This window comes from Glycomyces sp. NPDC048151 (assembly GCF_043202775.1).
Lineage (GTDB): Bacteria > Actinomycetota > Actinomycetes > Mycobacteriales > Micromonosporaceae > Glycomyces.
Genome location: NZ_JBIDBB010000001.1, coordinates 308,371 through 364,510, shown reverse-complemented (window position 1 = coordinate 364,510; position 56,140 = coordinate 308,371). Strand labels below are relative to the sequence as shown.

General features: G+C 71.6%; 49 protein-coding genes, 3 pseudogenes and 1 riboswitch (1 of these 53 cut by a window edge). Of the genes and pseudogenes, 23 read left to right on the top strand and 29 right to left on the bottom strand.

Annotated elements, in window-relative coordinates; all coding sequences use genetic code 11:
• Nucleotides 1-371 carry the 3' end of a Glu/Leu/Phe/Val dehydrogenase dimerization domain-containing protein gene (locus tag ACGGCP_RS01770; protein ID WP_392959621.1) on the top strand. 700 nt of this gene lie to the left of the window's left edge, so only the last 371 of its 1,071 coding nucleotides appear in the window; its start codon lies off the left edge, out of view; the stop codon is at nt 369-371.
• A gap of 298 nt (nt 372-669) precedes the next feature.
• Nucleotides 670-882 (top strand): annotated as a pseudogene (locus ACGGCP_RS01765) (DUF3073 domain-containing protein); the annotation flags it as partial.
• Between the two features lie 282 nt (nt 883-1,164).
• On the opposite strand, the gene ACGGCP_RS01760 reads toward ACGGCP_RS01765, so the two are convergent.
• Nucleotides 1,165-1,860, bottom strand: coding sequence for a hypothetical protein (locus tag ACGGCP_RS01760; protein WP_392959618.1), 696 nt, complete (start codon nt 1,858-1,860; stop codon nt 1,165-1,167).
• A 192-nt stretch (nt 1,861-2,052) separates the two neighbouring features.
• Here ACGGCP_RS01760 and ACGGCP_RS01755 point away from each other — a divergent pair, with 192 nt between their 5' ends.
• Nucleotides 2,053-3,498, top strand: a complete 1,446-nt coding sequence (locus tag ACGGCP_RS01755; protein ID WP_392959615.1) for an aldehyde dehydrogenase family protein — start codon at nt 2,053-2,055, stop codon at nt 3,496-3,498.
• Nucleotides 3,499-3,687: 189 nt separating this feature from the next.
• A complete protein-coding gene (locus ACGGCP_RS01750) occupies nt 3,688-4,680 on the top strand; it encodes a hypothetical protein (protein WP_392959613.1) in 993 nt (330 codons plus the stop codon).
• Between the two features lie 110 nt (nt 4,681-4,790).
• Here the strand turns inward: ACGGCP_RS01750 and pstB are convergent, their stop codons facing one another.
• The 8 genes from pstB to pdhA all read right to left on the bottom strand — a co-directional run bounded on the left by pstB (nt 4,791) and on the right by pdhA (nt 14,481).
• Entirely contained in the window at nt 4,791-5,669 is an 879-nt protein-coding gene (pstB, locus tag ACGGCP_RS01745; RefSeq protein ID WP_392959610.1) for a phosphate ABC transporter ATP-binding protein PstB, read from the bottom strand.
• 173 nt (nt 5,670-5,842) lie between these two features.
• Nucleotides 5,843-6,694 (bottom strand): DUF6042 family protein, encoded by an 852-nt coding sequence (locus ACGGCP_RS01740; protein WP_392959608.1) that lies wholly within the window; start codon nt 6,692-6,694, stop codon nt 5,843-5,845.
• A gap of 120 nt (nt 6,695-6,814) precedes the next feature.
• Nucleotides 6,815-7,003, bottom strand: coding sequence for a hypothetical protein (locus tag ACGGCP_RS01735; protein WP_392959606.1), 189 nt, complete (start codon nt 7,001-7,003; stop codon nt 6,815-6,817).
• 136 nt (nt 7,004-7,139) lie between these two features.
• Nucleotides 7,140-8,939 carry an NHL domain-containing thioredoxin family protein gene (locus ACGGCP_RS01730; RefSeq protein WP_392959603.1) on the bottom strand — a complete coding sequence of 600 codons (1,800 nt, stop codon included), beginning with the start codon at nt 8,937-8,939 and terminating at the stop codon, nt 7,140-7,142.
• Between the two features lie 220 nt (nt 8,940-9,159).
• The gene (locus ACGGCP_RS01725) at nt 9,160-10,635 is read right to left on the bottom strand and encodes a hypothetical protein (protein WP_392959600.1); all 1,476 of its coding nucleotides are present in this window, start codon (nt 10,633-10,635) and stop codon (nt 9,160-9,162) included.
• Between the two features lie 402 nt (nt 10,636-11,037).
• Nucleotides 11,038-12,345 carry a dihydrolipoamide acetyltransferase family protein gene (locus ACGGCP_RS01720; RefSeq protein WP_392959597.1) on the bottom strand — a complete coding sequence of 436 codons (1,308 nt, stop codon included), beginning with the start codon at nt 12,343-12,345 and terminating at the stop codon, nt 11,038-11,040.
• Between the two features lie 10 nt (nt 12,346-12,355).
• Nucleotides 12,356-13,330 carry an alpha-ketoacid dehydrogenase subunit beta gene (locus ACGGCP_RS01715; protein ID WP_392959594.1) on the bottom strand — a complete coding sequence of 325 codons (975 nt, stop codon included), beginning with the start codon at nt 13,328-13,330 and terminating at the stop codon, nt 12,356-12,358.
• The gene (pdhA, locus tag ACGGCP_RS01710; protein ID WP_392959592.1) at nt 13,327-14,481 is read right to left on the bottom strand and encodes a pyruvate dehydrogenase (acetyl-transferring) E1 component subunit alpha; all 1,155 of its coding nucleotides are present in this window, start codon (nt 14,479-14,481) and stop codon (nt 13,327-13,329) included. The genes ACGGCP_RS01715 and pdhA overlap by 4 nt, the downstream gene beginning before the upstream one ends.
• Before the next feature lie 190 nt (nt 14,482-14,671).
• Here pdhA and ACGGCP_RS01705 point away from each other — a divergent pair, with 190 nt between their 5' ends.
• On the top strand, nt 14,672-15,328 hold the full coding sequence (locus ACGGCP_RS01705) for a hypothetical protein (RefSeq protein WP_392959589.1): 657 nt from the start codon (nt 14,672-14,674) through the stop codon (nt 15,326-15,328).
• A gap of 134 nt (nt 15,329-15,462) precedes the next feature.
• The gene (locus ACGGCP_RS01700) at nt 15,463-16,317 is read left to right on the top strand and encodes a hypothetical protein (protein WP_392959586.1); all 855 of its coding nucleotides are present in this window, start codon (nt 15,463-15,465) and stop codon (nt 16,315-16,317) included.
• 160 nt (nt 16,318-16,477) lie between these two features.
• Here ACGGCP_RS01700 and ddaH read toward each other — a convergent pair whose 3' ends face one another.
• From ddaH to ACGGCP_RS01655, 9 genes are all read right to left on the bottom strand, one after another.
• Nucleotides 16,478-17,326, bottom strand: coding sequence for a dimethylargininase (gene ddaH / locus ACGGCP_RS01695; RefSeq protein WP_392959584.1), 849 nt, complete (start codon nt 17,324-17,326; stop codon nt 16,478-16,480).
• Nucleotides 17,327-18,061: 735 nt separating this feature from the next.
• Nucleotides 18,062-18,562, bottom strand: coding sequence for an Rv3654c family TadE-like protein (locus ACGGCP_RS01690; protein WP_392959581.1), 501 nt, complete (start codon nt 18,560-18,562; stop codon nt 18,062-18,064).
• A complete protein-coding gene (locus ACGGCP_RS01685) occupies nt 18,559-18,879 on the bottom strand; it encodes a TadE family type IV pilus minor pilin (protein ID WP_392959579.1) in 321 nt (106 codons plus the stop codon). The genes ACGGCP_RS01690 and ACGGCP_RS01685 overlap by 4 nt, the downstream gene beginning before the upstream one ends.
• A gap of 260 nt (nt 18,880-19,139) precedes the next feature.
• Nucleotides 19,140-19,334: a DUF4244 domain-containing protein gene (locus ACGGCP_RS01680; protein WP_392959577.1), complete on the bottom strand. Its 195-nt coding sequence runs from the start codon at nt 19,332-19,334 to the stop codon at nt 19,140-19,142.
• 429 nt (nt 19,335-19,763) lie between these two features.
• Entirely contained in the window at nt 19,764-20,363 is a 600-nt protein-coding gene (locus ACGGCP_RS01675) for a type II secretion system F family protein (RefSeq protein ID WP_392959575.1), read from the bottom strand.
• On the bottom strand, nt 20,363-21,043 hold the full coding sequence (locus ACGGCP_RS01670) for a type II secretion system F family protein (protein ID WP_392959573.1): 681 nt from the start codon (nt 21,041-21,043) through the stop codon (nt 20,363-20,365). Before ACGGCP_RS01670 ends, ACGGCP_RS01675 begins: the two co-directional genes overlap by 1 nt.
• A 622-nt stretch (nt 21,044-21,665) precedes the next feature.
• Nucleotides 21,666-22,826 carry a TadA family conjugal transfer-associated ATPase gene (locus tag ACGGCP_RS01665; protein ID WP_392959570.1) on the bottom strand — a complete coding sequence of 387 codons (1,161 nt, stop codon included), beginning with the start codon at nt 22,824-22,826 and terminating at the stop codon, nt 21,666-21,668.
• A complete protein-coding gene (gene ssd, locus ACGGCP_RS01660) occupies nt 22,823-23,983 on the bottom strand; it encodes a septum site-determining protein Ssd (protein ID WP_392959567.1) in 1,161 nt (386 codons plus the stop codon). Before ssd ends, ACGGCP_RS01665 begins: the two co-directional genes overlap by 4 nt.
• Before the next feature lie 259 nt (nt 23,984-24,242).
• On the bottom strand, nt 24,243-25,139 hold the full coding sequence (locus ACGGCP_RS01655) for an aldose 1-epimerase family protein (RefSeq protein WP_392959564.1): 897 nt from the start codon (nt 25,137-25,139) through the stop codon (nt 24,243-24,245).
• A 356-nt stretch (nt 25,140-25,495) separates the two neighbouring features.
• On the opposite strand from ACGGCP_RS01655, the gene ACGGCP_RS01650 reads away from it, so the two are divergent.
• The 3 genes from ACGGCP_RS01650 to serC all read left to right on the top strand — a co-directional run bounded on the left by ACGGCP_RS01650 (nt 25,496) and on the right by serC (nt 30,046).
• Nucleotides 25,496-26,584 (top strand): citrate synthase 2, encoded by a 1,089-nt coding sequence (locus ACGGCP_RS01650; RefSeq protein ID WP_270116372.1) that lies wholly within the window; start codon nt 25,496-25,498, stop codon nt 26,582-26,584.
• A 178-nt stretch (nt 26,585-26,762) separates the two neighbouring features.
• Nucleotides 26,763-28,796 (top strand): PIG-L family deacetylase, encoded by a 2,034-nt coding sequence (locus ACGGCP_RS01645; RefSeq protein ID WP_392959562.1) that lies wholly within the window; start codon nt 26,763-26,765, stop codon nt 28,794-28,796.
• 134 nt (nt 28,797-28,930) lie between these two features.
• Nucleotides 28,931-30,046 carry a phosphoserine transaminase gene (serC, locus tag ACGGCP_RS01640; protein ID WP_392959559.1) on the top strand — a complete coding sequence of 372 codons (1,116 nt, stop codon included), beginning with the start codon at nt 28,931-28,933 and terminating at the stop codon, nt 30,044-30,046.
• Between the two features lie 170 nt (nt 30,047-30,216).
• Here serC and ACGGCP_RS01635 read toward each other — a convergent pair whose 3' ends face one another.
• Nucleotides 30,217-31,410 carry a sulfotransferase family protein gene (locus ACGGCP_RS01635; RefSeq protein ID WP_392959557.1) on the bottom strand — a complete coding sequence of 398 codons (1,194 nt, stop codon included), beginning with the start codon at nt 31,408-31,410 and terminating at the stop codon, nt 30,217-30,219.
• Nucleotides 31,411-31,452: 42 nt separating this feature from the next.
• Here ACGGCP_RS01635 and ACGGCP_RS01630 point away from each other — a divergent pair, with 42 nt between their 5' ends.
• The 5 genes and pseudogenes from ACGGCP_RS01630 to ACGGCP_RS01610 all read left to right on the top strand — a co-directional run.
• Complete coding sequence (locus ACGGCP_RS01630; protein ID WP_392959554.1) at nt 31,453-32,403, top strand: fructosamine kinase family protein; 951 nt, start codon at nt 31,453-31,455, stop codon at nt 32,401-32,403.
• A 17-nt stretch (nt 32,404-32,420) separates the two neighbouring features.
• Complete coding sequence (gene moaA, locus ACGGCP_RS01625; protein WP_392959552.1) at nt 32,421-33,461, top strand: GTP 3',8-cyclase MoaA; 1,041 nt, start codon at nt 32,421-32,423, stop codon at nt 33,459-33,461.
• A 2-nt stretch (nt 33,462-33,463) separates the two neighbouring features.
• Entirely contained in the window at nt 33,464-33,703 is a 240-nt protein-coding gene (locus ACGGCP_RS01620; RefSeq protein WP_392959549.1) for a MoaD/ThiS family protein, read from the top strand.
• 178 nt (nt 33,704-33,881) lie between these two features.
• Nucleotides 33,882-35,081: a UvrD-helicase domain-containing protein gene (locus tag ACGGCP_RS01615; RefSeq protein ID WP_392959546.1), complete on the top strand. Its 1,200-nt coding sequence runs from the start codon at nt 33,882-33,884 to the stop codon at nt 35,079-35,081.
• Nucleotides 35,082-35,372: 291 nt separating this feature from the next.
• A pseudogene (locus ACGGCP_RS01610) lies at nt 35,373-36,611 on the top strand (MinD/ParA family protein); the annotation flags it as partial.
• Here ACGGCP_RS01610 and ACGGCP_RS01605 read toward each other — a convergent pair.
• The gene (locus ACGGCP_RS01605) at nt 36,539-37,198 is read right to left on the bottom strand and encodes a TetR/AcrR family transcriptional regulator (RefSeq protein WP_392959543.1); all 660 of its coding nucleotides are present in this window, start codon (nt 37,196-37,198) and stop codon (nt 36,539-36,541) included. The pseudogene ACGGCP_RS01610 and the gene ACGGCP_RS01605 overlap by 73 nt on opposite strands.
• A gap of 129 nt (nt 37,199-37,327) precedes the next feature.
• A riboswitch (cobalamin riboswitch) is annotated at nt 37,328-37,496 on the top strand.
• An 83-nt stretch (nt 37,497-37,579) separates the two neighbouring features.
• On the opposite strand from ACGGCP_RS01605, the gene ACGGCP_RS01600 reads away from it, so the two are divergent.
• Genes ACGGCP_RS01600 through ACGGCP_RS01580 form a run of 5 tightly spaced genes read left to right on the top strand, consistent with a single transcriptional unit; the run spans nt 37,580 to nt 43,038 of the window.
• On the top strand, nt 37,580-38,860 hold the full coding sequence (locus tag ACGGCP_RS01600) for a prenyltransferase/squalene oxidase repeat-containing protein (RefSeq protein ID WP_392959540.1): 1,281 nt from the start codon (nt 37,580-37,582) through the stop codon (nt 38,858-38,860).
• 7 nt (nt 38,861-38,867) lie between these two features.
• Nucleotides 38,868-39,476, top strand: a complete 609-nt coding sequence (locus ACGGCP_RS01595) for a hypothetical protein (RefSeq protein WP_392959537.1) — start codon at nt 38,868-38,870, stop codon at nt 39,474-39,476.
• Nucleotides 39,477-39,522: 46 nt separating this feature from the next.
• A complete protein-coding gene (locus ACGGCP_RS01590) occupies nt 39,523-40,626 on the top strand; it encodes a CbiQ family ECF transporter T component (protein WP_392959535.1) in 1,104 nt (367 codons plus the stop codon).
• Complete coding sequence (locus ACGGCP_RS01585) at nt 40,623-42,245, top strand: ABC transporter ATP-binding protein (RefSeq protein WP_392959532.1); 1,623 nt, start codon at nt 40,623-40,625, stop codon at nt 42,243-42,245. Before ACGGCP_RS01590 ends, ACGGCP_RS01585 begins: the two co-directional genes overlap by 4 nt.
• A complete protein-coding gene (locus ACGGCP_RS01580; RefSeq protein WP_392959529.1) occupies nt 42,229-43,038 on the top strand; it encodes an ECF transporter S component in 810 nt (269 codons plus the stop codon). Before ACGGCP_RS01585 ends, ACGGCP_RS01580 begins: the two co-directional genes overlap by 17 nt.
• Nucleotides 43,039-43,042: 4 nt before the next feature.
• On the opposite strand, the gene ACGGCP_RS01575 is transcribed toward ACGGCP_RS01580, so the two are convergent.
• The 4 genes from ACGGCP_RS01575 to ACGGCP_RS01560 all read right to left on the bottom strand — a co-directional run bounded on the left by ACGGCP_RS01575 (nt 43,043) and on the right by ACGGCP_RS01560 (nt 45,822).
• Nucleotides 43,043-43,378 carry a hypothetical protein gene (locus tag ACGGCP_RS01575; RefSeq protein WP_392959526.1) on the bottom strand — a complete coding sequence of 112 codons (336 nt, stop codon included), beginning with the start codon at nt 43,376-43,378 and terminating at the stop codon, nt 43,043-43,045.
• 2 nt (nt 43,379-43,380) lie between these two features.
• The gene (locus ACGGCP_RS01570) at nt 43,381-43,614 is read right to left on the bottom strand and encodes a hypothetical protein (RefSeq protein ID WP_392959524.1); all 234 of its coding nucleotides are present in this window, start codon (nt 43,612-43,614) and stop codon (nt 43,381-43,383) included.
• Between the two features lie 286 nt (nt 43,615-43,900).
• Nucleotides 43,901-45,166 (bottom strand): hypothetical protein, encoded by a 1,266-nt coding sequence (locus ACGGCP_RS01565; RefSeq protein WP_392959521.1) that lies wholly within the window; start codon nt 45,164-45,166, stop codon nt 43,901-43,903.
• 92 nt (nt 45,167-45,258) lie between these two features.
• Nucleotides 45,259-45,822, bottom strand: a complete 564-nt coding sequence (locus ACGGCP_RS01560; protein ID WP_392959518.1) for an HD family hydrolase — start codon at nt 45,820-45,822, stop codon at nt 45,259-45,261.
• A gap of 170 nt (nt 45,823-45,992) precedes the next feature.
• Here ACGGCP_RS01560 and ACGGCP_RS01555 point away from each other — a divergent pair, with 170 nt between their 5' ends.
• Nucleotides 45,993-46,658: a DUF998 domain-containing protein gene (locus ACGGCP_RS01555; RefSeq protein ID WP_392959517.1), complete on the top strand. Its 666-nt coding sequence runs from the start codon at nt 45,993-45,995 to the stop codon at nt 46,656-46,658.
• Between the two features lie 56 nt (nt 46,659-46,714).
• Here the strand turns inward: ACGGCP_RS01555 and ACGGCP_RS01550 are convergent, their stop codons facing one another.
• Nucleotides 46,715-47,287 (bottom strand): TetR/AcrR family transcriptional regulator, encoded by a 573-nt coding sequence (locus ACGGCP_RS01550; RefSeq protein WP_392959514.1) that lies wholly within the window; start codon nt 47,285-47,287, stop codon nt 46,715-46,717.
• 156 nt (nt 47,288-47,443) lie between these two features.
• Here ACGGCP_RS01550 and ACGGCP_RS01545 point away from each other — a divergent pair, with 156 nt between their 5' ends.
• Nucleotides 47,444-49,036, top strand: coding sequence for a carboxylesterase/lipase family protein (locus ACGGCP_RS01545; protein ID WP_392959511.1), 1,593 nt, complete (start codon nt 47,444-47,446; stop codon nt 49,034-49,036).
• A gap of 362 nt (nt 49,037-49,398) precedes the next feature.
• Here the strand turns inward: ACGGCP_RS01545 and ACGGCP_RS01540 are convergent.
• Nucleotides 49,399-49,623 (bottom strand): annotated as a pseudogene (locus ACGGCP_RS01540) (formylglycine-generating enzyme family protein); the annotation flags it as partial.
• 125 nt (nt 49,624-49,748) lie between these two features.
• On the opposite strand from ACGGCP_RS01540, the gene ACGGCP_RS01535 reads away from it, so the two are divergent.
• Complete coding sequence (locus tag ACGGCP_RS01535) at nt 49,749-50,096, top strand: DoxX family protein (protein ID WP_392959508.1); 348 nt, start codon at nt 49,749-49,751, stop codon at nt 50,094-50,096.
• A 65-nt stretch (nt 50,097-50,161) separates the two neighbouring features.
• On the opposite strand, the gene ACGGCP_RS01530 is transcribed toward ACGGCP_RS01535, so the two are convergent.
• The 3 genes from ACGGCP_RS01530 to dnaE form a co-directional block, all read right to left on the bottom strand.
• Entirely contained in the window at nt 50,162-50,632 is a 471-nt protein-coding gene (locus ACGGCP_RS01530; RefSeq protein ID WP_392959506.1) for a carboxymuconolactone decarboxylase family protein, read from the bottom strand.
• Between the two features lie 96 nt (nt 50,633-50,728).
• The gene (locus tag ACGGCP_RS01525) at nt 50,729-51,106 is read right to left on the bottom strand and encodes a hypothetical protein (RefSeq protein WP_392959503.1); all 378 of its coding nucleotides are present in this window, start codon (nt 51,104-51,106) and stop codon (nt 50,729-50,731) included.
• Between the two features lie 98 nt (nt 51,107-51,204).
• The gene (gene dnaE / locus ACGGCP_RS01520; protein ID WP_392959501.1) at nt 51,205-54,747 is read right to left on the bottom strand and encodes a DNA polymerase III subunit alpha; all 3,543 of its coding nucleotides are present in this window, start codon (nt 54,745-54,747) and stop codon (nt 51,205-51,207) included.
• Nucleotides 54,748-55,056: 309 nt separating this feature from the next.
• On the opposite strand from dnaE, the gene ACGGCP_RS01515 reads away from it, so the two are divergent.
• Nucleotides 55,057-56,037 (top strand): DUF4192 domain-containing protein, encoded by a 981-nt coding sequence (locus ACGGCP_RS01515; RefSeq protein ID WP_392959498.1) that lies wholly within the window; start codon nt 55,057-55,059, stop codon nt 56,035-56,037.
• The last annotated feature ends 103 nt before the right edge of the window (nt 56,038-56,140 follow it).

Sequence of the window (56,140 nt, the reverse complement as noted above, 5' to 3'; positions counted from 1 at the left end):
CCCCGTGCGCCCTCGGCGGCGTCCTCAACGAGCGCTCGCTGAAGACCCTCGACGCCGAGATCGTCTGCGGCGCAGCGAACAACCAGCTCGCCGAGCCGGGCGTCGCGGCCGAGCTCGACCGGGCCGGGATCCTCTACTGCCCCGACTACGTGGTGAACTCCGGCGGCGTCATCCAGGTCGCCGACGAGTACGACGGCGCGTTCGACTTCAAGCGGGCCGAACGGCGCACCGCCGGGATCTTCGCGACCACCTCGCGCATCCTGGAGCGCGCCAAGGGCGAGGGCACTACTCCCGTGGCCGCCGCCGACGCCATCGCCGAGGAGCGGATGGCCGCCGTCGGACGCCTCCAGCGGGTGCGCCTCTTCCGCTGATCGAGCACCGCGCGGCGTCCGCCGTGTCCCCCCGTGCGCGAACGTGCGCGCGGAGGGGCCGCGGCGGTCACCGCGCGTCGCCGCGCCCGTGCGCTGAGCGAGAACGAATCTCACGATTCGGGCGGTTGTTCGTCCCGGTCTGGTGCCCATCGCCGGTAATCTGTGGCATCCAACTCATGGGCCGGGATGCAGTCCTGCGCTCTGAGGCTGTACCGTAGGAGCCACGAAGAGATTGCAAGCATTCCGGGGCACCTAATCGGCTGCCCCGATGATTTCTGTGCGAGGGGGTCGAGCCAACATGGGGCGAGGCCGAGCTAAGGCAAAGCAGACCAAAGTGGCCCGGAAGCTCAAGTACCACACTCCGAACACCGACATCCGAGCGCTGGAGCGCGAACTCGGCGGCGGTCGTCAGGACGAGGTGGACATCGAGACTCCTGAAGAGGAACCGGACCCTTACGCCGCTTATGCCGATCGGTACGACGGAGACGACGAAGAGCTCCGCGAAGATGACTGGCTCCCGCCTAAGAAGCAGTTAGCCGGACGGCTCCCGCGAGCCGACCAGGCGGGCCCTCCCGACCGATACCGCAATCTCCATATCCAGTGAGCGCAGGCGTCCCCAGCGGGCCCTGCGCTACTTCCGAAGGTCCGGCTCCCCCACGAGCCCCGGCCTCAGGAGCTGGAGCAAAGACTTCGGCACCGGCTCCGCGCAATTCGGATGCACACGGGATGCAAAGCCAACGAAGAGGCGGCGCGACCATCTGGTCGCGCCGCCTCTTCGGCTGCGTTCGGGCCGTTACTGCTGGGGCGCCTGCGGCCACGGGTTCTGCTGGGTCGCAGGAGCCTGCGGGGCCTGCGGCTGCTGCACGGCGGGCTGCTGCCCGGTCGGGTAGCCCTGCGGCGCGGCGGGGGCGGCGGGCTGCGCGGCGGCGGCCGAGCCGGGGACCATGACCGCTCCGGCCGCGAACAGGCCGTACGCGGCGACGAGCAGGAACGCGCCGATCCACGCCGACGGGTCGGCGGCGGAGTCGCCGTCGCCCAGCGCCAGGACCGTGAACAGGAGCCTCGCCAGGAAGATCGCGGCGCCGACCACGGCCAGCGACTTCCACAGGTTCCGCAGCTTCTCACCGGTGAACAGGGTCAGCGCGAGCATGACGATGACGGCCACCAGGTTCGACTGGACGCCGCCGCTGATCTCGCCGCTCACGAACGCGGACAGGACCGTGCCCTCGCCGAACTCGCTCGAGCCGCCCGAGCTCGTCCCGGCGATGAGTCCGGCCAGGACCAGCGCGGCGAGGCCGCAGAGGCCGAGGATCGCGGGCATGGAGGGGACGCCGAGCTTGTCGAACAGCGACGGGGCCGGGGGAGCATAGGACGCGTACTGCTGCTGGGCCTGGTACTGCGCCTGCGGCGAGGCATAGGGGGCCTGGGGGTAGGCCTGTTGCTGGGGCTGGCTCTGCGGATAGCCCGCACCTGATTGCTGTTCACTCATGCCCTCATCATGCCTTGGACGGGCAAATGGACGCACACGGGTTGCGGGGGCTCCCGCCTGCGCCGGGACGCCGTCCCCTGTGGCGGCCCGACCCGCTTCGGGCCCTTCCGGTCTCGCCCCGTGAGGGGCCCGGCACGGATTCGCGGCGCCCAACCGCAGCGCCGCACACGCTCGAACCCGTAGGCTGGAGGCATGTCGCAACGTCTCCGTCCCGTTTCGCCTATTTGGGTGGCAGGCCGTCCGCAGCACGGCGAGGAGGAGTTCTTCGTCACCCACCCCTACGACGAGTCCCCTGTGGGCGCCACTTCTTGGGCGACCGCCGGGCAGGTGGAGGCCGCCGTCGCCGCCGCCGCGGGCGCCGCGCGCGAATGCGCGGCCCTGCCCGCGCACGCGAGGGCCGAGGCCTTGGAGCACGTGCGCCGCCGCCTCGACGAGGAGGCGGAGACCTGCGCCGAGCTCATCACCGCCGAGTCGGGCAAGCCGATCGCGTGGGCGCGCGTCGAGGTGAAGCGGGCCGTCTCGACGTTCCGGTGGGCCGCCGAGGAGGCGCGGAGGTTCGCGGGCGAGGTGCAGCGCCTCGACACGGACCCGGCCGCCGAGGGCCGCATGGCGCTCGTGCGGCGGTTCCCGCGCGGGCCGGTGCTGGGCATCGCGCCGTTCAACTTCCCGCTGAACCTGGTGGCGCACAAGGTCGGCCCCGCGATCGCCGCCGGGTGCCCGATCGTCGTCAAGCCCGCCCCGGCGACGCCGCTGTCCGCGCTGCACCTGGGGGCGCTGTTCTCCGAGACCGACCTGCCGCCCGCGATGCTCTCGGTCCTGCCGGTCCCCAACCACCGGGCCGACCAGCTCGTGGACGACCCGCGGCTGCCCGTCGTCTCGTTCACCGGTTCAGGGCCGGTGGGCAAGCAGATCCTGCGGCGCGTCCCCGACAAGCACGTGACGCTCGAACTGGGCGGGAACGCCGCAGTCCTCGTCGCCGCCGACTACCCGAAACGGGACTGGGCGGCCGAGCGGATCGCGATGTTCGGGAACTACCAGGCCGGGCAGTCGTGCATCGCCGTGCAGCGCGTCTTCATCGAGGCGCCCGCCTACGCCGACATGGCCGCCCGCATCACCGAGCAGGTCAAGGCGCTGCCGTCGGGCGACCCGAACGACCCGTCGTGCAAGGTGGGGCCCCTCATCGACGCGAACGCGGCCGCGCGGGTCGAGGCGTGGATCGAGGAGGCCGTCGACGAGGGCGCGAAGGTCCTGTGCGGCGGCGCGCCCCGCGAGGGCTCGCTGATCGAGCCGACGGTGCTCGCGAACGTGCGCCCCGACGCGAAGGTGCTGCGCGAGGAGGTGTTCGGGCCGGTGCTCGTGCTCGCGAGCGTCGACAGCTTCCAGGCCGGGCTCGACGCGGTCAACGACTCCCGGTACGGGCTCCAGGCCGGGGTGTTCACCGAGAGCCTGCCGCAGGCGATGCTCGCCCACCGAACGCTGGAGATGGGAGGCGTCGTCATCGGCGACGTGCCCTCGTTCCGGGCCGACCAGATGCCGTACGGCGGCGTCAAGGGGTCGGGCGTCGGGCGCGAGGGCGTGCGGTGGGCCATGGAGGACTACACGGTCGAACGCGTGCTCGTCCTTCCGGACACTCTTTGAGCCGCCGATTCGGGCGGCCGGGCGGGGGCGGCCCCTCCGGTGCGCGAACGCGGCGGGCGGTGCCGGACCTCGCACCGGTGACGCGGCAGGGCGTTCGGTGACAGGCGTCCGCCCTGAACTGGGACATTCCTTACTCGCCGCCGACCCCGGATCGTCGGGATGTTGACAAGCCCCTATAGCGTGGCCGACATGACTGTCCCTCCGAATTACGGTCCCCCGCCGGAGCAGCCGCAGACCCCCGGCTACGGTTACCAGTCGCCCTACGGCGGCGGCCAGAACCCTTACGGCAGCCAGCCGCAGCAGCCCGCATACGGCGGCGCGGGCGGCGGACAGCAGCCGCCCTACGGCGGCGGCGGAGGCCAGCCCCCTTACGGCCAGGACCCCGGGAACCCCTACGGCGGCCCGGTCCTGCCGCCCGAGCCGCCCAAGCGGAACCTCGGGCTCATCGGCGGCATCGTCGTCGGCGCCACCGTCCTCGTGCTCGGCGCCGTCCTGCTCGTCACGATGAACATCAAGGGCAACGAGGACGACAAGTCCGCCGAGGGCGGCGAGGACACCTCCGAGTCGGCGTCCGAGAACGACAACACGCCCGAAGAGGACGCGACCACGCCCGCCGAGGAGTCCGGCTCCGAGGCCGGGCAGTGCCTCGCGTACGAGTACGACGTCCAGGGCAGCGGCTTCCCGCTCGTCGACTGCTCCGACCCGACCGCGTTCTGGGAGATCACCGCCCAGTCCTACGACGTCACCGACATCGCCGTCGACGACGAGGGCTACATCGTCGACACCGCGCCGGTCTACGAGCTGTGCGGCGAGGGCTGGGGCGCCAACCAGCTCGGCCAGGCCTGGACCCACTGGGACTACGTGTACTCCTCGGGCACCCTCGACTCGCTCTACTGCCTCGAAGCGGTCGGCAACCCCGACCCGGCCGAGCCCGGGCACCTGCCGGTCATGCCCGACGTGGGCGACTGCTTCGACGACAGCGACCGCTGGTGGAGCGTCGACTGCGGCTCCGACCTGGCGCTCTACAAGGTCGTCGACACGATCATGCTGCCCGAGCCGGTCAAGGACATGTCCGAGGAGGACGCCGACGCCGAGGGCACCAACTGCGGCACCGACTGGTACTGGAAGATGACCGACGGCGAGAACCGGACCTACGGCATCCTCTGCGGCGACGACGTCTAGAAGCGCGAACGAGAACCCGGGACGGTGCGATGCACCGTCCCGGGTTCTCTTCTACGGCAAGGAAACGGCGGCGCGAACCCCTCGATCGCGCCGCCGTAAGTACTTGGCTCCTAGCCGAAGCGGCCGGTGATGTAGTCCTCGGTGCGCGAGTCCGACGGGTTGGAGAACAGGCGCTGCGTCTCGTCGAACTCGACGAGGAAGCCGTACCGCTCGCCCGCGTCGTCGATCGCCGCCGAGAAGAACGCCGTCGAGTCAGAGACGCGCGCGGCCTGCTGCATGTTGTGCGTGACGATCACGATCGTGTAGTCGCGCACCAGCTCGCTCATGAGCTCCTCGATGCGCGCGGTCGCGATCGGGTCGAGCGCCGAGCACGGCTCGTCCATGAGCAGGACCTCCGGCTGCACGGCGATCGCGCGGGCGATGCACAGGCGCTGCTGCTGCCCGCCCGAGAGCGCCAGGGCGCTCTTCTTGAGGTTGTCCTTGACCTCGTCCCACAGGGCCGCGCCGCGCAGCGCCTGCTCGACGCGGTCGGCGAGGTTGTCCTTCATGCCGTTGATGCGCAGGCCGTACGCGACGTTGTCGAAGATCGACTTCGGGAACGGGTTGGCCTTCTGGAACACCATGCCGATGTGGCGGCGCACCGCGATCGGGTCGACGCCCGGGCCGTAGATGTCCTGGCCGTGGAAGGAGATGGTCCCGGAGACCTTCGCGCCCGGGATGAGGTCGTTCATGCGGTTGATCGAGCGGAGCACCGTCGACTTGCCGCAGCCCGAGGGGCCGATCATCGCGGTGATCTGGTTGCGCGCCACCGGCAGCGACACGTCGCGGACGGCGTGCGCCCGGCCGTAGTGGATGTCGACGCCCTTGAGGTCGATCACCGTGTCGGTCTGCGTCGGGGTGAACAGCGACCCCTGCGCGTTGCCGCGCACGGCGCGGCCGGGGGCGAGGCCCGCGATGGGGGCCTGGGCGCGGGTACCAGTCTCGTTCACGCTCACGCGAACTCCAATCAGCGAAAGTCAACCGCCGTTAACGTGTTCTGCCCTCATGGAACGCCATGCAAGTGCACGCAGGTGAACGTGAAGGTGAACTGAGCGTGAATGGAGTGCGGTCCTGGTCGCAGCCGTCCAGGCGGCGTTCACGACATTCCGGCGAAACGCCGCGATCAGGCGTGCTCGGGCGGCAGCAGCTCGTCGTTCGGGTAGCCGCCGAGCAGGTCGTCCGAGGCGGTGAGCGTGAACTCCTCCGCGACGCCGACCTGGCCGATGTCGACCGAGCCGGCCACGTCCCCGTCCTCGGCGAGCTCCATGAGCATCCCGCGGATCACCGGGGCCGGGACGCCCGCGTCCTCGGCGAGCGCGTTCAGGCTGACGCGCACCGTGGCGGACTTCGCGCCGCCGGGCAGCGTGAAGCGGCCCTCGTCGTCGAACTCGTAGTCGATGCCGCCGACGCGGCGGATCGCGATCGCCGTGAGCTCCTCGAGGTCCCCGCGCTGGTCGGCGGCCTCCTCGATGGCCTCGACCTTGTCGAAGGCGAGCACGTCGAACGGGTTGGTGTACAGCAGCGGGGCGACGTACAGCTTCCCGTCGCGCATCTCGGAGCGGTACAGGCCGAGCGCGAGCAGGAACTCCAGGAGGTCGCGCACGGTGTGCGGGACGGGCAGGCCCGCGCGGCGGCAGTGGGTGGTGAAGGTGTCGATGCGCTCGCTGCGCTCGGCGGTGGCCCGGTCGTACTCCTCGCGGGCCTCCTTCTCGATGACCTCCTGGGACGCGCCCAGGTGGTGCTCGGAGGCCTCGGCGATCCAGTCGTCGACGTCGCCCGGGTCGCACCAGACCGGCTCGTTCCAGATGTCGTCCTCGGGGAAGGCGTCGGCCCACCAGCTCGCCGGGAACAGGTTCACGGAGGGGACGGTGCGGAACAACTCGATGCTGCACGGCATGATGCGGATCCACGCGGGATGCATCGGGGCTTGGACGGGGCCGGACTCGTCGCCGAAGGGCCTCTCGAAAGATTCCACATATCGACGTTAGCAGCGAGGTGCGACGCGGCCGCGCCGCTGGGGCGCGACTTCGCTTTCAGCGTACTGGCGGCGGAGGGGGCCGTCCCGGCGCCGGGACGGCCCCTCGCGGCGGTCGGGCTAGCCGTGCAGGCGAGTGAGGTCGGGCTCGAACTCGGCGAGGCTGCCGGCGTATTCGGGGGTGAGGTACTCGAGGGTGCGGACCTGCTGCTCCAGCAGCTTGCCCACGGTGACGATCTGATCGGCGGCGTTGAGCACCAGCCAGTGCTCGTACTCGGAGTAGCGTTCTTCCACCGGCGCCAAGGTCACAGCGGTTTCCTCCCTGATAGGACGTGCTCGGAACGGATCCGAACAACGTAATGCGCCGTGAGGACGGCGCGTATTCATGACACGCTCCGGGCAGGTGAAATACCAGCTGCCGCAAGAGATCACACCCGTTCGGGGGCTAGGCGCGCAGCACTAGCCGCAAGGTCGAGACGCCGTCCTCGGCGATCTCGACGGGCACGCCCCAGTCCTGGCGGGTGAGGTGGCACGCGGGGTGCTCGGCCTCGGCGTCGCACGTCGCCGCCTGCGCCACGACCTGCAGGACGCCCTGCCCGATCCCGTCCGCGAGGACGAGGTCGCGGCCGAGCTCCTCGCCCTTGCCCGCGCCCTCGGCAAGGAGCTGCGGCGGGTCGGCCGAGACGGTGACCTGGACCGGGGAGCCGAACGTGTAGTCGAGCTTCTGGCCAGCGGCGGGCTCGAAGAGCACCTCGAGGCGCAGCGCGCCCGGCTTGACCTTGATGCGCTTGCGGGTGACCCGGTGGTGCTGACCGGAGACGGCGGCCTCGCCGAGGTCGGGCGCGGTGAGGCGGTGCGCGGCCGATTCGACGACGAGGACCCTCTCGTCCACGACGACCACGTCGCTGGGTTCGGCGAGGCCCGCCGCGAGGGTCGACACCGTCCGGGTCGCGGGGTCGTAGGCGCGCAGGGCGCCGTTGTAGGTGTCGGCGACGGCGACGCGCCCGTCGGGGAGCACGGCGAGGCCGAGCGGGTGCTGCATGAGGGCGTCATCGGCGGGGCCGTCGACGTGCCCGAAGTCGAACAGGCCCTGGCCGACCGCGGTGTGCATCTCCCCGTCCTCGACGTAGCGGAGCGCGGAGGTCTCGGAGTCGACGAGCCACAGCCGTGCGCCGTCGGCGGCGAGGCCGGAGGGCTGGGCCATCCAGACCTGGTCGAGCGCGCCGTCCTTGAGGCTCTCGACGGTGGTCCCGGCGTAGACCCCGGCGGTGCGGGCGGCGGGGTCGAAGTACCAGAGCTGGTGGATCCCGGCCATGGCGACGATGAGCCGGTCGTCGAACCAGGCGAGGTCCCAGGGCGAGGAGAGGTCGACGTCGAGCGCGTGCTCGGTGCCGTTGTCCATGCGCCACTGCCTGCCCGTCCCGGCGACGGTGGTGACGTGGCCGTCGGCGAGGCGGACGCCGCGCAGGAGGTGGTTCACGGTGTCGGCGACGACCACGTCGTAGCCGACCGCGGCGGCGGTCGCCTCGGGGAGGAGCGCGAGGCCCTGCGGTTCGTTGAACCGGGGCTCGGCGCCGTCGTCGCGGCCGCGCTCGCCGGTGCCGATCACGCCGACCACGGTGGCGAGGTCGGGGGCGAGGCGGACGAGGCGGTGGCGGGCGGAGTCGGTGACGAGCACGTCACCGCCGGGGAGCTCGATCGCCTTGCCGGGGAAGCGGAGTGTGGTCTCGGCAGGCGCGGCGGCCACATACGGGCTGCCTTCGGGGTCGAGCGTGCCCTTGGCGGTGTGGGCGGCGACGAGGTCGCCGACGATCTGGTCGAGGGCTTCGAGGTGGCCTTCGCCGGCCATGTGGTTGACGGCGTAGCCCTCTGGGTCGAGGACGACGAGGGTCGGCCAGGCGCGCGCGGCGTAGGCGTCCCAGGTCTTGAGGTCGGGGTCGTCGAGGACGGGGTGCGCGACGCCGTAGCGCTCGACAGCCGCGGCGAGGGCCTGCGGGTCGCGCTCGTGCTCGAACTTCGGAGAGTGAACGCCGATGACGACGAGCGCGTCGCCGTACTTCTCCTCGAGCGGGCGGAGCTCGTCGAGGACGTGGAGGCAGTTGATGCAGCAGAAGGTCCAGAAATCGAGCACCACGACTTTGCCGCGCAGGCTCGCGAGGTCGAGGCTGCGGCCGCCGGTGTTGAGCCAGCCGCGCCCGACGAGCTCGGCGGCGCGGACGCGGGACTGCTTGCTGGGCTGTGCCATCGGGCGAGCGTAGCTCGCACGGGGTCGGCCCCGGCTGCGCTGGGGCCGATATTGAAGCGGTCTCACAGGGCGCGGTTCGCGAGGCTGTCTCAGCTAACGTTTCGGGCCGACGGGGTTACCCGTCGGCCCGAGGCGATGTCGTACCCCTCCGGTATTTTTGTACCAGGGGTCCCTTTAGGGGGGATTTATCGCGATATATCCGCCCGTCAGGCGGTTTGTCTTAGGAGGCCTCGTCGGTCGGCTCGGCGCCGCCCTCGCCTTCGGCGGGCTCGCCGATGAGGGTCAGGCAGTAGACGTCCTCGCCCACGGTGAGGGTCTCGCGGCCCGCGTCGGCGCATTCCTGGCCGTCGCCGACCTTCTGCACGATCTCGTAGTCCTCGCCGTCCTTGGCGTCGGCGCAGTCGATGGCCTCGGCCTGGTCGCCGCTCGTGTGGCGGACGCAGCCGTTCTCCTCGAACTTCGGAGCGGCGAACAGCAGGAAGTACACGCCCACACCGGCCGCGAGCACGACGAGCGCGCCGAGCGACGCGAGCACCGGGACGAGCCACTTCCGGCGTTTGACGACCTCGACCTGCAGCGGCTGGCTGGGGTAGCCCTGGCCGGGCGGGACACCCGGCTGCGAGTACTGGGCGCCCGGCGGCTGCGACGGCGGCGGCTGGCTCGGGTCGTAGCCCGGGGCCATCGCGGGCGGCGGCTCGCTGTGCGGGTTGTGCGCGCCGATGATGAGCTTCTGCGTCGCGTCCGACTGCGCGGGCGGCGGGGCCACCGGAGGCGGCGGGGCCTGGTAGGCCGACTGCGGCTGCGCGTACGGGTTCGCCGGGGGCGGCGGGACCGCGGCGGGCGGCTGGACCGGGCTCGGCGCCGGGGCGGGGGCCTGGGCGGCGTCCGGGTTGGACAGCGGGTTCGGCGGCGGCGACGGCCACGCCGAAGCGGGCGACTGGGCCGCCTGCTCACCGTAGGGCGCGGGGGCGTTGAAGCCCGAGACGCCCTGGGGCGGCAGCACCTGCGTGCTCTCCTCGTACGGGTTCGCCGCAGGAGCCGCGGGGGCGGACGGCTGGGACGGGCCGAGACGCAGGATCTGCGTGCCGTCGTCGTCGAACTGGGGACCGGCCGGAGGTGCCTGCGCCGCAGGCGGTTCCGGAGCGGACGGGGCGACCTGGGCGGGCGCGTCGTCGGCGGCCGGAGCGGCCGGGATGTCGATGTCGATCGACCCGGAGGTCGGGATGGCCTGCGTGACACCCTCGTCGACCGACGGGGCCGCTTGCGGCGCTTCGGGTTCCGGGGCGGCGTCCGCCATCGGGGCGGCCGGGGCGTCGGCGGCGGGGGCGGCCGGGATCTCGGCGTCGCTGAGCGCGGAGGTCGGGATGGCGGCGGTGGCGCCCTCGTCGATCGAGGGCGCGGCGGGAGCCTCGGGAGCGGCCGGTTCGGCCTGCGGCGCTTCGGGTTCCGGAGCGGCTTCGGCGGGCGTCTCGGCGGCGGGGGCCGCGGGCTCGGCCGGGGCCGGAGGCTCGGCAGCGGACTCGGCCGCGGGCGCGCTCTCGGCGGCAGCGGGAGTCTCGGGGGCGGCGTCCGCGGTGTCGTCGGCGGTCACCGGCTCGGGGGTCGCGGCGGCGTCGGTCCCGGGGACCTGCTCGGCTGCGTTCTGGTCTTCGCTGCCCTCGCCCTTTTCAGGCGGGTTGCCTTGCTCGGAGGTCACGGCTGCTCCTCAATGCTGCTTCCGGCCTGGCGTCTTGGGGGCACGCCAGACGCGTCACACGGTACCGCAGCGGCGCTCGCGATCACTCGACAGGGTTACTGAGCGGGCGGGAAAGGCGGGAGGAGGTGCCTCGCGAAAGGAGGGTGCGAAAAAGGCCGGGTGCCAGCGGTTGCCCACCCCTCATGGCAAACGCGGCACCCGGCCGGTGTGAGAACCCCCTGGAGAGGGTCTCAATGGTGCGGCGACTCGGCGCTGTCCTCCGCACCAATGGGAGGAGATAAAGTTCGCGGTCCCAGTCTCCTGAGACGTCGGAAGCTTCGAAGATATGTTTCCTCGTTGTTTCCGTGCCTCAATTACAACACCGAATACTGGGATCCGCCAACGATTCGTCGGTGCCCTTGATCACGTCCAGGCGAGCAGTGTTTCCCCAGGGTGCTGCAGGAACGCGCCGACGTCGGCGAGGAACTGCGAGCCGAGCTCCCCGTCGATGAGCCGGTGGTCGAAGGACAGCCCGAGCGTGGTCACCTGGCGTACGGCGATCTCGCCCTCGTGCACCCACGGCTGCGGCCGGACGGCGCCGAACACGAGGATGGCCGACTCCCCCGGAGGGAGGATCGGCGTGCCCGTGTCGATGCCGAAGACGCCGACGTTGGTGATCGAGATGGTCCCGCCGGACATGTCGGCGGGCGAGGTCTTCCCGTCGCGGGCGGTGCGCGCCAGCGCGGTGAGGGCCTCGGCGAGTTCGACCAGGCTCAGGTCCTGGGCGGCCTTGACGTTCGGGACGACCAGGCCGCGCGGGGTGGCGGCGGCGATGCCGAGGTTCACGTCGTGCTTGACGACGATCTCCTGCGCCGCTTCGTCCCACTGGGCGTTGATCATCGGGTGGCGGCGGGCGGCCAGGAGGACCGCCTTGGCCACGAACAGCAGCGGCGTGACCTTGACGTCCGCGAACTCCTTGCGGGCCTTGAACTCCTTGACCGTGGCCATCATGCCCGTGACGTCGCAGGTGAGGAACACCGTGGCGTGCGGGGCGGTGAAGGCGGAGGCCACCATGTTCTGGGCCGTGAGCTTGCGGACGCCCTTGATCGGGATGCGCTGGTCCTCGGCGGAGGCCGTGACCTTGACGGGAGGCGCGGCGGCGGGTGCGGCGCCTGCCGCTTCGACGTCGGCCCGGGAGACCGTGCCGTTCGGCCCCGTGGGGACGAGTGAGGCGAGGTCGACGCCGAGGTCCTTGGCGAGCTTGCGCACCGGGGGCTTGGCGAGCACCGGACCCGAGGGGGCCGGTGTGGCGACCGGGGCCGGAGCGGGAGGTGCGGGCGGCGCCGCCGGGGCGGGCGCAGCGGCGGGGGCCGAGGGCTCGCCGGTGCGGCGCTTGCGGCGTTTGGAGCCGGCCTCGCGTGCGCCGTAGCCGACGAGGTTCGGCGTGCGCTCGTCCTTCTTCTTCTCGGCCGGGGGCGCCTCGGCGCCTTCGACCTCGAAGCTCGCGAGGGGCTTGCCGACGTCGATCGTCTCGCCCGCCTCGGCGTGGTGCTCGGCGAGCACCCCGTCGTACGGGCTGGGCACCTCGACGAGGGCCTTGGCGGTCTCGACCTCCACGAACGGCTGGTTGAGCTTGACCTCGCCGCCCGGCTCCACGAGCCACGCGGCGACTTCGCCCTCGGTGAGTCCCTCACCGAGGTCGGGCAGGTTGAACGTGATCTTCTGACCCATATCCCGCTCCTCAGTACTCGAGCGACCGGTCGACGGCGTCGAGCACCCGGTCCAGGTTCGGAAGGTAGTCGTCTTCGAGGCGGCTCGCCGGATAAGGGACGTCATAGCCGGTCACCCGCAGGACGGGGGACTCCAGGGAGTAGAAGCACTCCTCGGTGATGCGGGCGGCGACCTCGGCGCCGATGCCGACGCTGCCGGGGGCCTCGTGGACGACGACGGCCCGGCCGGTCTTGCGGACCGACGCGAACAGCGGCTCCCAGTCGATCGGGGAGAGCGCGCGGAGGTCGATCACCTCGAGGTCGAGGCCTTCCTCGGCCGCCGCGGCGGCGGCGTTCGCTGCCACGTCCACGGTGGGGCCGTAGGCGATGAGGGTCGCGGTGCGGCCCTCGCGGAGGGTGCGGGCGCTGTAGAGCCCCTGCTCGTTCCGTTCGGTGTCGACCTCGCCCTTGGCCTGGTAGCGGCGTTTGGGCTCGAAGAAGATCACCGGGTCGTCCCCGGCGGCGGCCTGCTGGATCATCCAGTAGGCGTCGTTGGGGTTAGAGCAGGTGACGACCTTGAGGCCGGCGGTGTGCGCGAAGTACGCCTCGGGGGACTCCGAGTGGTGCTCGATCGCGCCGATGCCGCCGCCGAAGGGGATGCGCACGACGACGGGCAGTCGCACGCGGCCCGCCGAGCGGTTCGGGATCTTCGCCAGCTGCGAGACGAGCTGGTCGAACGCGGGGTAGACGAAGCCGTCGAACTGGATCTCGCAGATCGGCCGGTAGCCGCGCATGGCGAGGCCGATCGCGGTGCCGATGATGCCGGATTCGGCGAGCGGGGTGTCGATGATGCGCTCGGACCCGAAGTCCTTCTGCAGGCCGTCGGTGACGCGGAAGACGCCGCCGAGGCGGCCCACGTCCTCGCCCATGACGAGCGACTTCGGCTGGGCCTCGAGCACGCGTCGCAGGCCTTCGTTGAGGGCCTTGACCATGGTCATGGTGGTCATCGGACGTCGCTCCCCTCGTCCAGGGAGGCCTGGAAGTCGAGGGCCTCGGCGCGCTGGGCCGCGAGTTCCGCGGGCATCTCGGCGAACACGTTGTCGAACATCTCGGCGACCTCCGGGTCGGTCAGCGCCATGACGCGGGCGCGCAGCTCGCGGACGAGCTCGCCCGCCTCGGTGTCGATCGCGGCGAAGTAGGCCTCGTCGGCCAATCCCTCGGCGTCCAGCCACTTGCGGTAGCGGACGATCGGGTCCTTCGCGCGCCAGAAGTCCAGCTCGGCCGCGTCGCGGTAGCGGGTGGCGTCGTCGGACGTGGTGTGGGGCTGCATCCGGTAGGTGTAGGCCTCCACCAGGCTCGGGCCCTCGCCGCGGCGGGCGCGGTCGAGGGCGGCCTGCGTGACCGCGTAGGTCGCGAGGACGTCGTTGCCGTCCACGAGGATCCCGGGGACGCCGAAGCCCTCGGCGCGGCGGTACGGCGGCAGCCGGAACTGTCGGGCGTTCGTCTCCGAGATCGCGTACTGGTTGTTCTGGCAGAACAGCACCAGCGGGGCGTTGAAGACCCCGGCCCAGATGAGCGCCTCGTTGAAGTCGCCCTCGCTGGTCGCGCCGTCGCCGTGGTAGACGACGACGGCCTCGCCGTCGTCGTTGCCGACCGCGCCGTCCATGGACACGCCCATGGCGTACCCGGCGGCGTGGAGGGTCTGCGAGGCGATGACGATCGCGTACATGTTGAAGCGGTCGGCGGCGACGTCGCGTCCGCCGAGGTCGGTCCCGCGGAAGAGCGCGAACGACGAGATGAGGTCGATGCCCCGGCACCACTGGACGCCGAGTTCCCGGTAGGCCGGGAAGACCGTGTCCTGCGCCTTGAGGGCGCGGCCGGACCCGACCTGCGCGGCCTCCTGGCCGAGCAGGCTCGGCCACAGGCCGAGCTGGCCCTGGCGCTGCAGGGCGGTGCCCTGGGCGTCCAGTTCGCGGGTGATGACGAGGTCGCGGTAGAGGCCGCGGTACTCGTCGTCGGTGAGGTTGAGGTCGTAGTCGGGATGCTTGACGCGCTGACCCTCCGGAGTCAGCAGTTGCACGAACTCTGGTTCGTTCGCTGAGGCGGGTTTCGGACGGCTCTTGGCCGTCTTCTTGGCAGGACGCTGTGTGTCGCCCATTGATGCCTCCTCATATTCGTATTCCGGTGTATCCAAGCATCCCAAAGTCTTGGGTGGTGCGCGCCATAGCCGCCGTCCCATTACTATTCGGGACGAGAGACTGACGCAGAGTAGTGATCGGTCGAGCCATCGACATCATCGGTCCTGAACGGCCGTTTCGTCGCACGGGGGTGGCGGGAAGGAGCACGGGGTGCGCGGCAGAGGCAGCGACCAGGGCGGACGCTGGCCGGTGGGCATCTGGTTCGCCATGGTCGGCGTGAGCGCCGGGACCGTGGCGTCCTTCTCGCTGATCGGGTGGACCTTCGCGAAGGACCTCTACGGCGGCGGCGACGGCGCCGAACCGCTCGACTACGACCCGCAGACCGTCGTCATCGAAGCGGACGAGACCCCCGACCCGGCGGGCGTCGCGGGCGGCGACGACAGCCCGGTCGGCCCGAGCGGCCCCAGCGGGCCCGGACCGGAGCCGCGGATCGCCGTCAGCGCCGCGGAACCCCAGGCAGAGCGCATCGTCGAGGCCGACGACGCCGAAGCGCCCCCGCACGAGCCCAGCGACGAACGCGCGGACGAGCCCGTCCCCGAGCAGAGCACCCCGCCGCAGCTCGTCCCGGTCGACGGGAGCGACGGCGACTGCGGCCGCGAGGAAGCCGACGATCCCGAGCTCGTGCCCGACTGGGACGACGACTGGAACTGGGATGCCGGTCACAGCAGTGACTATGGCTGGGACGATCCCGGCTACGCCGAACCCGACCTCGAAGCCGCCCTCGACACGGCCGAAATCCGCCTCGACCTCGAATTCGACCCGGCCTCCGACACCGAAACCGACCCGCTGCCGGGCAGCGGGGACTGAACCGCCCCGGCCACCCGCGCTCGCCCGAAGGGGTGAGTTGTAGGGAAGGCCACCCCGTAGCCGTAACTTGCATATGCGGATTGCCGTTACTCCCTCCGAGAGCGCGTCGCAATGACGAACGCACACGGATTTCTGTGGGGTACAAGCAGATGGACCTTTTCTCCCGCACAATGCTCGCCTGTTCGGCCGAGGCGGGCCTGACCTCGACGGCCCTGACCCGGCACGTCCCCCTCCTCCGCCGCAACATCGGGTCCGGAGACCAGGTCTCCCTCCTCAGCCGCTGCGTCGGCTCCGACGGGCTCGGCAGCGGCGACCACGTCCTCATGCTCACCGGCGAGCGCCTGGTCGTCACCCGCCAGTCGCGCCTCCTCGGCCGCGTCCGCCTCTGCCTCGACGCCCCCGTCGCCGCGATCGAGAACCTGCGCTGGTCGGCCGACCCGGCCGGGCCCGGCGTCGAACTCAACTTCACCGTCCTCGAAGGACCCGGCGCGAGCGAGCCGCACCGCTGGCACTTCTGGCTGCCCGCGACCCACGCCAAGCGGGTCTGGCGCATCGACGCGCTCCTGGCCCGCGCGTTCCGCCGCCCCAAGGCCGACGCCCGCCCTGCGGCCGACCGGCTCGCGACCGCCTCCGTCTTCGCCGACCTCGACCTGGTCGCCGACGCGCCCGACCGCACCGAGGACACCGTCGCTCTCGTGCGCACCGAGAACACCGTGTCGCTCATGCGTCCCGGGCTCGTGCGGACCGCGCTCGAGGTGCTGCCCGTCGGCGGCGCGCACCCGACCAGCCCGTTCCCGGCCCCGAACCCGCGCCTCGCCGCCCCGGCCGAGCGCGTCCACCGCCCGTCCCAGCCCTCGTTCCTCCCGCCGGTCGTCCAGGCCGACGCGCGTCCCGCCCCGATGCGCGACAACACGAACCGGCCGCGCCTGGCCCCCCAGCCGGGCGGCTTCCAGCCGACCGGGCTCGAGACCACGATGGCCGCCGCGTGAACCCCCGCTGAGACCAGGATGCGGGCTGTGCAGGCGGCTCGCGCGCGCCTCGGCAGGACGCCGCCCGCATCCTCGACCTGATCCCCCCGAAGTCCGAGGGGCCGGTGGACCAGACGGTCCACCGGCCCCTCGGTCGGTTCTCGGGCTCACGCCCCGGCGGTCACCGGCGCAGTTCGGCGGTGCAGCACTTGACGGAGCCGCCGCCCTTCTTCAGCTCGGAGAGGTCGACCGGGACGGTCTCGTACCCGGCATCGCGGAGCTTCTCGGCGAACCGGGCGGCTTCGGCGTTGACGACGACGTTGCGGCCGTCCGACACGAAGTTCAGGCCGAACCCGGCGGCGTCCTCGGCGTCGGCGATCACCGCGTCGGGGAAGAGCCGCTCGAGGAGCAGGCGGCTGCCGGGGGCGAAGGCCTCCGGGTAGTAGGCGACGTTGTGGTCGTCGAGGGGCGCGAGGGCGGTATCGAGGTGGTAGTAGCTCGGGTCGATCAGGCGCAGCGAGACGACGGGGCGGCCGAAGACGTCGGCGGCCTCGGCGTGCGCGCGGGCATCGGTCCGGAAGCCCCAGCCGGCGAGGATGAGCTCGCGGCCGGGCAGGTAGGTGAAGTCGCCTTCGCCTTCGTTGATGAACTCGGGCTCGGCGAACTTCCAGCCGGAGGTGCGGTACCACTTCTCGTGGGCGTCGGCCTCGGGGCGGCGCTCGGGGTAGCGGAAGCTCGCGCCGTAGGCGATGCCGTCGACCACGAAGGCGCCGTTGGCGGCGTAGACCATGTCGGGGAGGCCCGGCTCGGGCTCGATGGTGACCACTTCGTGGCCGAGGCCGGTGTAAGCGTCGACGAGGGCTTCCCACTGGGCGCAGGCGAGCGCGGCGTCGACGGGGGCGGTCGTGTCCATCCAAGGGTTGATGGCGTATTCGACCGCGTAGTAGGCGGGGCGGCACATGAGGTACGTGCGGCGGCCGGGCGACCGGGTCGCGGGCGCCGCGGCGATTGAAGAACGGTGTTTCTCCATTGCGCGAGCTTAGACGGCCCGAGCCCCTCCGGCACCACCAGCAGGCCAAGGACACACCGGAGTGTGACCAACGCACCTCACCAGACAGATCACCGGCCCGCGCCGCGCTTTCCCGGACCGCCGGACCGGCCGCCAGACCGCCGGGTGCGCCTCGCTTCCCCCGACCGCCAGACCGGCCGCCAGACCGCCGGGTGCGCCTCAGTTCCCCACCCGCCGGACCGGCCGCCGCACCGCCGGCCGCGCCTCAGTTCCCCACCCGCCGGACCGGCCGCCGCACCGCCGACCGCACCTCGCTCCCCCAACCGCCGGACCGGCCGCCGCACCGCCGGTCGCGCCTCAGTTCCCCACCCGCCAGACCGGCCGCCCGATCACCGATCGCGGTTCGCTTGCCCAGCCGTCGAATCGCCGGGTGCGCCTCGGTTTTCGGACCTCCTCCCGGGGCCCTCCCCCTCCCCCCCACCCCACCCCACCTCGCCTCCGCCCACCCCACCCCGCTTCCGCCCGCCCGCTGCCGTCTTGGCATGCCGGTCTTCGGTTGATGCCGTTCGTTGTTCCCGGTCCCGGCGGCCTGGCCTCGGCCGCCGGGACCGGTCGTGCTCGCGTGCGACCGCTGCAGATCGTGCCCGAGCGAGCGGCCGTCTTGGGCGTTCGTGCCCAGACGGCGACCGCCTCGGTCGCAGGCGCGCTATTCGACCGCTGCCGAGCCCGCATGAGCGACTCTCGGTCGTGGTCGCGCTATTCGACCGTGACCGGGCCCGCTCGGGATACCGCTCGGGCCGGGCCGAAGGCCGCTGGGAGACCGTTCGCCGTCTCGGTCACGCGGACTGTCACTTCCAGATCGTTCACCTCGCATCCTTGGAACTCGGTGGCCGACTGCTCGACCATCGCCTGCGCCGCCGCGCACGCCTCGCCTTCGCCGAACAGGACCCTCGCGGCCCCCGCCAGCGCGGCGGCGTCCGCCGCGCCTTGGGCGCGGTGTCGGGCAGCGCTGGCCTGGCCGACGGACACGAAGGCGACTGCCGTGACGAGCAGCGCTGCCGTCAGCCCGGCGGCGAGGACCGTGGCCGAGCCGCGTTCCGAACCGGTTGAGGCTGTCGGCTTCCGTCGTTGTCTCGGAGGCGTCGCGGCCGATCCCGGCTCTGTCTGGCGCCCATGCCTTGTCGCAACCGGTCCCGGTCGGTGTCCAGTCCGTGCCGTGGACGGCCCCGGTCGGTGTCTGGTTCGCTCCTTTCTCATTGGGGCAGGCCCGGTTCCATCGGGGCGGCGGCTTGCGCGGTGACGTCCATCGGCGGTGTCAGCGGGCCGAGCGGCCGGACCGGTGCGGTCACGACTGCTCGCGCCACGGTCCCGTCGCTCGACACCGCGACCGATGCGCCGTCGGGCAGGTAAGCGGCCGCGACGGCTTGGGCGTCTTCGCCTCGGGCCGCTGCGATCGCGGCGCTGTTGGCCGCGTCGATCGCCCGGACTTTCATGCCGACCGCGGTGACCGCCCACAGGCCGAGCGCCAGGACCGCGACCACGGCGGGGAGTGCCGCTGCCAGTTCTGCGGTCACGAACCCGCTTTCGGTGCTTCGGCGATCGCAGGTCGGGCCGGTGGCCGGTTGGTTTCGGTCGGCTCTTGGCGTCTTCTTGCGTGGGCCTCGGCTGGTCTCGGCCGCTTCGTTGCTCGCGGACGGTCGTGCGCGTGGTCCTCTTGCTTTCGGGCGGCGTTTCGGTGCCTTCTCTGTTTCGGGTCGGCGGCGTGCCATGCGGGTTGCGGGCGGTGGAGGTTCTGGCCGGATCTGGTTCCTTGGTGCGGTTCGGCTGCCCGGTTTCATGAGAGTGCCCGTTCGATCAGGTCGGAGAGGGCGGTCTGGACCGGGCCTGAGGTGAGCACTTTGAGGAGGACTCCGGCGAAGGCCACGGCGGCGAGTGTGCCGACCGCGTACTCGGCGGTGCTCATGCCGCTGTCGCCGCGGAGCTTGGGGGCGAATCGCTCGCCCCAGCTCGGTTTGGTGTTGCGGCGCATCCGGCTCGGGCTCCATTCGTCTTCGGGTTTCGGGCCGGGGCTGGGGCGGTGCTTTGGGGGCGGGCTGTCGTCGGTGAGCGTGGAGGGCCCTGCGGTGATCGGGGTCCGGCTGCGGTTCGAGCCGGGCGACCAAGGTTGGGCCGGGGTAGGAGCCGGGGTCGGGTTGGTTTGTTCAGCTTCGCGTTGGGGGCGGCATGCGGGCCCAGGCCGGGCACCGGCGAGTTCGCAGGCGGGTCTCGGTCGGGCGCCGTCGGGTTCGCAGGCCGGTCGCCTGCGGCTTTCGGGGCGGCATGAGGCCTGGCAGGTGTCGGGTCGGGACGGCGCCCGACAGTCGCGGCGGGTCGGTAGGGCCAGGGTGGTGTGGGTGTTCGCGTGCATCGCGATTTCCTCTCTTCGGTTGTCGGGCGGTGTCGCCCTTAGACGGTGTGGTCAGGGGCCGGTGGCGAGCGTGTCGGTGACGATGCCGAGCACGACGGGGCCGATTCCGGCGAGCACGAACGCGGGCAGGAAGCACAGGCACAGGGGGCCGACGAGGGCCACTGCGGCGCGTCCGGCGCGTTCTTCGGTTCGGGTGCGCAGTTCTGATCGGATCGAGGCGGCGAGTTGTTCGAGTCCGGCGGCGATGGCGGCGCCGGAGTCGCCGGACCGGTCGAGTTGGCGGGCGAGGCGGGCCGCACCTGGGAGCCTGCCGAGTTCGGGGAGTGCTTCTGAGGCGGTGGCGCCCAGGTGGATCGCTCCGGCGAAGCGGTTGAGGCGGTCGCCGATCTCGGGGTCGTCGGTTTCGGCGACGGCGAACGCGGCTTGGGGGAACGGGGCCCCGGCGCGCATGCAGGCTGCGAGGAGGTCGAGAGTCCAGGGCCAGGACGGGGCGAGTCGTTCGGCGGCGGCCCTTTCGGCGCGGTCCGGGTCGGCGCGGAGGAGGCGGGCGGCGAGCCACCAGGCGCCGAAGCCCGCGACGATGCCGGTGGGTCCGCCGATGGCGATCGCGGCGGCGACTCCTGCGATGGGGCCGATGAGTTTGCGCAGCATCAGGTGCTCCTCGGGTTGACGGCGTTGATGAGTGCGCCGGTCCAGGCGAGGCCTGCGGCTTGGAGTGCCATCGCGGTCGCTGCCGCGCCGATGCCGGCCGGGTTCGCGAAGAGGAACGCGACGGCTTCGACGCCGAGCGCGGTTTCGCCGAGCGCGACTCCTGCGACGGGGAGTGCGACGAGCAGTGCGGCGGTGGCTCGGATCGAGGCGGTCTGGGCTCCGGCGCGGGCGGCGGCCTGGTCGTCGTCGTTGAGGTGTTCGGCGAGTCTGCGGCAGAGTTCCGCCGCGGGGGCGCCGAGTTCGGCGGCGATGCGGAGGGCGGCTTGGAGGCGGCGTGCGGTGGCGGTGGCTTCGGCGGGCCAGTCAGGTTCCGCGGCAGCGACGGCGCGCGCCGGGTCGGTTCCTGCGGCGAGGTCGGATGCCAGGTAGGCGACGGTGTCGGCGGCGGCGCGGCGGGCTTCGCGGTGGCGTTTGCGGCGCAGGGCGAGATGCCAGGCGGTGGCCGCGGCGGCGGTGTAGATCGCCGCGATCGATCCGGCGGCGGCCGCCGCGAGCGGGCCGAGTCCGCCATCGTGCCGGTATCCGGCGAGCCAAGCGGCGACTGCGGCGGCGATCAGTGCAGCGACCGCGGCAGTGGTTTTGGGCCGGTTGGTGATCAGGGCGGTGGCGATGGCGGTCATGCGGTGCCTCCTTCCGGGAGTCGGTTGGTGTGGCGGAGTGGAGTCGCGAGCCTGGTGCGGGCGCTGCGGCTCGCGCGGTCGGTCCGGTTGCGCACCCGCCTCGACGGACGCGGCGGGCAGGAGATGGTGTCCGTGGCTGCGGCAGCCACGCTGTGGTGGGCTTGCGGTCGGCACGGTGGCGCGGTTCGCGGTGTCGCCGCGGATGGTGGCGTGCTGTCGAGCGGCTGCGGTGTGCAGTCTCCGCAGGCGGCTGGTTGGGACCGGTGCGCGTTTCCAAGGCTGGTGCGCTCGTCCTCGGGGAGCGGCTGGACCGAGGCGCCGGTTCTGCCAGCGGCCTGCCGCTGGTGTGCGGCCGGTCGGCGTTGCGGTGCAGAGTGAGCGGCCTGCGGCGCGGTCGAAAGTCGCGAGCTGCCGCTGAACCGCGAAGGGCTCTCTTGGCAGTTAGCTGGCCGCGGGCGGTCCGCTCCCGCACGGCTGACGTGGTCGTCTGCAGCCGGCGGCGCGGCCAAGGGCCGCGAGCCGTCTGTAAACCGCGGAGCGCGTTCTTCGCAGTTGGCTGGTTTCGCGTGGCGCACAGCGCGATCTGTCGCGGTGTCGGTGGTCGGCGTGTTGCGGATGCTGTTCATGCGTTCCGCTCCTTCAGGAGGCGTTCGAGGACGCCCGCGCTCGGGCCCGGGCCGTGGCGGGTCCAGGCGGTGGCGACCGTGAGCGGCTGCGATCTCGCCTGGCCGGTCTCGATCAGAGCGATCTCGGCGACTTGGCGGCCGGTGCCGTTGCGGCGCAGGTGGACGATGACACGGAGCGCGGCCACGAGCTGGGCGTGGAGTCCTTCGCGCGGCAGGCCGTGCGGGAGCGCGAGGGCTTCGAGTCTCGCCGGCGCGTCGGCAGCCGCGTTGCAGTGCAGGGTCCCCGCGCCGCCTTCATGGCCGGTGTTCAGGGCGGCGAGGAGTTCGATCACCTCGGCGCCGCGGCATTCGCCGACGACGATCCGGTCGGGGCGCATGCGCAGGGCCTGCCGGACGAGCGCGGCGAGGTCGACTTCGCCCGCGCCCTCGATGTTGGCCGGGCGCGATTCGAGGGTGAGCGTGTGCGGGTGGTCGGGTGCGAGTTCGGCGGCGTCCTCGACGATGACGATGCGTTCCTCCTTGGGTGCGTTGGAGAGCAGGCTCGCCAGGAGCGTGGTCTTTCCAGTTCCCGTGCCGCCGCTGATGACGAAGGCGAGGCGGGCTTTGACGATCCGCAAGAGCAGGTCGGCCATGTCGGCGGTGAGAGTGTCCGCCTCGACGAGCTGTGTGAGCGTGAACGCCTTGGACCGGTGGGTGCGGAACGACAGGTACGGGCCGGTGGTGGCGATCGGTGCGAGGACGGCGTGGAAGCGGGTGCCGTCAGGCAGCCGCACGTCCGCGTAGGGGCTGCCCGCGTCGAGCCGCCTTCCGGACGCCGCGGCGAGGCGGCAGGCGAGGGAGCGGATCGTGTCGGGCGTGCCGAGGCGGATCGCGGTGGGGCGCAGGCCTTCGCCGCGGTCGGCCCAGACGCCGCCGGTGCCGTTGACGACGACGTCGGTGACGGCGGGGTCGTCCAGAAGCGGCTGGAGCGGGCCCGCGCCGATGAGGTCGTCGCGGAGCGCCGAGGAGAGCTGCAGGAGCGAAGCCTGGTCGGGCGGTGCGGCTCCGGTGGCGCAGAGGGCCTGGACGATGTCCGCTTTGGCCGATCCGCGGGCGCGGCCGGGCCGGGTCTGGGCGGCGAGCTGGCGGCGGACGCGGGCGAGGAGTTCGAGGTTCATCGGGCGGCGCCGGTCCGCGCGGTGCCGCGCAGGGCGAGTTCGCCGCGCGTGCGCGGTGCGGTGAGGGCGTCCGCGAGGCCGCGGATGCCGCGGCCGACCCGGCCGCGGGGGACGCGGCCTTGGCGCAGGAGCACGGGGATGCGCCGGTCGGTGGGGACGGTGCCGAGCACGAATGGTTCGAGCCAGTCGGCTTCGCGGGGGCCGTCCCAGGTGATGGCGGTCGGGGCCGGGTGCGCTTCGCCGCGGAGGACGACGCCGAGATGCGGGCTGTGGAGGCCGTAGGCGGCGGTGACGCTGCGGGCGGCCTCCCAGGAGCGGGGGCCGGGTCCGAGGACGACCGCGATCGAGCGGGCCGCCGCGGCTGCGATCGCGGCGGCCTCGGTGCGGGTGCGCGGGAGGTCGACGATCACGAGGTCGGCGGCGAGGCGGGCGGCGCGCAGGACCCGGTCGAAGGTGTCGGCGCCGACCTCGGCGGGGTTGCGCGGGTCGGGGGCGACGACATGGAGGCCGCCGCGTTTGGGGAGGCCGCCGAGGAGCCGTTCGGGGTCGAGCGGGCCGGTGCCGTTGGCGAGGGAGGGCCAGCGCCAGCCGGTCTGGGCGGCGAGTCCGGCGGCGGTGTCGATGCCGCCGCCGGTGTGGTCGAGGTCGATGAGGACGGTGGTGCGGCCGTCGCGTGCGGCGTCGGTGGCGGCGGCGAGCGCGAGGGTGGAGGCGCCGGCGCCGCCGTGCCCGGCGACCGTGGCGATGACGGGTGCGGGTTCGACATCGAGGACGGTGCGGATGAGGAGGTCGGTGAGGAAGTCGTCGGCGTCGGGGAGGGCGATGACGCTGGTGGCCTGCATCTGGATGGCCATGGGCCACAGGAGGGAGGTGTCGTCGGCGTCGCCGCCGAGCCAGGACATGGTGGTGCAGAGGAGGAGTGGTTCGCGTGGCGGGAAGTCGCAGGCGATGCATTCGGGGGCGAGGTCGGGGCCGACGAGGACGAGTGGGGCGCGCTGCCAGTGGGTTTCGGCGTCGCGGGGGTGGTGGACGCGGCGGAGGGGGTGGCCTGCGGTGGCGGCGAGGGGTGCGATGGCTTCGACGAGGCGGTCGTCGTCGGTGACGAGGAGGGATTCGGCGGGGGGTGCGGGAGTCGTGGTGGTGAGTGTCGCGGCCATGGCTACTCCTACGTTCTGTGGTTGTCGTGTGCCTTGGAGTAACCATGACCGGGTTGGGCGGAGGTCGGCAAGGGGCAATTTTCAAGCTGTGGATAACTTCCGGCTTTTCGGGTTTTTCCGGCAGTTCTTTGTGGCCAAGGCGATGCGCGCTCACGTGTCGCCTGTGGATAACTCGGCGTGTCGTTCGCGACGGAGGCTCATACGCAGCGAGGGACCGTCCCCCGGCGGGGACGGTCCCTCGTGCTGACGTTCGCTGCGGCTACTCGGGGCGGATGCCCCAGACGCCGAACCAGGCCTCGCTGGGCGAGAGCTCGATGAGGTCCTCGCCGGTGGCGAGGGCGTTGGGCGGGCAGGTGGTCGGCTCGATGGCGACGGAGCCGCGCTTGCGGTCGCCGTCGAGGCCGTCGGCGGTGTAGATGTGGCACCAGCCGAAGGACTCGTCCATCCACACGGTGACGGCCTGGCCCGAGACCGGGTCGGCGAGGCGCACTTCGGCCTTGCCGTCGGAGCCGCGCTTGAGGTCGCCGTAGCAGTCGTCGATCACCAGGTCCTTGAGGACGGTGGGGTCGCCGAAGTCGCCCTCGCCGGAGCCGACCGGGATGCTCTGCTTGTCGAGCTTGAGCTTCTTGGCGGCCGGGACGTGGAGGGTGGCCTCGTCGATCCGCTCGAGCGAGCCGGGGATGAGGTAGGAGTGGGTGCCGAATCCGAAGGGCGCGGTCTTGTGGCCCGGGTTGGAGACGGTGTGGGCGGCGCGCAGGCCGCCGGGGCCGATCGACCAGCGGGTGCGCAGGTGCAGGGTCCAGGGGTAACCCAGGCGCGCGGGCAGTCGGCATTCGAGGGTGACCGAGGTCTCGGTGACGTCGACGGCGGTCCACTCGGCCCACGCCACGAAGCCGTGGAGCGCGGTGTTCGTCTCGATCTCGTTGATCGGGAGCTGGTAGTCGGTGCCGTCGTACGTGTACTTGCCGTCGCGGGTGCGGTTGGGCCAGGGAGCCAGCATGTGGCCGGACCAGCCGGGCGCGAGCTCCTCGTCCCCGTAGGACATGACGACCGGGCGTCCGCGGTAGGTGTACGAGCGCACGCCACCGCCGACAGCGACGATGGTGGCCTCGTGGTCGTTGTAGGCGATCACCCATTGCTCGCCGGACAGCGCCATAGGGGGTACCTCCGTGTCGTTATCGGTGGGCGGGATGTGCTTTGACGTTAGCTCATGTCCGATGACCTGCGGCACGCGTATCGATGTGGGCGAGATCGCATGAAACCGTTGAAACCAACAAGACCCATTATTGAAACCCTCCCAACGAAACGGTCAAAATAGTATAAACCACCAAGCTCACGATCGTTGTCTCATATTTTGCGCACCTTCTGTACCGCCATTCAGGATCACCCTCGACCCGTGGCCACTTCCGTCCGCCACGGCATTGAGGCACCATTTCCAGATAACTACGAACCGTCGCCTCCCGGAAGCCCCCGGTCGGCAACCACAGGGACAACACACTCAGGAGTACAACGATGTCTGAGTTCAAGCCCGGCCTCGAAGGCGTCATCGCCTTCGAAACCGAGATCGCCGAGCCTGACAAAGAGGGTGGATCGCTCCGCTACCGCGGTGTCGATATCCAGGACCTGGTCGGCCAGAGCACCTACGGCGACGTATGGGGCCTCCTCGTCGACGGCAAGTTCGGCAACGGCCTGCCCGCCGCCGAGCCCGTGCCCGTGCCCGTCTCCTCCGGCGACACCCGCGTCGACGCCCAGGCCGCGGTCGCCATGCTCGCGCCCTACTGGGGCCTCCAGCCGCTGCTCGACATCGACGACGAGACCGCCCGGGACGATCTCGCCCGCGTGTCGGTCACCACGCTGTCGTTCATCGCCCAGTCGGCCCGCGGCTCCGGCCGCCCCGCCGTGCCCCAGTCGGAGATCGACAAGGCCGGCACCATCACCGAGCGCTTCATGCGCCGCTGGCGCGGCGAGCCCGACCCGGCCCACGTCAAGGCCGTCGACACCTACCTGATGTCGGCCGCCGAGCACGGCATGAACGCCTCCACCTTCACCTCCCGCGTCGTCGCCTCCACCGGCGCCGACGCCGCCGCCGCGATCTCCTCCGGCATCGGCGCGCTCTCCGGCCCGCTCCACGGCGGCGCCCCCTCGCGCGTCCTCCACATGATCGAAGGGGTCGAGAAGTCCGGCGACGCCGAGGGGTACGTCAAGAACCTCCTCGACTCCGGCGAGCGCCTCATGGGCTTCGGCCACCGCGTCTACCGCGCCGAGGACCCCCGCTCCCGCGTGCTCCGCGCCGCCGCCAAGGAACTCGGCGCCCCGCGCTACGAGGTTGCCGAGGCGCTCGAGTCGGCCGCGCTCGCCGAGCTGCGCGCCCGCAAGCCCGACCGCGTGCTCGCCACCAACGTCGAGTTCTGGTCCGCGGTGCTCCTCGACTTCGCCGAGGTCCCCGCCGAGCTGTTCACCCCGATCTTCACCTGCGCCCGCGTGGCCGGCTGGAGCGCCCACATCCTCGAGCAGAAGAAGCTCGGCCGGATCGTGCGCCCGTCCGCGACCTACGTCGGCCCCGGCCCCCGCAAGCCCGAAGAGGTCGAGGGCTGGCAGTAAGCCGAAGCTCGAAGCGGCCCGCGCCGCCCCGCCAGGGGTGACGCGGGCCGCTTTTTCGCGTCTCGTATGAGGACTCGTCTCATATGGGCGCGTTCGGGATACGATCGACCGGACACGGCGACGCCCTTCCGCCGGCGATCAACCGAACACCCCGAGACACACCCGAACGGGACGCGCCATGCCCTCCCCCCGGCACCTGCCGCTGCGCCGCCGCGACCTCCTCGTCGGCGGCGTCGCCGGGCTGGCCGTGACCGCCGCGGCCGCCGAGAGCGCCTGGTCCCTGCGCGAAGCCGCCAGCGCCGACCGCATCCCCGAACCGGTGCGCGACGGGCCGATCCACATGCAGATCGTCGCCCACCCCGACGACTGCCTCTACTTCATCAACCCGCGCGTCGCCCGCGTCCTCGACGACGGCGCCGGACTCTGCACCGTAGTGCTCACCGCAGGCGAGGCCGACGGACGCAACGCCTGGGAGGCCGACGCCCCCGCCGACTTCGCCGGGTACGCCGCCGCCCGCGACAACGGCCTGCGCCGCGCCTACGCCCACCTCGCCCTCGGCGACCCCGACGCGCCCTGGGACTGCCACCTCGCCGCGCTCGCTTCCGGTCAGGACGTCGAACTGTGCGTCCTGCGCGACAAGCCCCAGGTGCACCTGATCTTCTGCTCACTGTGGACGAACCTCGGGCGCATCACCGGGGAGTTCACCCGCCTCCTGGCTTTGTGGGAAGGCCGCCTCGACGACGCCCTGGTGCTGCCCCCGACCGGCTCGCCGCTCGCCGCCGAGTCGACCGTGGACCGGGCCACGGTGCAGGCCACGCTCGTCGAGCTGCTCGAGCGGTACCGGCCCGCCGCCGTCAACACCCTCGACCCCGACCCCGACCCGATCACCGGGGAGCGGCTCGGCGCCGAGCAGCGCGGCTACTCCGACCACATCGACCACACCGCCGCCGCGCTCTTCGCGTGGGAGGCCGTGCGCGCCTGGGGCGGGGCCCGCACCGTCGAGTCCTGGCGCGGCTACTACAACCGCCGCTGGCCCGGGAACCTCGGCGGAACCGACCTCGACCGCAAGGGCCGCGCGCTCGACGTCTACTCCTGGAACGACGGCGCCGACTGCGGCCACCCCGTCGGCTGCGGCGACCGCCTCATCGCCGGGCCGGGCGCGGGCACGACCTACGGGCACGCCACCCACCCGCGCTACACGGCGGCGGTGGGAGCCGCAGAGGTCGACGGCCTCATCCGGCCGGTCACCGTGCGCGACAACACCGTCAAGGTCCTCGGCGACGACGGCTGGGAGGACCTCGGTGGCCCCGACACGCTCCCCTCGCTCGACCTGGCCGGGACGAAGGTGTACGCGATCAGCGCCGAGCACACCCACGACCCGGCCACCCACGTGCGCGACGTCCACTGCTACGACCTGGCCTCCGGCCAGTGGCAGCTCCTCGGAAACCCCGCCGGGCACGGCCCCGGCTCCCGCGTCGTCGGGCAGGTCGCCGCCGCCGACGACGGGCACACGTCGCTGGCGTGCGTGCGCCACCCCGACGGCGGACTCGCGGTGCGGGTGCGGTCCGAAGGCGGCGCATGGGCCGCGTGGACGCGGCTCGACGGCCCGGCCGTGCACGACGCCCCCGCCGCGCTCGCCGCAGACGGGACCTTCCACATCATCGCCGCCACCCCCGACAACGTCGCCGTGTGGGAGGGCGACGGCACCGAGTGGGCGACGCGGATGCTCGACCTGCCCGGACCCGACGACGGGCTGCCGTTCGTGCCCGCCAGCGCCGTCACCGCCGTGCAGGCGCCCGACGGGCGGATCGTGCTCGCCTCGCGGGTGGCCGGGTGCAGCGACGTGGCGCTCCACTTCGGGCGCGGCGAGGCGTGGACGGGCGTGCGCGTCCCGCTGGAAGGCGGGGTGCTCGCTCCGGCGCTGGCGCTCGGGCCGGAGGGCGCACTCGCGGTGGCGTGCGACGACGGGACCGGTGCTCCGGCGGTGCTCGTGCTGGAGCTGGCGGACCTGGAGTCGGCCGGGCCCGGCGGTTTCGGGCTGCTGTCGCGGCCGTGGACGCGGGGGGACGTCACGGTGGTGAAGCGCCCGGCGGCGGCGTTCGGTTCGGACGGTGCGCTGCGGCTGTGGGCGGTCGGCGACGACGGCGAGCTGTGGACGGCTGAGATGGAACCGGGCGGCGAGCCGCCGGCGGGCTGGGAACGCGCGGACTGACGCCGGCAGCGGCCGGGCGGCGGGTGTTCGGGCGGGCTGGGTCCCAGCTGACGGCCGGGTCCGGACCAGGGAGCGGCGGCACCGGCTCGCGGGTTTACAGTGAGCCCAGGACCGACCTCAGAACGGAGCCGACAGTGACCGACCCGATCACCATCCCCGCAGAGCTGCTGCCCGCCGACGGGCGCTTCGGCTCCGGACCCTCCAAGGTGCCGGCCGAGGCGATGAGCGCGCTGTCCGGACTGGGCAGGTCCGTCATGGGCACCTCCCACCGCCAGAAGGCGGTCAAGGCCGAGGTCGGGCGCCTGCGCGCCGGGCTGGCCGAGTTCTTCTCGCTGCCCGACGGCTACGAGGTCGTCCTCGGCGTGGGCGGCGCGACCGCGTTCTGGGAGGTCGCCGTGTTCGGCCTCATCGAGGACCGCGCGCAGGCCGCCAGCTTCGGCGAGTTCGGCTCGAAGTTCGCCAAGGCCATCAAGATCGCCCCGCACCTGGGCGACCCGACGATCGTCACCGCTGAGCCGGGCACGGCCGCGTACCTGTCCTACGAGGACGGCGTCGACGCGTACGCGACCCCGCACAACGAGACCTCGACGGGTGTCGCCGTCGACGTGAAGCGCGTCGCCCACGACGGCGCGCTCATGCTCCACGACGCGACCTCCGCGGCGGCGGGCCTCCCGGTGGACCTCACCGAGACCGACTGCTACTACTTCGCGCCGCAGAAGGGCCTGGCCTCCGACGGCGGCCTGTGGATCGCGGTGATGAGCCCGGCCGCGATCGAGCGCGCCGAGCGCATCGCCGCCTCGGGCCGGTACATCCCGGCGTTCCTGGACCTGAAGACCGCGATCGACAACTCGCGCAAGGACCAGACGTACAACACTCCGGCGGTGGCCACGGTCGTGCTCGCGGCCGAGCAGGTCGACGCGCTCAACGCCGCCGGCGGTCTGGACGCGGCCGCGAAGCGCTGCGCCGAGTCGGCCGGGGCCCTGTACTCGTGGGCGGACGCCCGCGCGTTCGCGAACCCGTTCGTGACCGACCCCGCCCTGCGCTCGAACGTGGTCGCCACGATCGACTTCGAGGGCGTGGACGCGGCCGACATCGCGAAGGTGCTGCGCGCCAACGGGATCGTCGACACCGAGCCGTACCGGAAGCTGGGCCGCAACCAGCTGCGCATCGCCACGTACCCGGCGGTGGACCCGGCGGACACCGCGAAGCTGACCGAGGCGATCGACTTCGTGGTCGAGAAGCTGGGCTAGTACCACCCCCCTCTATACGGTTGCGCTGATGCAGTTCGGCCGGTCGGGCGGAGCGGCACCCGCATGACGCTCCACCCGACCGATTCGAAGGTATCGGAGGGGTACGACATTTTCTGCACGCGCTGCGGGGCCGGTCCGATTCGGACCGGCCCCGCAGCGCGTTTCCAGTGCTAGAAGCCGAGTCGGCCGTAGTCGCCGAAGGCCGCTTCGACGTCGTCGAGCTCGATCCCGTAGCGCGACAGGTGGTACTCGTGGCTGCGGCGCATCCCCGGGCGCGCGAGGACCTGTTCGAGGTTGGCCTCCTCGGTCGCGGTCCAGGCCAGGCCGAGCCGCGCGAACAGCTTCGGCATGAGGGCGTGCGGGTCGGCCGTGAACGAGTGGTACGGCACGTCGACGAACCGCTCGCGCGAGGCCGCCGAACGCACCGCGCGGGCCTGGGCGACGCCCTTGCCGAAGATGTCGAGCCACTCCGGGCCGATCTTGGAGGCGTCGTAGGTGCGGTGGTGCAGCGCCCGCCCGGTCTCCACAAGGGAGCACCAGGAGCCCATGACGGTGGACGGGTCGCGGTGCATCCACACGACCGTGGCGTCGTCGAAGACCTTGAGCAGCACGTCCAGGTTGAACAGGTGGAACGGCGACTTGAGCACCCAGCGGCGGCGCGGCTGGTTCCACTGCAGCACCTGGAGGACGCGCTTGAGGTGCCCGTAGTCCTCGGTGTAGTCGCGCTCGTCGACCCAGCGGCGGTACGCGGGCATCGTGGCGCGGGTGATGAACTGGTACCCGTGCGGCAGCGCGAACACGCACTCCTCGGGCTGCATGGCGTTCATCGGGTGGATGAGGTCCCACACCGGGGAGGCCTTGCTCGCGAGGGACGCCATCGTCTGGGCGTCCTTGATGAGCTTGTCGCGCAACTTCGGGTCGATGTCGCCGCGGTGGGTGTTCATGAGCTCCCACATGAGCGGGGCCCGGTTGCCCTCGGGCTGGATGAGGATCTTGTGGGTGACGGTGGTGGCCGTGCGGGGCAGGCCGACCACGACGATGGGGCGCTCGATCGGCTCGTGGGCGATCTCGGGGTGCTCGTTGATGAGCCGCTCGACGCGCAGGTGGTTGGTCATGCGGCGGGTCATGTCGTCGATGAAGCCCTGCCAGCCGACCATCGAGAGCGTGTCCTGCTTGGCGACCTCGCGCAGCAGGAACCGGTAGGAGTCGACGAACTCCTGGGCCACCGCGGAGTCCGCCTCGGCCTGGTGCTCGGCCTTGTGGACCATCCGGTCGAAGACGCCGTCCACTCGGGATCTCTGGGACGAGACCCGTGGGGCGCTGATGGTGTTGACGGCGGTGAGCCAGCGGGCGGTGCGACGCATGGGGCCTCCAGAGCAAAGGGGTTCCAACACGAAGAGTTTTTCATGCCCGTTCCGCCGTTCGCGTTCCGCTACATTGGGTCCGTGGAAGAAGCCCCCGACCTCGAGCGCCTCCGCCTCCTGCCCGAGCTCATCGAGCACCAGCGCGTGCGCACCACCCCGGTCAAGGCGAGCGACTTCGCGATGCCGATGACCGATCCGCGCCCGTGCCGGGCGACCGCGCAGCGCCTCACGTTCGACGACGGCTCCCACCTGTTCGCCAAACTCAACGAGCACGCCCCGGCCGACTACCTTGCGGCCGAAGCGAACGGGCTGCGGTGGCTGCGGGAGGCCACGCCCGCGGCCGTCCCGCTCCTGTACGCCGACGAGCGGCTGCTCGTCGAGCCGTGGATCGAACCGGCCGAGCCGACCCGCGAGCACGCCGTGGAACTGGGCCGCGAGCTCGCGGCCATGCACGACGCGGGCGCCGAGCGGTTCGGCGCGCCCTGGCACGGCTACATCGGCGAGACCTTCATGGACAACGAGCCGGCGGACGGCACCTGGGCCGAGTGGTACGCGGCCAAGCGGATCGAGCCGTACCTGCAGCCCTCCCGCGACAATGGGGCGCTCGACGCGGCCGACGTCGCCGCCGTCGAAGCCCTGTGCGCGAAGCTCCCCGAACTCGCCGGGCCCGAGGAGGCGCCCTCGCGCACCCACGGCGACCTGTGGTGGGGCAACGTGCACTGGGGCGCCGAGCGGGCCTGGCTCATCGACCCGGCCGCGCACGGCGGCCACCGCGAGACCGACCTGGCGAACCTGCGCATGTGGGGCGGCGTGCCGATGTTCGACGCCGTCATCGCCGGGTACACCGAGGTGCACGCCCTGGCCGAGGGCTGGGAGGCGCGGACGCCGATGCACCAGCTGTTCCCCCTCCTGGTCCACACGACCCTCTTCGGACGCGCCTACCGCGACCAATTGATGGGAAACGTGTCTCACTTTACGAAACTGTCATATTGACGAACTAGGCTCGACGCATGGCAGCACCGACTCCGACCCAAGGGACAGCGAACGCGCCGTCCGCTGCTCTCGGCCTGCGCGACCGCCACGGCCGCACCGCCACCGATTTGCGCGTCTCCCTCACCGACCGCTGCAACCTGCGCTGCACCTACTGCATGCCCGAAGCCGGGCTCCCGTGGCTGCCCAAACCCGAGCTCCTCACCGACGACGAGGTCTCGCGCCTCGTCGGCATCGCCGTCCGCGACCTCGGCGTCAACGAGGTGCGGTTCACCGGCGGCGAGCCCCTCCTGCGCCCCGGCCTCGTCGACATCGTCGCCGCCGCCGCGAAGCTCGAACCCCGGCCCGAGATCTCCCTGACCACCAACGCGATCGGCCTCGAACGCCTCGCCGCGCCGCTCGTGGCCGCCGGGCTCGACCGCGTCAACGTCTCCCTCGACACCCTCGACCCCGGCACGTTCAAGGAGCTCGCCAAGCGCGACCGCCTCGCCGCGACACTGCGCGGCATCGAGGGCGCGGCCGCCGCCGGGCTCGCCCCCGTCAAGCTCAACACCGTGCTCATGCGCGGCGTCAACGACACCGAGGCCCCCGCGCTGCTGCGGTTCGCGATCGCCCACGGCTACCAGCTGCGGTTCATCGAGCAGATGCCGCTCGACGCCGCGGGCGTGTGGCGCCGCGACGAGATGGTCACCGCCGCCGAGATCCTCGAAACCCTCAAACGCGAGTTCGACCTGGTCCCCGACCCGGCGCACCGCGGATCGGCCCCCGCCGAGACCTGGCTCGTCGACGGCGGGCCCGCGAAAGTGGGCGTCATCGGCTCGGTCACGCGCCCGTTCTGCGGCGACTGCGACCGCACCCGCCTCACCGCCGACGGGCAGGTCCGCAACTGCCTGTTCGCGCGCGGCGAGACCGACCTGCGCGGCCTCCTGCGCGACGGCGCCCCGGACGCCGAGATCGGCGCGCGCTGGCGCGAGGCCATGTGGGGCAAGCTCCCCGGGCACGGCATCGACGACCCGTCGTTCCTGCAGCCCGCCCGCCCGATGTCGGCGATCGGAGGGTGAGCGTGGTGACGGTGCGGTACTTCGCGGGCGCGAAGGCGGCCGCGGGGACCGGCGAGGAGCAGGTGTCCGCCGCCGACGTCGCCGAGCTGAAGGCGGTGCTCGGGCAACGGCACGGGCCGGCGCTCGACAAGGTGCTCATCGTGTCGACGCTGCTGGTCGACGGCCTCGCCGCGAAAGACCCCGCGACGGTGCTCCCGGCCGGGGTGACGGTGGAGGTGCTGCCGCCGTTCGCGGGCGGGTGAGGCCGTGAACGTGAAAGCGGATTTTCCGGATTTGTCCCCGGGGTGGCCCCCTGTCCGACACGATACGCCGAGGGTCCGACAGGCGACGGTTCGCGAGGAGGATTCGCTGTTCGAGGCGCGGCGCGCCCGGGCGGGAGCCGCTTCCGGGCACGTGCCGTCTGTCTGCGAGGATGCATAGGTGCGCCGTCCTGATGAACGCAAGCAACCGCAGGTGGCGTCCCCGCTGTTCGAGCTCTCCGCCGGCATGCGGACCACCGCCGAGCGGCGCCGCCGCTCGCACCGGTCGCACCACTCCCGGTACGTCCGCGAAGCGGTCCCCATGCCCGAACCGGCGCTGACGACCCGGACCCCTGACCCGTGGCTGGAGTCCGCGCCCCTGCTCACGGGCATGGACGAGGTCGGCGCGGGCCTGCTCGACTCACTGGACGCCATGCAGCGCGTGGCCGCCTCCGCCGGCCGCGGCCCGCTGCTCATCAACGCCTCCCCCGGCACCGGCAAGACGCACCTCCTCATCCGCCGCGTCGCCTACCTCGTGCAGGAGCTGGGCGTGCCCGCCCGCCAGTGCCTGGTCCTCGCCGCGTCCGCGCCCGGCGCCGCGCGCCTGCGCCGCGAGCTCGGCGCGCTCATCGGCCGCGAGGCCGCCTCGATCACCGTCGCCGAGTTCGACGACTTCGCCGCCGCGAGCCCGCCCGAACTCGGGCACATCTTCATCGACGACCTGCCGCGCATGCCGATGCGCCTGTTCCGCCAGGTCACCGACAACCGCGGGGCCGAAGCGGACATCACCGCCACCGGCGACCCCGACTCGGCGCTCGTCACCGGCGAGCCCGCCGCGTTCGCGGCGTTCGGGGAGCGGTTCCCGCAGGCGCACGTGATGCGCCTGTCGCGCAACCACCGCAGCCCCGCCGCGGTGCTCGTCGCCGCCTCGCAGGTCATCGAGCCGATCAGCCGCGTCCCGGGTCGGCTCGTGCAGCCCGAGCGCCCGGCGCTCGAGGGCTCGGGGATCGGCCGGTGCTTCGCGGTCGACGCCGACGACGAGAAGCGCTTCGTCGAGGACCTCACCGACCGCCTCGCCGAGGCCGGGGTCGCGCCCGAGGAGCTCGCGGTGATCGGCCCCGACGGGATGTCCGTCGCCGAGGCCGCCGACGGCGAGTTCCGGGTCGTGTGCCTGACCGGGATGACCGCCGAGGACTGGCCGAACACGGCCGCGGCCCGCCGCGAGCTGTACGTCGCGCTCGGGCGCACGAGGGACCTCGCGTATGTCAGCCACACCGGCGCGGGCTCGCCGCTTCTGGCCGATGTGGACCAGGGACTGTTCAGTCCATTCGGGATGGTCCCTCAGGACCGTTCGGGCCCTGAGCAGCCGCGACTGCTGTGAGTCCGCGATCGGGAGCCGTGCCGAGTTCCCACGCGATGACAGGCGTATGGGCCACAATAGTCGGGTAACCGCACTCTGACGCTGAGCGCATCCGCGCGCTGGGAGGCCCCGATGGAGCACACCGAGGAGGACACCGTTCCTCTGCACCGGCCGGATGCTCCAGGGTGGTCGCCGTTCGCGCCGCCAGGCGCGAACCATGAGTACAGCGCGCCGCCGGAATCGAACCACGAGTACGTCGCGCCGCCGGAGGCGAGCGAGCAGTACTACGCGTCTTCGGAAGTGCACCAGCAGGACAGCGCTCCCGAGGACGTCATGCAGCAGCCGCACCACGCCGGTCCCGTCCGCAATCCGCGCCAGGGCGACCACGTGCCGAGCGCGCCGCCCCCGGCCGCGACGCCCATGCCCGGCCCGGCGGCTCCCTACGATTCGCCGCCCGCGCAGTACGAGGCGCCGCAGGAGCCCAGGCTCGTGGACGGCTGGCCCGCGCCGCCCGGTCCGGCCCCTGTGGACTACCAGGTCGGCGCGCCTCCCGCGCCCGCGCCGCGCACGAACGTCCCGGTCCCGGTGTTCCCCGACCACGCGGGCGCGCTCGAGCGGCTCGGCGTGACCGCCGACGACTTCGCGTCCCGCCGGGTCGTGCCGCCGCGCCCGCCCGTGGCCGAGACCGGCCTGCGCGGCGCGCTCCACCGTTTCAGCCTCGGCATGGTCGCCCTCCCGCCCGGGCCCCGAGAACGTTCACGGCAGCGGGCGGTCGACACCGTGCGCCGCAACTTCGGGGGCCTGCGCCAGATCACCGTCGTCAACCCCAAGGGCGGCGCGGGCAAGACCGTCGCTGTCCTCATGCTCGCCATGACGTTCGGCCGCCACCGCGGCGGCTACGTGCTCGCGTGGGACAACAACGAGACGCAGGGGACGCTGGGCATGCGCGCCCAGCAGGACTTCCACGTGCGGACCGTCCGGGACCTGCTGCGCGACCTCGACCACTTCCGGGGCCCCACGGGGCGCATCGGCGACCTCTCGCAGTACGTGCGCGCCCAGGGCGGCGCGATGTTCGACGTGCTCGCCTCCGACGAGTCGGCGACGGCCGGGGAGATGCTCACGTCGCAGGCGTTCGGCGACCTGCGCGAAGCGGTGTCGCGCTTCTACAAGCTCATCGTCGTCGACACCGGCAACAACGTGCGGGCGGCGAACTGGCAGGCGGCGATCGACGCGACCGACCAGCTGGTGGTGACGATGTCGGCCCGCAACGACTCGGCGGAGACCGCCGCGCGGATGCTCGACCACTTGGAGCAGACCGGCCGCCGCGACCTGGTGCGCGGCGCGGTGTCGGTGGTGTCGATGCCCGCCCACCGCAAGGACGTGGACCTGCCCGCGGTGCAGCGGCACTTCGCGGCCCGCACGAGGGCGGTCCTGCTCGCGCCGTACGAGAAGCTCCTCGACTCGGGCGAGCCGATCCGCTACGACTCGCTGAGCAAGGCGTCGTCGTCGGCCTGGCTGCGGATCTCCTCGGCCGTCGCCGAGGGGCTGTAGGCGGCGAGGAGCCCGACGAGGCCCGCCGCGGCGTCGGCGAGGCGCCGGTCGTCCTCGTCGGCGTGGCCCAGGACGAGCGCGCCCTGCACGAACACGAGGACCGTGGCGGCGAGCCGCGGAGGGTCCGCCGCGGCGTGCATCTCGCCGCGCTCGACCGCCCGTGCCAGGATCGCGGCGAGATCGCGTTCGAGCTCCGTCCAGGCCTCCTGGACGCGGCGCATCGTGGCGGGGTCGTCGGCCAGCTCCACCGCGGCGCGCACCACGAAACCGCCCTCTTTGGAATGGCGGGCCACGACCTCCAGCAGATCGGCCACCACCCGCGGCGCGTCGATGCGCTCGTCGCTCCCGCGCTCGAGGGCGCGGTGGGCGATCGCTCGCAGCTCCGGCTCGGTGTCCTCCCGGTAGCGGCCCAGCGCGGTGATGTAGAGCTGGTGCTTGGACCCGAATGCGGCGTAGAGCCCGGCGCGGTTCATGCCGGTCGCCGCGACGAGGTCCGACATGGAGGTGGCGGAGAACCCGCGCTCCAGGAAGACCCGTGTCGCAGCGCGAAGAACTCTGTCCAAATCGGCGTTCTTATTTCTGCTCACGTTGTGCACCGTATCGACACCCGGTGCTACGGGTCAATAACCGCAAGGCGGGAGTTCACTCGCGTGGCGCGAGTGAACGGCTGCACTGCGCGACCGGTCAGCTTGACACCCAGCGAATCCACCCGCGAGAATGACCCAAATTGCATAGGCGTCTGGCGGGGGAAGTCCGGTGAAAGGCCGGCGCTGACCCGCAACGGTAGTCGCGGTCCGTCAACTCAGACAAACTGCCGAGCACCCTTCGATCCTGCTCGGTCCACCCGCGTGAGCCCGAATGCCCGCCGACGACGCCGTCCGAATTGTCAACGCCTGTCGTGGTCTACAGGCGCTTGCGGCGCCGCCGCCTGCCCGAAGACCCAACTCGCTCAAGGAAAGGTCAGGCAATTGCGCCACCTGCCCGCCCGACTGCTGGCCGCCGCCGCGGTCGTGCCCGTCGCCGTCCTCGCCTCCGCCGCACCGGCTGAGGCCCAAGACGCCCCGTTCGCGCAGCCCGCCCAGGCCGCCGCGTCCTGGCTCGTCGCCCAGTCCGACGGCACCTCCTGGAACGGCGGGGACGTCTCGTCCTCGCTCGACGCCGTCATCGCCCTGGAGGCCGCCCGCGTCGGCGGCGACCAGGTCCAGGCCACCCTCGAGTGGCTCAACAGCAACGAGACGCTCTCCCCGTACGTGTACCCCGCGGTCGAGGGCGCGACCGAGCCCGCGCTCAACGCCGGCGCCGCCGGGAAGGTCATGTACACCGTCGCGACCGCCGGGGGCGACCCGACGAACTTCGCCGAGATCCGCCTCGCCGACGAGGTCACCGCCTCGCAGACCGCGAACGGCACCTACGGCGACGGCACCGCGCCGTCCACCGCGTGGGCCGTCCTCGGCCTCGCCCGCACCGGCACCCCGGCCGGCCCCGAGGCCGCGGCCGGGCTCGCCGCGGTCCAGTGCCCCGACGGCGGGTTCAACTTCGGCGACGTCGACGGCGGCGACGACTGCGTCTCCGACCCCGACACGACCGGTCTCGTCGCGTCCGCGCTCGCGACCCTCGGCGACGACGCCGCCGCCCCGCTGACCGCGGCCGTGGAGTGGCTCGAGGCCGCGCAGGCCGAGGACGGCGGGTTCGACAACGGCTTCGGCGAGAACGCGAACTCGACCGCGATGGCCGCCCAGGCGTTCCTGGCGACCGATCGGGCCGACGCCGCCGAGCGCGCCGTCTCGTTCCTGCTGACGCTCCAGTTCGGCTGCGACAGCGACGCGCCGGGCGCGCTCATGTACACCGACCCCGAGGACCCCGAGTTCGGCGAGGCCTCGCGCCTGCTCGCGACCGCGCAGGCGATCGTCCCGATCGCGGGCCAGGACCTCGCGAACCTCGACGCCACCGGCATCGAGGCCGCCGCCCCGGGCACCGGCTGCGAGAGCGCCGGCGCCGGGGACGAGTCCGCGACCGACGCGGCCGCCGACGAGGACGAGGGTTCGGCCTCGTGGGTGCCGTGGGCGATCGGTGCCGCCGTGGTCGTGCTCGTCGCGCTCATCGTCGCCTTCGCGCTGCAGTCCCGCAAGCGCGGCGCCGGTGCGTCCCCGGCCGGGGACGCGGCGCCCGCCGAGGAGCCGAAGGGCGACTCGGGCGAGGCCTCCGGCGACGGCGAAAGCGCTGACGGCGACGGCACCGACAAGCAATAGTCGGCACGTGTCCCGAAGCGAACGAAACGCAGGCAGCGCCCGCCGGTCCGGCGGGCGCTGCCTGCGCGCTGCGATAGCGGTGCTCTTCGCGGTCCTCTTCCCCGCCTCCCCTGCCGCCGCTCATGACGGCTGCCTCGAAGTCACGGTCGTCGTCGACTTCGGGACGCTCGCGACCGAGCCCGCGACCGGGTGCGCCGCCGACCCGGCGAACGGCCTGGACGCGCTCGCGCAGGCCGGGTTCGCCGTCACCGAGGTCGCCTCGATCCGCGGCATGGTCTGCCGCATCGACGACCTCCCCGAAAGCGACTGCGGCGCAGCGCCTCCCGCGAAGGAGTACTGGTCGTATTGGCGGGCCAACGCCGACGACGAGACCTGGTCCTACTCGCCCGTGGGCGGCGGCGACGCGCGCCCCGACGCGGGCGACGTCGAGGGCTGGGTGTTCGGCGACGGCTCGACCGCGCCCGCGATCACCCCCGTCGAGGCCGCCGAGTCGACCGAGGGGCACGGCCCGGGAGAGCAGACGGAGCGCTCGTTCACGTGGGTCGTCGCGGTCGTCGCGATCGCCGCCGTCGCCGCGCTCGCGATCTGGCGCATGCGCCGCGACCGGCGCGCATGACCGGTCCGAGCAGCGCCGGTACCCGACCGCCGGTCCGGCGGTCGGCATGAGCGGAGCCCGCTCGGGGCCTTCCGCGTCCCGCCGGACCGCCCATCCGGTCGCCTGGTGGGGCTGGGCCCTGCTGCTCGCCACCGCCGCCGGGCGCACCGGCAACCCGTGGCTGCTGCTCCTCATCGTCGCCGTCGCAGGGCTGGTCGTCACCTGGTGCCGCGGATCCGAGCCCTGGTCCGGCGCGTACCGGGTCTTCCTCGTCATCGGCTTGAGCGCCATCGCGGTCCGTATTGCGTTCTACGTCGTCTTCGGCGGCTCCGACGGCCCCACCGTCCTTTTCACCCTCCCCTCCGCGACCCTCCCCGCCTGGGCCGCGGGCTTCCGGCTCGGCGGCGACGTGACCGCCGAAGGCGCCCTCGCCGCCGCCTACGACGGCCTCCGGCTCGCCACCCTCCTCGTCTGCGTCGGCGCGGCCAACGCGCTCGCCAGCCCCCGGCGGCTGCTCCGCTCGGTCCCGGCCGCCCTGTACGAGGTGAGCGTCGCGGTCGTCGTCGCGCTGTCGGTCGCCCCGCAGCTCGTCGAGAGCGTCGGCCGCGTCCGCCGTGCGAGGGCCCTGCGCGGCAACACGGGCCGCAGCCCCGCGAACCTCATGCGCACAATCGTCTCCCCGGTCCTGCACGACGCGCTCGACCGGTCGCTCGCCCTCGCCGCAGCGATGGCCTCGCGCGGCTACGGCCGCGCCGCCGGAATCCCCGCCTCAGCCCGTCGCACCACCGGCGCGTCACTCCTCATCGGACTCATCGGGCTCTGCGCGGGCGCGTACGTGCTCCTCGGCGCCGGGACGCCAGCACCGCTGGCCTGGTCGGTCGTCGCCGTCAGCGCGGGCGTCGCGGCCTTCGGGATCGCGTTCGCCTCCAAGCGGGTCCCGCACACCCGCTACCGCCCCGACCGGTTCGGCGCCCGCGACTGGCTCGTGGTCGCCTCCGGCGCGGCCGCCGTCGCCGGAAGCGTCCTCAGTGGACTCTACGAGCCCGCGGCGCTGTGGCCCGCGACGAACCCGATCACGGTGCCCGACCTGCCGATGTGGGCCGCGGGCGGCATCCTCCTCGCCACCGCGCCCGCCCTGCTCGTGCCGTCCCAAAGAGGAGGAACACCATGAACCCCGGCGGGATCGCCTTCGACCGCGTCACCTTCGCCTACACGGGGAAGCGAGTGCTGGACGACGTCTCGTTCGACCTCCCCGAAGGCGAGTTCTGCCTGCTCGTCGGCCCCACCGGCGCGGGCAAGTCGACGCTGCTGAAGGCCGTGAACGGCCTCGTCCCGCACTTCACCGGCGGCAGCATGTCCGGCCGGATCACCGTGGCGGGCAGGGAGGTCCGCGGCTCGACCCCGGCCGACCTGGCCGACCTCGTCGGGTACGTCGGCCAGGACCCCTTGGCGGGCTTCGTGACCGACGAGGTCGAGCGCGAACTCGCCTACACCGCCGAGCAGCTCGGCGTCGACCCCGCCGCGATGCGCAAGCGCGTCACCGAGATCGTGGACCTCCTCGGTCTCGCCGACGTGCGCGCCCGCGACCTCGCCGCCCTCTCCTCCGGTCAGCGCCAACGGGTCGCGATCGGCGCGGCCCTCGTCGCCGGGCCCGCCGCGCTCGTCCTCGACGAGCCGACCTCCGCGCTCGACCCGACCGCCGCCGACGAAGTGCTCTCCGCGCTCCACCGCCTCGTCCACGACCTCGGCGTCACCGTGCTCCTCGCCGAGCACCGGCTCGAACGCGTCGCCCAGTACGCCGACTCGGCACTGCTCCTCAACGGCGGCAAGGTGACCCACGGCCCGGTGGGCGAAGTCCTGGCCGTCTCGCCGGTCGCGCCGCCCGTCGTCGACCTCGGCCGCCTCGCCGGATGGCCCGGACCGCCCGTCACCATCCGCGAAGCCCGCAGGCACGCCGGTGACTTGCGCGAACGGCTCGCCTCGCTCACACCGGCTTCCGTCGTCGAGACCCCGGCCGGGCCGCCGCTGCTCGACGCCCGCGGCGTCCACGTCGACTACCCCGGCGGCGTCCGCGCCGTCGACGGCGTCGACCTCGTCGCCGGACGCAGCGAGCGCATCGCCCTCATGGGCCGCAACGGATCCGGCAAGTCGAGCCTCCTGTGGGCACTGCAGGGCACCGGGAAGCGCTCAGGCGGCTCGGTCGCGATCGGCGGCGCCGACCCCGCCGCCCGCAAACCCGCCGAACGGCGCACGCTCGCCGGGCTCGTCCCGGCCGAACCCGGCGACCTCCTCTACGCCGAGACCGTCGCCGCCGAATGCGCCGGCGCCGACCGCGACGGCCGCGTCCCACCCGGGACCTGCGCGAAGATCCTCGCCGACCTCGCCGACGGCATCGACGGCGAGACCCACCCGCGCGACCTCTCCGAAGGGCAGCGGCTCGCGCTCGCCCTCGCCGTGACCCTCACGGCCGCACCGCCGCTCCTCCTCCTCGACGAGCCGACACGCGGCCTCGACTACCCGGGGAAGGCCGCGCTCGCGTCCCGGCTCGGCAGGCTCGCCGAGGCCGGGCACTGCGTGGTCGTCTCCACCCACGACGTCGAGTTCTGCGCCGAGTTCGCCAGCCGCGTCGTGATCCTCTCCGACGGCGAGGTCGTCGCAGACGGCCCGGCCCGCCAGATCGTGGCCGCGTCCCCGATGTTCGCCCCGCAGACCGAGAAGGTCCTGCCGGGCTGGCTCACCGTGGGCGAAGTCGCCGCCGCACTGGGGACCGGCGATGACGCGGTCGACTGAGACGCCGCCGCTCGCCCGGCCGCGCCCGCCCGTGCGCTGGAGGGCCGCGCTGTCGCTCGCGCTGGCGGCGGGGTTCGGCCTGGTCGCGATGTCATGGCCGCTGCTGGCGGCCCCGGGCGGAGCGTTGACCGAGACCACTTCGGGCCCTTGGCTGTTCGCGCTGCTGCTGCCGCTGGTGACGGCAGTCGTGCTGCTCCAGTTGACGGACGGCGGGCTCGACGCGCGCGCGGTCGCGATGCTCGGAGTGCTCTCGGCGATCGTGGCAGCGGTGCGGCCGTTCGGCGCGGGCGCCGCCGGGGTCGAGACGGTGTTCTTCCTGCTCGTGCTGGCGGGCAGAGTGTTCGGGCCTGGGTTCGGGTTCATCCTGGGCTGCACCGGTCTGTTCGCCTCGGCGCTGCTGACGGGCGGGGTCGGGCCGTGGCTGCCGTACCAGATGTTCGCGGCGGCGTTCGTCGCCCTGGGCGCGGGGCTCCTGCCGGGGACACCGGACACGAAGGCGGGCAGGACGACCGAGCTGGCGGTCCTCGCCGTCTACGCCGCGTTCTCGTCGCTGCTGTACGGACTGCTGCTCAACATGTCGTTCTGGCCCTTCGCGATCACGGGCGGGAACCTCGCGTACGTGCCGGGCGGGGGGCTCGGCGAGAACCTGCCGCGCCTGCTCGCCTACTCGCTCGCGACCTCGTTGGGCTGGGACATCGGCCGGGCCGTCACGACGGTCGCGCTGGTCCTCTTGACGGGGCCGCTGCTGCTTCGCGTCATGCGCAGGGCCGCACGGAGGGCGAACTGGTCCTGAGGCCCTAGTACGGCAGGTCGAAGAGGGTGACGAGGGCGCGGTTGAGGTGTTCCATGGTGCGGCCCGAGAGCATGCACGCGCAGTCGGCGAGACTGCCGACGCTGGTCTGGCCGACTTCGGCGACATGGACGAAGCCGCCCACCGGGTCCTGGTCGCCGCAGGGCACCGAGGCCGGTCCGGGCCTTCGGCCCAAGGGGGCGACGAGCACGCAGCCGGTGTGGGTGGCGGCGTTGAACCGGTCGTCGGAGAGCACGACCACCCGCTTCCCCGTCGGGGTGTGCATGTAGACCTCGCCGCGTCTCAGCGGCCGCCGCTCTGACTTCGCCTCTTCTGGTGACACGTCTACTCCTCGCCGTCCCCGGCCCACAGTTCGCGGGACTCGCGGCCGGTGGCCTCCAGCCAGTCCCGATGCTCGAGTGCGCCCTCCCCGGCCGCCTCGAGCTCGGCGGCGAGCGCGGCACGTCGCGCTGCGCGGGCGATCCAGGCGGTCGGTTCCAGGCCTTCCGCAGCGGCGACGGTGGCGATGACCTGCCAGTCGCGGTCGTCGATGCGGACGGTGATCGATCGTTTCGGCATGGCGGCGTGGCCCTTTCATGCGGCGGGGAGACGCGGCACTCTTCGGGTCGGAAGAGGCGTGCGGGCTCCTCGAGGATGGCATGAGGTTCGCTCGGTTTCGAGACTGACCACGGCGACATGAGTACTGTTACTTCTTCGTTATGTTGCACATGCATTTGCATGTGCCTCTCATGTATGGAGTGAGCTTACCTCTCGGGCAACTCCGCGGGCAGTCCCACAGTGCGGTCTGTCGGGAACTTGACTCAAGCCGTTCGGTCTGCGGCCCTTGGCATTCGAGGACCCGGCGTCAACCGGCGAGCTCGGCGGCGAGCCGCTCGAACTCGGCGGCGATGTCGGCGTCGGCCTGACTGTAGGTCTCGGCGCACTGACGCAGGTCGTCGGCCCGGCGGCTGATGGATGCACCGAGGCGGCCGGTGAGGTCGGCGAGTTCGGCGCAGCCTTCGGCGTAGGCCTCGGCGAAGAAGAGGCCGGGCAGACCCCAGGTCATCTCGGCGGCTCCCGCTTCGCTTGCGGCCGTTGCGATCGCCTCCGCGTTCGGGGCCAGGTCGTCGAGCGATCCGGCGGCGGCCTCCAGTTCGTCCGGGTCGACCTGCCAGCGGGCGGCCTCGGCGACGAGGGCGGCGATGGTGCCGGCCTCGGGGCTCAAGGCGTCGGTGACGTGCCCGTAGACGTCGGCGGCCGCGCCCTTCGCGGCGTCGACGACGGCGGTGCCCGCGGTCGTGAGGAGTTCCTTCCAGAGCCGGTACTCCCCGGCGGCGCGGTCGACGACGGGGTTGGCGCGCAGGAACTTCAGGAGCTTCATGAAGATCTGCTGCGCGAACTGGAACTTCCTGGTGGCCTTGAGGAGCATGCGGGACGCCGAGATCACGGCGTCCATCACGAACGCGGCCACCGACGCCCCGGCGGTCGGGACGCTCGCGGCGAGCGCCACGATCCCGCGCGTGACCGCCCAGGACACGAGCTCGGTCAGGACCGCCTTGATGACCTCGTAGATCGTCTCGGCGAGCATCCGGGCCCAGTCGAGCAGCGCGGCGACGTCCTTGGCGCGCTCGCTCATCGAGCCTGCGGTGGCGGCCAACCCGCCGATGGCGTTGCCCGCTGCGGCGGCGGCCTCGCCGTCCCAGGTCTTGACGTTGGCGTCGGCGGCGTTCGCGATCTCCTCGTCGAGGGCCCCCAGAGCGGCCTCGACTTGGCCGAGGACGTCGATCTGGTGCTGCATCTCGGTGGCGTCGCCGGAGACCATCATGAGCAGTTCGTCGAAGGGCTGCACGAGGTCGAGGATGATGGTGAGCCCGGCGCCGACGAGGGTGCCGACGGGGTCGGTGATGACGCCCATGACGTCCTCGCCGAGGCCCTTGATCTCACCGGCGATGGTGAACGCAGTGCTCACGGCGCTTTCGCTCCCGGCCTGCTTGATCGCGTCAGCGGTGGCGGTGTAGCGGCTGACGAACGGCACGTCAGTCCACTGTGTTCCTGATTCCTGCTGCTCGACCTCTTCGTAGCGGGTGATGTCGGAACCGTGGAGGTCGGTGTCGCTCAAGGCAAGTCCCATCGGGTGAGTGGAGTGGACACTCGAACCCTATGGACTGCTAGGTGATTTGCGGGGTAATGACACGTTTCGGCAGCCGCGTCGTCGTGCTCGCCTCACGCGCGCGGCGGCTTCTGCCAGGCGAGGGGGTCGGCCGCGAGGACGGCTTCGGCTATGGCGCGGGCGGACTCGGTCGTGAGGGCGGCCTGGCTGCTGTTGATCCACTCCTCGACCTCGGCGCCGGTGTGGCGGTACTCGACGGCTTGGATGAGGCATTCGAGCTTGTCGGCGTCCTTGGCGCAGCGCGCCTCCGGGCTGTCGTTCGACTCGAATTCGGCGACGGCGTCCGCGATGAGGGCGGCCACCGGCGCGGGGGCGTCGGCGACCTGGTCGGCGACGATGGCTTCGGGCGGGGCGGCGGTGAGGTAGCGGCGGCCGATGTGCGGGATGTCGCCGATGCGGGTCTCGGGGGTGTCGTGGAGGACGGCGAGGAGCGCGGTCCGGTTGGGGTCGGCGCCTTCGAGCGCGGCCAGGACCATGCCGACGAGCGCGGCCCGGTGGGAGTGCTCGGCGACGCTCTCAGGGTCCTTGATCTGGGCGAACCACCACCCGGTGCGCTTGATGCGCTTCAGGTTCCCGGCTTCGATCAGGTACTCGGCGATGCCGTCCATGTCGGTCATGGTCGCTCCCTCGTCAGACAGCGCGGCCCTGCCCTGGGCCGCGCACCGAGCGTAGCCGCCGCCCGGGCGTGCTGCGTCAGGACGGCGGCGCGCGCCGCCGCCGATGAATCCGCCGCCTCGGCGTCGTCTATACGGGCATAACCAGTCGACCACCTCAAGGAGCCCTCGTCATGAGTACTGCCACCGCAGCCCCTTCCGTCTCTGCCGCAACGCAGTCCGCCTCCACGCGCCGCCTGCTCGCGTGCGGCGTGCTGGCCGGGCCGCTGTTCGTCACCGCCACGATCGCGCAGGCGGCGACGCGCGACGGGTTCGACCCGGTCGTGCACCCGCTGAGCATGCTGAGCCTGAGCGAGCTCGGCTGGATCCAGATCGCGAACTTCATCGTCTGCGGGCTCCTGGCCCTGGTCGGCGCGGTGGGCCTGCACCGGGCGCTGGGCGGCGGACCGGGCGGCACGTGGGGGCCGAGGCTGTTCGGGCTGTACGGCATCGCGCTGGTGTGGGGCGGCGTGTTCGTCGCCGACCCGGCCTTCGGCTACCCGGCCGGGACGCCGGACGGCGCGCCGGCAGAGCAGAGCTGGCACAGCATCCTGCACGCGTTCGCGGCCCCCGCTGCGGGGATCGCGCTGCTGGTGGCGTCGTTCGTGTTCGCGCGCCGGTTCGGGCGCGAAGGGCGGGGGCTGTGGCGCGCGGCCTGCTACGCCGTGGCGGTGCTGTACGTGGCGCTCACCGTGGCCGCGTTCCCTGCGGCCGACTACCGGTGGATGCTTGCCGGGGGCGCGCTCACCTGGCTGTGGGCGGCCGCGGTCTCGCTGCAGGTGCTCCGCTCGAGCCGCTAGCGCAGCGGCGTTGAGGGGCGGGCCGCATCGCGGCTCGCCCCTTCGTTGTTGAGCGGTCAGTCGAGGGTGGCCGCGAGGGCTTTGAGGCCCGCGGCGAGGGTCTTGGGGTCGGGTGCGTTGTCGGGGTAGGACATCCACTGCATGACGACGCCGCTGACGAGGGCGAGCTGGACAGCGCCGACGGTGCGGATCGTGTCGGCGTCGATGGTCTCCTCGATCTCGCCGGTCGCGAGGGCGGCCATCGCCGAGAGCGCGCCGGGCTGGCCCTTGGCGTAGATCTCGGCGAGTTCGGGGGTGCGCTGGGCCTGCATGAACAGCTCGAAGCTGGCCATCCACATCGTCCGGTTGCCTTTGACGTGGTCGATGAGCAGGTTCCAGACGGCTTCGAAGCGCTTGGGGCCCTTGGGTTCGTCGAGCTTCGCGAGCTGGGTCTGGAGCCCGGCGTCCCAGTCTTCGAGGGAGGCGAAGAGCGCCTGCTGGAGGAGGGCCTCGCGGGAGCCGTAGTGGTAGCCGATCGCGGCCATGCTGACCCCGGCGGCGGTGGCGATGTCGCGCACGGTCGTCCGGTCGTAGCCCTTCTCGAGCAGGCACTGCTTGGCTCCTTCGAGGAGCGCTTCTCGGTTTCCCATGGGGCTGATCCTAACAGCGACCTGCGCATTTGCCTAGCGCGATCGCCTTGCGCAAATTTTTTAGGCGATCGCCTTGCACGTTTGCGCAAATCTTTGGTACGGTTCTGCCAGACGCGGACGAACCCCGTTCCGCACCAGTCGAAAGCGAGCCCCCCAATGGCTTTCCCCAAGACCGTCAAGACCGTCAAGACCGTCGCCGCGAGCCTCGCCGCCGCCGGTATCGCCGCCGCCTCCATCGCGTACGGCACCGCCGCCGCCAGCGCGGCCCCCACCGCCCCGACCCTGGTCGACACCGAGCTCGGCGCGCTCCAGGGCTCGGCGGACGCGGGCGTCCGCTCCTGGCTCGGCGTCCCCTATGCCGCCCCGCCAGTCGACGAACTGCGCTGGGCCTCACCGGAACCAGCTGACTCGTGGGAGGGGGTGCGGGAGGCGACGGAGTTCGGGAACGTGTGCGCCCAGGGCACTGCGCCGATGCCGGGCATCCCGAGCACCGACGAGGACTGCCTCTACCTGAACGTGTACGCCCCTGAGAAGGTCCGCGGGGACCTGCCGGTGATGGTGTGGTTCCACGGCGGCGGCAACTCGTACGGTGCGGCCGAGCAGTACGACCCGTCGCGGCTCGTCACCGAGGGCGGCGCGGTCGTGGTCACGGTGAACTACCGGCAGGGCCTGTTCGGGAGCATGTCGCACCCGGCGCTCGACGAGGGCGGGGAGGTCACGTCCGGGAACTACGGGCTGGAGGACCAGCAGGAGGCGCTGCGCTGGGTCGGCGAGAACGCCGGGGCGTTCGGGGGGGACGCGGACAACGTGACGATCTTCGGCGAGTCCGGCGGCGGCTACGACGTCTGCGCGCACCTCGCGTCCGATAGCTCGGCAGGGCTGTTCGACAAGGCGATCATGCAGAGCTCGCCTTGCACTTCCGACTGGGCCCCTTCACGGGAAGAGGGGCAGGAGCGGGACATCGCGATCGCCGAGACGCTGTGCCCTGACGCGGAGGACGTCGAGGCGTGCCTGCGCGGTCTCAAGCCCGAGGACCTGAACGCGGCCACCGTGAACGAGTACGAGGTGCAGCCGGTCGTCGGCGGACCGGTCATGCCCGTCGCCACGGCAGACGCGATCGCTACAGGCGACATCAACGACGTGCCGGTGCTCGTCGGGATCAACCGTGACGAGAACCAGCTCATGACCGGTGGCATGGAGGTCCTGTCCGGCCACGTGATGACCGACGTGGAGTACCTCCCCACCCTGGAAGAGCAGTTCGGCCACCTCGGCGCCGGGGCGGCCGAGGCGATCGCCGCCGAGTACCCGTTGAGCGACTTCGAGAACCCGGCGAAGGCCCTCGCGGCCGTGCAGACCGACGCGGACTGGGCCGCGAACCTCTCGGGCACGATCGACGCGCTCTCCGGGCAGGTCCCGACCTTCGCCTACGAGATGGCCGTGACGGGCACGCCTTACTTCAACGAGTTCCAGGCCCCGTCGTGGGATATGGACGCGTACCACATGGTCGACGTCGCCTTCCTCTTCGACACCACGATGTTCGCCGACCGCCGCGCCGAGGTCGAGCCGCTGGCGGACCTGATGGTCAAGTCCTGGACCACCTTCGCCCGCACCGGAGACCCCGACGGGCGCGGCCGCTGGCACGAGGCCGACGGCGACTGCGACGTCCGCCAGCTCACCCCTGAGGGTGCGCGCACCATCGACTTCGCCGACGAGCACCACCTCGACTTCTGGAAGTCTTTGAACGCCTGACCGCAATCGAACGGGGCGGACCGCCTGGTCCGCCCCGCTTTTTCGTGCGGCAGAACCGGTCAGGCACAGTGCGGTGGGCGGGGGCGTGAGTCGCAGGAAGCAGGCCGGCGGCGCGAGTCGCAAGACTTGGGCCGGGGGCACGAGCCGCAGGACTTGGGCCGGGGGTCCGAGTTGCGAGCCGCGAATCGGAATCCGAAGCCCGGGGCGCGGGGCGCGTACCCACGCTCGACTCGACTCGACTCGACTCGACTGAGCTCAGCTTGGCTCGGACTGGCTCAACTCAACTCGGCCCTGCCCGGCCCGGCCCTCTCGTCTCGTCTCGTCTCGTCTCGTCTCGTCTCGTCTCGTCGACGGAGCCTCGTTCAGGTGGCGTTGCGGGCCAGGCGGAAACCGAGGCCGTCGATGCGGAGGGTCGGCATGGTGCGGCGGTGGACGTCCGCCCGGCAGGACCAGTGCTCGTCGAACCATCCGCCGCCCTTGATGACCCGGTAGTCGCCGTAGACCTCGGCGTCGTAGACGTCGAAGCACCAATCCCAGGCGTTGCCGATCATGTCGTGTAGACCCCAGGCGTTCGGTGCCTTCTCCCCCGCAGCGGTGCAGACACCCACCAAGCCAGTGATCTGCATCACCAATCAGGCTTCGCTGTCACGTTCGCTTCGCGGCGCGGTTCAACCGGATGTCAGCGTCCCCGCGAATCGAACCGGAGCTTCCCATGACCATCGCCTACATCATCGTCACCATCGCCGCCGCGCTCTGGGTGGGCTTCTCCGCCTATTCGATCTTCACCAAGGCCGCCTTCGTGGTCGAGCCCCTGCAGAGCTACGGCGTGCCGCAGTCGTGGTGGTTCCTGCTCGGCCTCGCCAAGGCCGCCGGAGCGGTCGGTCTCATCGTCGGCCTCTTCATCCCGTTCATCGGCGTCGCCGCCGCCATCGGCATCATCCTCTACTTCCTCGGTGCGGTCGTCACGGTGCTGCGGGCCCGCTCGTACAAGACCGTGGTCTACCCGGTCATGTACCTGGTCCCGGCCGTCGCAGCCCTCATCCTCGGCGCAATTGCCTAAGCGAGAGCGCTGTGAATGCCCGGCGAGCGGGCCCGCGAAGAGCGCGGGCCCGCCTCCGTTCGCGGCTACTTCTGCCACTGCTCGGCGAAGGAGACGCCGACCTTCGGGTTGCCGATCAGCGCCAGCGGGGTGAAGAACCCGATCTGGCCGAGGACGCCGATGAGGACGACGATCTCCTTGTCACTGAGGTGCTCCCGAGCCGCGTCGACCAGCTCGTCGGTGACGCGCTCGCCGGTCGGGTTCGGGGTGTGCACGGCCTCGGCCAGGGAGAGCGCGGCGCGTTCGGCGCCGGTGAAGTACGGCGCGGTGCGCCAGGTGGCGACCGCCCCGAGTCGCTCTGGGGTGTCCTCGGCGTCGAGGAGCTGGCGGGCGGTGAAGTAGGAGCTGCCGAGGATCTGGCCGACGCGCAGCAGCACGAGGTTGACGAGCTGCTTGGGCAGGACGCCCTCGTCGTTCACCTTGTTCACGGCGGCGGCGATCTCGCCGACGACGGGAAGGTGCTGGACCGGGTTCTCGATGCGGGGGTAGGTGCTCATCGCGGTGTTCCTTTCGGGTTGGTCAGTTACACCGCATTGACGAGACAGCGGCCGAAAGTGTGACCGCAGGAGTCCACGAAAGAGATGAGTCGCGCGTCACACTCCTGTGAGCAGCCAGCGCCAGCGCGGCAGTTCAGCTACGAGGCTGGCGGCCGTCAATGCGCTCAAAGCGGTTGCGGCCCACCATGGCCAGGCGATCCAGGCAGCGGCGACGCCGCCCACCATGGTGACGGCGAGGATCGCGACGGTCGCCCACCCGGGTACGGGGATGAGGGCGTGCGGTTTGTCGCCGGGGGTGGCGTAGACGGTGGGGACGGCGATCGCGGCGAGGACGACGGCGATCGCGAGCGGCAGGGAGAGCTGCGCGAAGGCCGTGCCGATAGCGGCCCAGGCGCCGAGTTCGGTGGCGAAGCGAAGCAGGGCCGCTCGCCGGCGGGTGGGTGAGGCCGCGCCGAGTTTGTGGACAGGGGTCATGCGGTCATCTTGTCGCAGTGGGGTGTCGGCGCCGCGGCCGGTGGGCGGAATGCGGAGGGGCCCGGCCGTTCGAGAACGGCCGGGCCCCTCCGATGCGTCTAGCCGACGAGCGCGCCGACGCCGAGGATCGCCTTGAGGTCGGCCGAGAGTTCGACTGAGGGCCGCACGCGCCACTGGTCGCCGAGGGCGAGGAGGGTCGTCTTGGGCCCGTTGGCGAGCTGGACGCGCACCTGAGCTTCGCCGCGGTGGGTCTTGAACGTATCGGAGAGCTTTTCGATGAGGTCCGGGTTCACTGCGGCCGCCCTGAGCGCCAACGTGATCGGCGCGGAGTTCGCCTCCGGTCCGGTGGACGTGTCCAGGACGGCGAGGTCCTGCGCGATGAGCTGCGCGGTGCCGTCGCGGCGGTCGAGCTTGCCTTTGACGCAGCACACGAGGTCGTCGGCGAGCGAATCCGACACCAGCTCATAGGTGTTCGGGAAGAACCGGACCTCGATCGAGCCGGCGAGGTCCTCCAGTGTGGCCGACGCCCACAGCTTGCCCTGCTTGGTGACGCGCTTGGCGACGTTCTGGAGGATGCCCGCGACGCGCACGTTCGCGCCGTCGGCGATCTCCTCGCCGTGGAGCGCGGCGATCGGCCGGTCGGCGTTGGAGGAGAGCAGCCGCTCGAAGCCGTTGAGCGGGTGGTCGGAGACGTAGAGGCCGAGCATCTCGCGTTCGAACGCGAGCTTGTCGCGGCGGTCCCATTCGTCGTCGGCGATGGTGAGGTCGACACCGAGGGTCTCGGTCGTGTCCTCCATCATGCCGCCGAACAGGTCGAACTGGCCGCGGGCCTCCTCCTTCTTGATGGAGACCATCGCGTCGATCGCCTTCTCGTGCACTTCGGCGAGGCCGCGCCGGGCGTGCCCGAGCGAGTCGAACGCGCCCGCCTTGATGAGCGATTCGACGGTGCGCTTGTTGCAGACGGGGGCGGGCACCTTCTGCAGGAAGTCCTTGAAGTCGGCGTAGGGGCCCTTCTCCTCGCGGGCCTCGATGATGCCGGCGACGACGTTCGCGCCGACGTTGCGGACCGCGCCCATGCCGTAGCGGATGTCCTTGCCGACCGGGTGGAACATGTGGCGGGACTCGTTGACGTCCGGCGGCATGACCGTGATGCCCATGCGGCGGCACTCGGACAGGTAGATCGCGGCCTTGTCCTTCGAGTCGCCCACGGAGGTGAGCAGCGCGGACATGTACTCGGCGGGGTAGTTCGCCTTGAGGTAGGCGGTCCAGTACCCGACGAGGGCGTACCCGGCGGCGTGCGACTTGTTGAACGCGTACCCGGCGAAGGGCAGCATGATGTCCCACAGGGTCTTGATCGAGTCCTTGGAGTAGCCGTTGCCGAGCATGCCGGCCTCGTAGTCGGCGTACATCTTCTCCAGGACGTCGACCTTCTTCTTGCCCATGGCCTTGCGGAGCATGTCCGCTTGGCCCATCGTGAAGCCCGCGAGCTTCTGGGCGATGCGCATGATCTGCTCTTGGTAGACGATCAGGCCGTACGTCTCGGAGAGGATGTCCTCGAGGGCCTCGCCGAGCTCCGGGTGGAGCGGGACGACCTCTTGGCGCTTGTTCTTGCGGTCGGCGTAGTTGTTGTGCGAGTTCGCGGCCATCGGGCCGGGCCGGTACAGGGCGTTGACGGCGATGATGTCGTTGAACTCGGTGGGCTGCATGCGCTTCAGGAGTTCGCGCATGGCCGCGCCGTCGAGCTGGAACACGCCGAGGCTGTCGCCGCGTGCGAGCAGCTCGTACGCCTTTGGGTCGTCCGTGGGGAGCGTGTCGAGGTCGATCTCGACGCCCCGGTTGAGCTTGATCGCCTCGATCGCGTCGCCGATGACGGTGAGGTTCCGCAGGCCCAGGAAGTCCATCTTCAGGAGGCCGATGTCCTCGCAGGACGGGTAGTCCCAGCCGGTGATGATCGATCCGTCGGGCCTGGCCCACATGGGGATGCAGTCGATGAGCGGCTGCGAGGAGAGGATGACCGCGCACGCGTGGACGCCCGCGTTGCGGATCAGGCCCTCGAGGCCGAGCGCGGTGTCGAAGATCGTGCGGACTTCGCTGTCGTTCTCGATGAGGGTGCGGACCTCGCCGGCCTCCTTGTACCGGGGGTGGCCGGTGTCGAGGATGCCCGAGAGCGGGATGTCGGTGGCGGCGACGGGCGGCGGGAGGGCCTTGGTGATGCGCTCGGCGATCGAGAAGCCGGGCTGGCCGTGGTGGACGCGGGCGGCGTCCTTGATCGCGGCCTTGGTCTTGATCGTGCCGAAGGTGATGACCTGGGCGACGAACTCCTTGCCGTACTTCTCGGTCGCGTACGTGATCATCTCGCCGCGGCGGCGGTCGTCGAAGTCGATGTCGATGTCGGGCATCGAGACGCGCTCGGGGTTGAGGAACCGCTCGAACAGGAGACCGTGCTCGATCGGGTCGATGTTCGTGATCTTCATCGCGTACGCGACGAGCGAACCGGCGGCCGAGCCGCGGCCGGGGCCGACGTAGATGCCGATGGAGCGGGCGTGGCTGATGAGGTCGGCGACGACGAGGAAGTACGACGGGTACCCGGCGTTGATGATGACGTTCAGCTCGAGGTCGGCCCGCGCGAGGTAGTCGGCAGGGACCTCCTGGCCGGGGAAGCGGTCCTTGAGGCCGTCGAGGACGAGGTGCCGCAGCCAGGTGCCCTGGTCGTGGCCCTCGGGGACGTCGATGACCGGCATGCGGTCCTGGACGGCGAAGATGTCGTCGTACGACTCGACCATCTCGGCGACGAGCAGCGTGTTCGCGCAGCCCTCCTGCCACAGGTCGTCGGTCTTGATGCCGTACATCTGCTCGGCGGAGCGCAGGAAGTAGCCCTCGCCGTCGAACTTGAACCGCTTCGGGTCGTCGAGGGTGGTGCCCGACTGGACGCACAGCAGCGCCGCGTGCGTCGACTTCTGCTCCTCGGTCACGAAGTGGGAGTCGTTCGTGACCAGCGGCGGGATGCCCATCTTCCGGCCCAGCTCGTACAGCTCGTCCTTGACGCGCACGTCGATCTGGTTGTTGTGGTCCATGATCTCGAGGAAGAAGTTCTCGGCCCCGAAGATGTCCCGGTAGTCGGAGGCGGCCTGGTAGGCCTCCTTGGTCTGGCCGAGGCGGAAGCGGGTCTGCACCTCGCCGGAGGGGCAGCCGGTGGTCGCGACGATGCCGTCGGCGTGCTGGGCGATGAGCTCGCGGTCCATGCGGGGCTTGTAGTAGTAGCCCTCGAACGAGGCGAGACTCGACATGCGGAAGAGGTTCCGCACGCCCGTGGAATTCTTGGCGACCATCGTCATGTGCGTGTAGGAGCCGCCACCAGAGAGGTCGTCGCCGCGCTGGGACGGCTCGCCCCAGAACACGGGCTTCTTGTGGAAGCGGTCCTGCGGCGCGATGTAGGCCTCGATACCGAGGATCGGCTTGACGCCGGTCTTCTTCGCCTGCTGATAGAACGCGTAGCCGCCGTACATGTTGCCGTGGTCGGTCATCGCGATCGCGGGCTGTCCCAGCCGCTCCGCCTCTGCGAACAGGGGTTTGAGTTTCGCGGCGCCGTCGAGCATCGAGTACTCGGTGTGCACATGCAGGTGGACGTACTGTTTCGACACGCTTCACTCCCGCTTTGACCTGTGGTTTCGCCCGCTGCGGGCCACCGCGCGGCGCTGCCACGGCACTGGCGCGGGCGGCCCGGTTCAGACCTTCCACCCTATCGCCCCGTGAGAGTCGGCAGCGCTGACTCCGCGCCGCCATGCCCTCCCTCTCAGCCCCTGAAACCCACCGCGTGAGACCCGACACGCGGTACCACAAACCGCAAACAGAACCAAGTTATCCACAGGCCTTATTCAGGCAGAATTTAGTTATCCACAGGGCAAAAAATAATTCTTGCCAGTACTGGGCATGTCACGGACAGTTGTTATATGCACACGACACAAGCGAGAATCAAGCTCAACGGCCCCACAGACCTCCTGACCACCATCCCGCTCCTCCTGGGATTCCATCCGGAACACAGCCTCGTCATCGTGGGCCTCAACAGCGGCGAACTCCAATGCACCTTCCGGGTCGACCTGCCAGGCTCGGCCGACCACCTGGAGCACCTGCCGGACCTCACCGCGCAGCTGAGCCTCAACGAATGCGACGGCTCAGTGGTCGTCGTCTACGGCGAGGCCGAACTCGCGAAGGCCGTCGCCGAGCGTGTGTCCACCCGCCTCCACGCCGCCGGGATCGAGCCGCTCGACCACCTGCGCGTCGCCGAGGGCCGGTGGTTCAGCCTCACCTGCGGCAAACCCTGCTGCCCGGCCGAAGGGCTGGTGCTCCCGGAAACCTCCGCGGCCTCCTGCGAAGTCGCGGTCGCGGGAGGCTACGCGGAGGCCGACCGGAGCGCGATCACCGCGCAACTCGCCCCTGCCTCCGACGGCAGGCGGTCGGCGGTGGCGCTCGAGGTCACGGCGGCGCTCATGTCCGACGCCGAGCTCGACTGGGTCGCGCAGCGCGACCTCGACCTCCAGGCGATCGACCATTGGATGGGCGCGAAGACACTCCCCGACCCGGAAGGGATCGCCGCAGTCGGCCTGGCCTTGGGGGATCTTGACATCCGCGACTACGCGCTGCGCCGCATCAACTCGGGCCGGTTCGAAGGCAACCGGCTCGACCTGTGGATCTGGGTGGCCCGCCACCTCGAGGACGACCTGGTCGCCCCGGCCGCGACAGTGGCGGGCTTCGCCGCCTACCGGTTCGGAAACGGGGTGCTCGCCTTGGAGGCCTTCGAACTCGCATTGAAAGCCAGCCCGCACTACCGGCTCGCCCAGATGCTCATGGCCGCCCTCCAGGCAGGCATCCCGCCGGGCGCCCTCTCAAGGATCGGCTGCGGAGACCGAGAGGAAGCAGAGGTCAACGACTGACCGAACCGGCCCACGGCCCACGGCCCACGGCCCACGGCCCACGGCCCACGGCCCACGGCCCACGGCCCACGGCCCACGGCCCACGGCCCACGGCCCACGGCAC

What these genes read in the sequence shown, in the direction of transcription:
- ACGGCP_RS01760 (WP_392959618.1), bottom strand. Translation starts at nt 1,860, where the DNA reads ATGAGTGAACAGCAATCAGGTGCGGGCTATCCGCAGAGCCAGCCCCAG.
- ACGGCP_RS01755 (WP_392959615.1), top strand. Translation starts at nt 2,053, where the DNA reads ATGTCGCAACGTCTCCGTCCCGTTTCGCCTATTTGGGTGGCAGGCCGT.
- ACGGCP_RS01750 (WP_392959613.1), top strand. Translation starts at nt 3,688, where the DNA reads ATGACTGTCCCTCCGAATTACGGTCCCCCGCCGGAGCAGCCGCAGACC.
- ACGGCP_RS01730 (WP_392959603.1), bottom strand. Translation starts at nt 8,939, where the DNA reads ATGGCACAGCCCAGCAAGCAGTCCCGCGTCCGCGCCGCCGAGCTCGTC.
- ACGGCP_RS01720 (WP_392959597.1), bottom strand. Translation starts at nt 12,345, where the DNA reads ATGGGTCAGAAGATCACGTTCAACCTGCCCGACCTCGGTGAGGGACTC.
- ACGGCP_RS01715 (WP_392959594.1), bottom strand. Translation starts at nt 13,330, where the DNA reads ATGACCACCATGACCATGGTCAAGGCCCTCAACGAAGGCCTGCGACGC.
- pdhA (WP_392959592.1), bottom strand. Translation starts at nt 14,481, where the DNA reads ATGGGCGACACACAGCGTCCTGCCAAGAAGACGGCCAAGAGCCGTCCG.
- ddaH (WP_392959584.1), bottom strand. Translation starts at nt 17,326, where the DNA reads ATGGAGAAACACCGTTCTTCAATCGCCGCGGCGCCCGCGACCCGGTCG.
- ACGGCP_RS01690 (WP_392959581.1), bottom strand. Translation starts at nt 18,562, where the DNA reads ATGAGAAAGGAGCGAACCAGACACCGACCGGGGCCGTCCACGGCACGG.
- ACGGCP_RS01680 (WP_392959577.1), bottom strand. Translation starts at nt 19,334, where the DNA reads ATGCGCCGCAACACCAAACCGAGCTGGGGCGAGCGATTCGCCCCCAAG.
- ACGGCP_RS01675 (WP_392959575.1), bottom strand. Translation starts at nt 20,363, where the DNA reads ATGCTGCGCAAACTCATCGGCCCCATCGCAGGAGTCGCCGCCGCGATC.
- ACGGCP_RS01670 (WP_392959573.1), bottom strand. Translation starts at nt 21,043, where the DNA reads ATGACCGCCATCGCCACCGCCCTGATCACCAACCGGCCCAAAACCACT.
- ACGGCP_RS01665 (WP_392959570.1), bottom strand. Translation starts at nt 22,826, where the DNA reads ATGAACCTCGAACTCCTCGCCCGCGTCCGCCGCCAGCTCGCCGCCCAG.
- ssd (WP_392959567.1), bottom strand. Translation starts at nt 23,983, where the DNA reads ATGGCCGCGACACTCACCACCACGACTCCCGCACCCCCCGCCGAATCC.
- ACGGCP_RS01655 (WP_392959564.1), bottom strand. Translation starts at nt 25,139, where the DNA reads ATGGCGCTGTCCGGCGAGCAATGGGTGATCGCCTACAACGACCACGAG.
- ACGGCP_RS01650 (WP_270116372.1), top strand. Translation starts at nt 25,496, where the DNA reads ATGTCTGAGTTCAAGCCCGGCCTCGAAGGCGTCATCGCCTTCGAAACC.
- ACGGCP_RS01645 (WP_392959562.1), top strand. Translation starts at nt 26,763, where the DNA reads ATGCCCTCCCCCCGGCACCTGCCGCTGCGCCGCCGCGACCTCCTCGTC.
- ACGGCP_RS01635 (WP_392959557.1), bottom strand. Translation starts at nt 31,410, where the DNA reads ATGCGTCGCACCGCCCGCTGGCTCACCGCCGTCAACACCATCAGCGCC.
- ACGGCP_RS01630 (WP_392959554.1), top strand. Translation starts at nt 31,453, where the DNA reads ATGCCCGTTCCGCCGTTCGCGTTCCGCTACATTGGGTCCGTGGAAGAA.
- moaA (WP_392959552.1), top strand. Translation starts at nt 32,421, where the DNA reads ATGGCAGCACCGACTCCGACCCAAGGGACAGCGAACGCGCCGTCCGCT.
- ACGGCP_RS01590 (WP_392959535.1), top strand. Translation starts at nt 39,523, where the DNA reads ATGAGCGGAGCCCGCTCGGGGCCTTCCGCGTCCCGCCGGACCGCCCAT.
- ACGGCP_RS01585 (WP_392959532.1), top strand. Translation starts at nt 40,623, where the DNA reads ATGAACCCCGGCGGGATCGCCTTCGACCGCGTCACCTTCGCCTACACG.
- ACGGCP_RS01580 (WP_392959529.1), top strand. Translation starts at nt 42,229, where the DNA reads ATGACGCGGTCGACTGAGACGCCGCCGCTCGCCCGGCCGCGCCCGCCC.
- ACGGCP_RS01570 (WP_392959524.1), bottom strand. Translation starts at nt 43,614, where the DNA reads ATGCCGAAACGATCGATCACCGTCCGCATCGACGACCGCGACTGGCAG.
- ACGGCP_RS01565 (WP_392959521.1), bottom strand. Translation starts at nt 45,166, where the DNA reads ATGGGACTTGCCTTGAGCGACACCGACCTCCACGGTTCCGACATCACC.
- ACGGCP_RS01560 (WP_392959518.1), bottom strand. Translation starts at nt 45,822, where the DNA reads ATGACCGACATGGACGGCATCGCCGAGTACCTGATCGAAGCCGGGAAC.
- ACGGCP_RS01555 (WP_392959517.1), top strand. Translation starts at nt 45,993, where the DNA reads ATGAGTACTGCCACCGCAGCCCCTTCCGTCTCTGCCGCAACGCAGTCC.
- ACGGCP_RS01550 (WP_392959514.1), bottom strand. Translation starts at nt 47,287, where the DNA reads ATGGGAAACCGAGAAGCGCTCCTCGAAGGAGCCAAGCAGTGCCTGCTC.
- ACGGCP_RS01545 (WP_392959511.1), top strand. Translation starts at nt 47,444, where the DNA reads ATGGCTTTCCCCAAGACCGTCAAGACCGTCAAGACCGTCGCCGCGAGC.
- ACGGCP_RS01535 (WP_392959508.1), top strand. Translation starts at nt 49,749, where the DNA reads ATGACCATCGCCTACATCATCGTCACCATCGCCGCCGCGCTCTGGGTG.
- ACGGCP_RS01530 (WP_392959506.1), bottom strand. Translation starts at nt 50,632, where the DNA reads ATGAGCACCTACCCCCGCATCGAGAACCCGGTCCAGCACCTTCCCGTC.
- ACGGCP_RS01525 (WP_392959503.1), bottom strand. Translation starts at nt 51,106, where the DNA reads ATGACCCCTGTCCACAAACTCGGCGCGGCCTCACCCACCCGCCGGCGA.
- ACGGCP_RS01515 (WP_392959498.1), top strand. Translation starts at nt 55,057, where the DNA reads ATGCACACGACACAAGCGAGAATCAAGCTCAACGGCCCCACAGACCTC.